The sequence below is a fragment of the Bilophila wadsworthia ATCC 49260 genome (assembly GCF_000701705.1).
Taxonomy (GTDB): domain Bacteria; phylum Desulfobacterota; class Desulfovibrionia; order Desulfovibrionales; family Desulfovibrionaceae; genus Bilophila; species Bilophila wadsworthia.
This window is the reverse complement of record NZ_JNJP01000010.1, coordinates 1-56,960: the sequence shown is the minus strand read 5'-3', so window position 1 is coordinate 56,960 and position 56,960 is coordinate 1. Positions and strand designations below refer to the sequence as shown.

At 53.4% G+C, this 56,960-nt stretch carries 55 protein-coding genes and 1 pseudogene (1 of these 56 running past the window's edge); 37 read left to right on the top strand and 19 right to left on the bottom strand.

The genetic code is table 11. From position 1 onward, the window contains the following. The 11 genes in view from T370_RS0106330 to pilV are tightly spaced (at most 47 nt apart) and all read left to right on the top strand, a layout consistent with a single transcriptional unit that may run on beyond the window. Window positions 1-552: the 3' end of a VirB4 family type IV secretion/conjugal transfer ATPase gene (locus T370_RS0106330; RefSeq protein WP_029435157.1), read on the top strand. 1,986 nt of this gene lie to the left of the window's left edge; the window shows 552 of its 2,538 coding nt (coding positions 1,987-2,538); its start codon lies off the left edge, out of view; its stop codon occupies window positions 550-552. Continuing rightward, window positions 549-1,223 (top strand): VirB8/TrbF family protein, encoded by a 675-nt coding sequence (locus T370_RS0106325; RefSeq protein WP_029435156.1) that lies wholly within the window; start codon window positions 549-551, stop codon window positions 1,221-1,223. Before T370_RS0106330 ends, T370_RS0106325 begins: the two co-directional genes overlap by 4 nt. Before the next feature lie 22 nt (window positions 1,224-1,245). After that, entirely contained in the window at window positions 1,246-2,514 is a 1,269-nt protein-coding gene (locus T370_RS0106320) for a TcpQ domain-containing protein (protein WP_029435155.1), read from the top strand. Then, window positions 2,514-4,076 (top strand): pilus assembly protein, encoded by a 1,563-nt coding sequence (locus T370_RS0106315; protein ID WP_029435154.1) that lies wholly within the window; start codon window positions 2,514-2,516, stop codon window positions 4,074-4,076. Before T370_RS0106320 ends, T370_RS0106315 begins: the two co-directional genes overlap by 1 nt. After that, complete coding sequence (gene pilO2 / locus T370_RS0106310; protein ID WP_029435153.1) at window positions 4,076-5,323, top strand: type 4b pilus protein PilO2; 1,248 nt, start codon at window positions 4,076-4,078, stop codon at window positions 5,321-5,323. The genes T370_RS0106315 and pilO2 overlap by 1 nt, the downstream gene beginning before the upstream one ends. Beyond that, window positions 5,313-5,918, top strand: coding sequence for a type IV pilus biogenesis protein PilP (gene pilP / locus T370_RS0106305; RefSeq protein ID WP_029435152.1), 606 nt, complete (start codon window positions 5,313-5,315; stop codon window positions 5,916-5,918). The genes pilO2 and pilP overlap by 11 nt, the downstream gene beginning before the upstream one ends. A gap of 2 nt (window positions 5,919-5,920) precedes the next feature. Continuing rightward, a complete protein-coding gene (locus T370_RS0106300; protein WP_051643769.1) occupies window positions 5,921-7,519 on the top strand; it encodes a GspE/PulE family protein in 1,599 nt (532 codons plus the stop codon). Continuing rightward, the gene (locus T370_RS0106295; RefSeq protein ID WP_029435150.1) at window positions 7,516-8,613 is read left to right on the top strand and encodes a type II secretion system F family protein; all 1,098 of its coding nucleotides are present in this window, start codon (window positions 7,516-7,518) and stop codon (window positions 8,611-8,613) included. Before T370_RS0106300 ends, T370_RS0106295 begins: the two co-directional genes overlap by 4 nt. Then, window positions 8,610-9,107, top strand: a complete 498-nt coding sequence (locus T370_RS0106290; protein WP_029435149.1) for a type 4 pilus major pilin — start codon at window positions 8,610-8,612, stop codon at window positions 9,105-9,107. The genes T370_RS0106295 and T370_RS0106290 overlap by 4 nt, the downstream gene beginning before the upstream one ends. A gap of 47 nt (window positions 9,108-9,154) precedes the next feature. After that, complete coding sequence (pilM, locus tag T370_RS0106285) at window positions 9,155-9,580, top strand: type IV pilus biogenesis protein PilM (RefSeq protein WP_029435148.1); 426 nt, start codon at window positions 9,155-9,157, stop codon at window positions 9,578-9,580. Next, window positions 9,577-10,710 carry a shufflon system plasmid conjugative transfer pilus tip adhesin PilV gene (pilV, locus tag T370_RS0106280; protein ID WP_029435147.1) on the top strand — a complete coding sequence of 378 codons (1,134 nt, stop codon included), beginning with the start codon at window positions 9,577-9,579 and terminating at the stop codon, window positions 10,708-10,710. Before pilM ends, pilV begins: the two co-directional genes overlap by 4 nt. Before the next feature lie 205 nt (window positions 10,711-10,915). Here the strand turns inward: pilV and T370_RS0106275 are convergent, their stop codons facing one another. After that, window positions 10,916-11,341: a hypothetical protein gene (locus T370_RS0106275; protein ID WP_029435146.1), complete on the bottom strand. Its 426-nt coding sequence runs from the start codon at window positions 11,339-11,341 to the stop codon at window positions 10,916-10,918. Window positions 11,342-11,431: 90 nt separating this feature from the next. Here T370_RS0106275 and T370_RS0106270 point away from each other — a divergent pair, with 90 nt between their 5' ends. From T370_RS0106270 to trbJ, 5 genes are all read left to right on the top strand, one after another. Further along, window positions 11,432-11,902 (top strand): lytic transglycosylase domain-containing protein, encoded by a 471-nt coding sequence (locus T370_RS0106270; RefSeq protein WP_051643768.1) that lies wholly within the window; start codon window positions 11,432-11,434, stop codon window positions 11,900-11,902. Between the two features lie 92 nt (window positions 11,903-11,994). Then, the gene (gene trbG, locus T370_RS0106265; RefSeq protein ID WP_051643767.1) at window positions 11,995-12,894 is read left to right on the top strand and encodes a P-type conjugative transfer protein TrbG; all 900 of its coding nucleotides are present in this window, start codon (window positions 11,995-11,997) and stop codon (window positions 12,892-12,894) included. Next, window positions 12,894-14,234, top strand: coding sequence for a TrbI/VirB10 family protein (locus T370_RS0106260; RefSeq protein ID WP_051643766.1), 1,341 nt, complete (start codon window positions 12,894-12,896; stop codon window positions 14,232-14,234). Before trbG ends, T370_RS0106260 begins: the two co-directional genes overlap by 1 nt. Before the next feature lie 8 nt (window positions 14,235-14,242). Then, window positions 14,243-14,647: a hypothetical protein gene (locus T370_RS0106255; protein ID WP_029435142.1), complete on the top strand. Its 405-nt coding sequence runs from the start codon at window positions 14,243-14,245 to the stop codon at window positions 14,645-14,647. 19 nt (window positions 14,648-14,666) lie between these two features. Next, window positions 14,667-15,410, top strand: coding sequence for a P-type conjugative transfer protein TrbJ (trbJ, locus tag T370_RS0106250; protein ID WP_029435141.1), 744 nt, complete (start codon window positions 14,667-14,669; stop codon window positions 15,408-15,410). Window positions 15,411-15,412: 2 nt separating this feature from the next. On the opposite strand, the gene T370_RS0106245 is transcribed toward trbJ, so the two are convergent. Continuing rightward, window positions 15,413-15,673: a hypothetical protein gene (locus T370_RS0106245; protein WP_029435140.1), complete on the bottom strand. Its 261-nt coding sequence runs from the start codon at window positions 15,671-15,673 to the stop codon at window positions 15,413-15,415. On the opposite strand from T370_RS0106245, the gene trbL reads away from it, so the two are divergent. Then, window positions 15,672-16,883 (top strand): P-type conjugative transfer protein TrbL, encoded by a 1,212-nt coding sequence (trbL, locus tag T370_RS0106240; RefSeq protein WP_051643765.1) that lies wholly within the window; start codon window positions 15,672-15,674, stop codon window positions 16,881-16,883. The genes T370_RS0106245 and trbL overlap by 2 nt on opposite strands. On the opposite strand, the gene T370_RS0106235 is transcribed toward trbL, so the two are convergent. Together T370_RS0106235 and T370_RS0106230 are read right to left on the bottom strand one after the other, a co-directional pair. Continuing rightward, entirely contained in the window at window positions 16,867-17,187 is a 321-nt protein-coding gene (locus T370_RS0106235) for a HigA family addiction module antitoxin (RefSeq protein ID WP_034505894.1), read from the bottom strand. The two genes, trbL and T370_RS0106235, sit on opposite strands and share 17 nt — an antisense overlap. 8 nt (window positions 17,188-17,195) lie before the next feature. After that, a complete protein-coding gene (locus T370_RS0106230; protein WP_029435137.1) occupies window positions 17,196-17,477 on the bottom strand; it encodes a type II toxin-antitoxin system RelE/ParE family toxin in 282 nt (93 codons plus the stop codon). Window positions 17,478-17,529: 52 nt separating this feature from the next. On the opposite strand from T370_RS0106230, the gene T370_RS0106225 reads away from it, so the two are divergent. Beyond that, entirely contained in the window at window positions 17,530-18,111 is a 582-nt protein-coding gene (locus T370_RS0106225) for a TrbM/KikA/MpfK family conjugal transfer protein (protein WP_029435136.1), read from the top strand. A 12-nt stretch (window positions 18,112-18,123) separates the two neighbouring features. Then, a complete protein-coding gene (locus T370_RS0106220; RefSeq protein WP_029435135.1) occupies window positions 18,124-18,804 on the top strand; it encodes a hypothetical protein in 681 nt (226 codons plus the stop codon). Between the two features lie 398 nt (window positions 18,805-19,202). On the opposite strand, the gene T370_RS24870 is transcribed toward T370_RS0106220, so the two are convergent. Then, complete coding sequence (locus tag T370_RS24870) at window positions 19,203-20,180, bottom strand: hypothetical protein (protein ID WP_156034352.1); 978 nt, start codon at window positions 20,178-20,180, stop codon at window positions 19,203-19,205. Between the two features lie 65 nt (window positions 20,181-20,245). Here T370_RS24870 and T370_RS0106205 point away from each other — a divergent pair, with 65 nt between their 5' ends. From T370_RS0106205 to T370_RS24190, 6 genes and pseudogenes are all read left to right on the top strand, one after another. Further along, window positions 20,246-22,567, top strand: a complete 2,322-nt coding sequence (locus T370_RS0106205) for a DNA topoisomerase III (RefSeq protein WP_029435132.1) — start codon at window positions 20,246-20,248, stop codon at window positions 22,565-22,567. A 39-nt stretch (window positions 22,568-22,606) separates the two neighbouring features. Further along, complete coding sequence (locus T370_RS22730; RefSeq protein WP_051643764.1) at window positions 22,607-22,873, top strand: hypothetical protein; 267 nt, start codon at window positions 22,607-22,609, stop codon at window positions 22,871-22,873. Between the two features lie 66 nt (window positions 22,874-22,939). Further along, window positions 22,940-23,893, top strand: coding sequence for a recombination-associated protein RdgC (gene rdgC, locus T370_RS23510; RefSeq protein WP_051643763.1), 954 nt, complete (start codon window positions 22,940-22,942; stop codon window positions 23,891-23,893). After that, a complete protein-coding gene (locus T370_RS0106190; protein ID WP_029435130.1) occupies window positions 23,890-24,615 on the top strand; it encodes a prepilin peptidase in 726 nt (241 codons plus the stop codon). The genes rdgC and T370_RS0106190 overlap by 4 nt, the downstream gene beginning before the upstream one ends. Then, entirely contained in the window at window positions 24,612-25,208 is a 597-nt protein-coding gene (locus T370_RS0106185) for a phage tail protein (protein ID WP_029435129.1), read from the top strand. The genes T370_RS0106190 and T370_RS0106185 overlap by 4 nt, the downstream gene beginning before the upstream one ends. A gap of 1,234 nt (window positions 25,209-26,442) precedes the next feature. Further along, window positions 26,443-27,197: pseudogene (locus T370_RS24190) on the top strand (IS5 family transposase). A gap of 1,692 nt (window positions 27,198-28,889) precedes the next feature. Here the strand turns inward: T370_RS24190 and T370_RS24865 are convergent. Continuing rightward, window positions 28,890-29,297 carry a hypothetical protein gene (locus T370_RS24865; protein ID WP_156034351.1) on the bottom strand — a complete coding sequence of 136 codons (408 nt, stop codon included), beginning with the start codon at window positions 29,295-29,297 and terminating at the stop codon, window positions 28,890-28,892. A gap of 98 nt (window positions 29,298-29,395) precedes the next feature. Next, window positions 29,396-29,896, bottom strand: coding sequence for a MucR family transcriptional regulator (locus T370_RS0106160; protein WP_029435128.1), 501 nt, complete (start codon window positions 29,894-29,896; stop codon window positions 29,396-29,398). Between the two features lie 49 nt (window positions 29,897-29,945). Between T370_RS0106160 and T370_RS0106155 the strand changes: the two genes are divergently transcribed. Continuing rightward, on the top strand, window positions 29,946-31,502 hold the full coding sequence (locus T370_RS0106155) for a tyrosine-type recombinase/integrase (protein ID WP_156034350.1): 1,557 nt from the start codon (window positions 29,946-29,948) through the stop codon (window positions 31,500-31,502). Between the two features lie 241 nt (window positions 31,503-31,743). On the opposite strand, the gene T370_RS0106145 is transcribed toward T370_RS0106155, so the two are convergent. Beyond that, a complete protein-coding gene (locus T370_RS0106145; protein WP_029435126.1) occupies window positions 31,744-32,160 on the bottom strand; it encodes an antirestriction protein in 417 nt (138 codons plus the stop codon). Between the two features lie 425 nt (window positions 32,161-32,585). Here T370_RS0106145 and T370_RS0106140 point away from each other — a divergent pair, with 425 nt between their 5' ends. From T370_RS0106140 to T370_RS0106125, 4 genes are read left to right on the top strand one after another with little or no spacing between them, the layout of a single operon-like run. Beyond that, window positions 32,586-33,344, top strand: a complete 759-nt coding sequence (locus tag T370_RS0106140) for a ParA family protein (RefSeq protein WP_029435125.1) — start codon at window positions 32,586-32,588, stop codon at window positions 33,342-33,344. A gap of 1 nt (window position 33,345) precedes the next feature. Beyond that, window positions 33,346-33,639 carry a hypothetical protein gene (locus T370_RS0106135; protein ID WP_029435124.1) on the top strand — a complete coding sequence of 98 codons (294 nt, stop codon included), beginning with the start codon at window positions 33,346-33,348 and terminating at the stop codon, window positions 33,637-33,639. Window positions 33,640-33,648: 9 nt separating this feature from the next. Beyond that, window positions 33,649-34,071 (top strand): HI0074 family nucleotidyltransferase substrate-binding subunit, encoded by a 423-nt coding sequence (locus tag T370_RS0106130; RefSeq protein ID WP_029435123.1) that lies wholly within the window; start codon window positions 33,649-33,651, stop codon window positions 34,069-34,071. Beyond that, window positions 34,058-34,369: a nucleotidyltransferase family protein gene (locus tag T370_RS0106125; protein ID WP_029435122.1), complete on the top strand. Its 312-nt coding sequence runs from the start codon at window positions 34,058-34,060 to the stop codon at window positions 34,367-34,369. The genes T370_RS0106130 and T370_RS0106125 overlap by 14 nt, the downstream gene beginning before the upstream one ends. Before the next feature lie 313 nt (window positions 34,370-34,682). Here the strand turns inward: T370_RS0106125 and T370_RS0106120 are convergent, their stop codons facing one another. The 6 genes from T370_RS0106120 to T370_RS0106095 are packed head-to-tail and all read right to left on the bottom strand — an operon-like array spanning window position 34,683 to window position 41,552. Then, window positions 34,683-34,922: a hypothetical protein gene (locus T370_RS0106120; RefSeq protein ID WP_029435121.1), complete on the bottom strand. Its 240-nt coding sequence runs from the start codon at window positions 34,920-34,922 to the stop codon at window positions 34,683-34,685. Next, window positions 34,919-37,336 (bottom strand): zincin-like metallopeptidase domain-containing protein, encoded by a 2,418-nt coding sequence (locus T370_RS0106115; protein ID WP_029435120.1) that lies wholly within the window; start codon window positions 37,334-37,336, stop codon window positions 34,919-34,921. The genes T370_RS0106120 and T370_RS0106115 overlap by 4 nt, the downstream gene beginning before the upstream one ends. A 3-nt stretch (window positions 37,337-37,339) precedes the next feature. Further along, window positions 37,340-37,837, bottom strand: a complete 498-nt coding sequence (gene traF, locus T370_RS0106110; RefSeq protein ID WP_034505891.1) for a conjugative transfer signal peptidase TraF — start codon at window positions 37,835-37,837, stop codon at window positions 37,340-37,342. Next, window positions 37,812-39,740, bottom strand: a complete 1,929-nt coding sequence (locus T370_RS0106105) for a type IV secretory system conjugative DNA transfer family protein (RefSeq protein ID WP_051643761.1) — start codon at window positions 39,738-39,740, stop codon at window positions 37,812-37,814. Before T370_RS0106105 ends, traF begins: the two co-directional genes overlap by 26 nt. A 10-nt stretch (window positions 39,741-39,750) precedes the next feature. Next, the gene (gene traI / locus T370_RS22720; protein WP_162177134.1) at window positions 39,751-41,169 is read right to left on the bottom strand and encodes a TraI/MobA(P) family conjugative relaxase; all 1,419 of its coding nucleotides are present in this window, start codon (window positions 41,167-41,169) and stop codon (window positions 39,751-39,753) included. A gap of 17 nt (window positions 41,170-41,186) precedes the next feature. Beyond that, entirely contained in the window at window positions 41,187-41,552 is a 366-nt protein-coding gene (locus tag T370_RS0106095; protein ID WP_051643760.1) for a plasmid mobilization protein, read from the bottom strand. Between the two features lie 398 nt (window positions 41,553-41,950). Here T370_RS0106095 and T370_RS0106090 point away from each other — a divergent pair, with 398 nt between their 5' ends. From T370_RS0106090 to T370_RS23505, 5 genes are read left to right on the top strand one after another with little or no spacing between them, the layout of a single operon-like run. After that, complete coding sequence (locus T370_RS0106090) at window positions 41,951-42,388, top strand: TraK family protein (RefSeq protein WP_029435115.1); 438 nt, start codon at window positions 41,951-41,953, stop codon at window positions 42,386-42,388. Between the two features lie 12 nt (window positions 42,389-42,400). Then, on the top strand, window positions 42,401-43,144 hold the full coding sequence (locus T370_RS0106085; protein ID WP_029435114.1) for a nucleotide-binding protein: 744 nt from the start codon (window positions 42,401-42,403) through the stop codon (window positions 43,142-43,144). A 2-nt stretch (window positions 43,145-43,146) separates the two neighbouring features. Then, on the top strand, window positions 43,147-43,626 hold the full coding sequence (locus tag T370_RS0106080) for a hypothetical protein (protein ID WP_029435113.1): 480 nt from the start codon (window positions 43,147-43,149) through the stop codon (window positions 43,624-43,626). Window positions 43,627-43,646: 20 nt separating this feature from the next. Continuing rightward, window positions 43,647-44,063, top strand: coding sequence for a helix-turn-helix domain-containing protein (locus T370_RS0106075; protein WP_162177133.1), 417 nt, complete (start codon window positions 43,647-43,649; stop codon window positions 44,061-44,063). A 49-nt stretch (window positions 44,064-44,112) separates the two neighbouring features. Then, window positions 44,113-44,973, top strand: coding sequence for a Rha family transcriptional regulator (locus tag T370_RS23505; RefSeq protein WP_156034349.1), 861 nt, complete (start codon window positions 44,113-44,115; stop codon window positions 44,971-44,973). A gap of 161 nt (window positions 44,974-45,134) precedes the next feature. Here T370_RS23505 and T370_RS0106060 read toward each other — a convergent pair whose 3' ends face one another. Together T370_RS0106060 and T370_RS0106055 are read right to left on the bottom strand one after the other, a co-directional pair. Next, window positions 45,135-45,893 carry an IS5 family transposase gene (locus T370_RS0106060; protein WP_029435110.1) on the bottom strand — a complete coding sequence of 253 codons (759 nt, stop codon included), beginning with the start codon at window positions 45,891-45,893 and terminating at the stop codon, window positions 45,135-45,137. A gap of 151 nt (window positions 45,894-46,044) precedes the next feature. Continuing rightward, a complete protein-coding gene (locus T370_RS0106055) occupies window positions 46,045-53,295 on the bottom strand; it encodes an inverse autotransporter beta domain-containing protein (RefSeq protein ID WP_029435109.1) in 7,251 nt (2,416 codons plus the stop codon). Window positions 53,296-53,908: 613 nt separating this feature from the next. Here T370_RS0106055 and T370_RS22715 point away from each other — a divergent pair. Both T370_RS22715 and T370_RS26260 read left to right on the top strand, forming a co-directional pair. Continuing rightward, a complete protein-coding gene (locus T370_RS22715; protein WP_051643756.1) occupies window positions 53,909-54,271 on the top strand; it encodes an IS5/IS1182 family transposase in 363 nt (120 codons plus the stop codon). Further along, a complete protein-coding gene (locus T370_RS26260; protein ID WP_156034348.1) occupies window positions 54,201-54,722 on the top strand; it encodes an IS5 family transposase in 522 nt (173 codons plus the stop codon). Before T370_RS22715 ends, T370_RS26260 begins: the two co-directional genes overlap by 71 nt. Before the next feature lie 108 nt (window positions 54,723-54,830). Here T370_RS26260 and T370_RS24860 read toward each other — a convergent pair whose 3' ends face one another. The 3 genes from T370_RS24860 to T370_RS24180 form a co-directional block, all read right to left on the bottom strand. Beyond that, window positions 54,831-55,007, bottom strand: coding sequence for a hypothetical protein (locus T370_RS24860; RefSeq protein WP_156034347.1), 177 nt, complete (start codon window positions 55,005-55,007; stop codon window positions 54,831-54,833). Window positions 55,008-55,091: 84 nt separating this feature from the next. Continuing rightward, a complete protein-coding gene (locus T370_RS0106045; protein WP_029435108.1) occupies window positions 55,092-55,385 on the bottom strand; it encodes a hypothetical protein in 294 nt (97 codons plus the stop codon). 427 nt (window positions 55,386-55,812) lie between these two features. Then, window positions 55,813-56,694 carry a tyrosine-type recombinase/integrase gene (locus T370_RS24180; RefSeq protein WP_081847494.1) on the bottom strand — a complete coding sequence of 294 codons (882 nt, stop codon included), beginning with the start codon at window positions 56,692-56,694 and terminating at the stop codon, window positions 55,813-55,815. Window positions 56,695-56,960 lie beyond the last annotated feature (266 nt).

Genomic DNA, 56,960 nt, shown 5'->3' with positions numbered 1-56,960 from the left:
CTCCCCATCCTTCTCTATCTGTTCCGCAGGATTGAAATGGCTCTTAAAGGCCAACCAGCCTGGATCTTTCTGGATGAGGCATGGATACTGCTCGGTCATCCCGTGTTCCGCGAAAAGATACGGGAATGGTTCAAAGTCAACCGAAAGAAAAATTGCTCCATTTTCATGGCCACGCAGAGCCTTTCGGATGCCTTCAACTCCTCCATCCTCGATGTGATCGTCGAATCGACGGCCACCAAGATCTATCTGCCGAACATCTACGCCAGAAACGAGGGGTTCGCCGAATTTTACACGAAAATGGGGCTGAACAGCCGCCAGATCGAAATCATCTCCTCGGCTGTCCCCAAAAATGAATACTACCTGGTTTCCGAGCAAGGAAGCCGGCTCTTCAGTTTTGCGATAGGCCCGCTTGCCATGTCCTTCGTCGGCGTCTCGGATCGCGAATCCGTGCAACACATCATGCAGCTTGAAAAACAGTACGGCGAGCAATGGATTGATCAGTGGCTCCGTGAACGGGGCCTGTCACTAAACGATTATGCGAGTGCGTCATGAAGAAAAAACCGGAAGACTCTCCTTACCTGAACGCCCGGTACAACCACAACTCGCGGGAAAGCGCCATGTTTTTCTCACGGTTGATGTGGCAGATCGTGGGGATCGTCTCCATGCTCACTGTGCTAGGTTGTGTTGCTGGCATCATCTACGTCGCCATACAAGCAAAATACATTCCCTTCGTGATCAAAGTGGACAAACTCGGTCAACCGCTTGCCGTTTCCGTTGCCGACAAGGCCGCCCCCGTCGATTCCCGCGTCATCCAAGCTACGCTCGCTTCCTTCATCAACGATGCCCGCATGGTTACGCCGGACGTCACAGTCCAGCGCAATGCCGTTTTCAGAATCTACGCCCATCTGAATGCTGAAGATGCCGCGACCGTCAAGATGAACGAATACATGAACGATGAGGCCAACAATCCTTTCCGGCGTGCCGAAAAAGAACTCGTTTCCATAGAAATCACTTCGGTTCTCCAGCAGTCAGACGAAACATGGCAGATCGACTGGAGAGAGACCGTGACGGATCGCCAGGGAGTCAGAGTTTCTGACTTTCGTATGAGAGCCCTGCTCATGGTTCATGTCGTTCCTCCAACAAACCGCACGTCCGAAGAGCAGATCAGGAAGAACCCCCTGGGCATCTTCATCCGCGACTTCAACTGGTCAAAGCAACTTTAACTCCTCTGAAGGAAGGAACTGCATGAAACGAACTCTTGTTACTGGAGTCTGCCTCCTTTTGCTCACGGGCTGTGCAGGGTTCCCGTTCCACGGCAGCCGCGAGGTCTCCGGCGTCCAAACTGCCGACGCCCTGAGCGAAACATGGCCGGCAGACGCCGAACGTTTCGCCTCTCAGGCGGCACTTGAACTTTCACGTCGCTACCCAGCCGGTCAGACAGGCCTTTCCCTCGTGACTGTGCCGGGTCAGTTCGGCACGTCGCTCGAAGACCAGCTCCGTGGCCACGGCTTCGCCATTTTCCCCTCAGACTCTTCTTCCGGCCTCCGGATCGGCTACGTCCTCGACGAAATTATCGGCGAGATCACCCCTACCGGGTATCTCCAGATCAGAACCTCGGACGGCACGGCCTTCAGCATGATCCGCAAGCTCATGGGCGGTCTTCCCTCCACGACTGCGGCTCCAGCAGCTTCCGTCTCAGCTCCGGAAGAGCCGGTTCCGGGCACACCGGTGGTGACGCCTCCCGCGCGTACTCCGGAACCGGCTCCCGCAGTAAAGGAGGTGCCTCTCCCAGAAGCACCGCAGACGCCGGTTCCCCAGACACCCACGGCCCACAAAGAGAAGACCTCCGGAGATTCCCGGATGATGCCGATCATCACCGCCGTCCGGACCGTGATCCCCGTCAAATGGCAGTACAGCATCCAGGGGACGGAACTGCGCCAGAAGCAGGTTCCATACCCGAAAAATATCCCATGGCGAAAAGCTCTCATGGACATGGCCACGGCCACCGACTCCACAGTCGACATCAACGCCAAGGCCAGGCTCGTCACCTTTACGCCAAAAGGAACGCCGTCCGCTCCGGCTCTGGCAAACTCGACGGCCCCCTCCCAGCCTGAATCTCCCCTCGTGGCTACGGCCCTGGCCGATGCCGCAGCGACATCAAAGTCTGCTCCGGCCACGACCAATACGCCTGCCCCCCCGGCAACGCCGAAAGTTGAGGCCACGTCCATCCCGGCCTCTCCAGCCGTCACCATCGTTGCCGAGCCTGTCTCCCTTCCCGAATGGCACCTCTCGCAGGGAAGCCTGCGCACGCAGCTGGATGTCTGGGCAAGCCGTGCTTCCTGGCAGCTCATTTGGAACGCGGACACGGATCTCGACATGCAGGCCAGCGCCAGCTTCCGAGGCAACTTCGTTGCCGCCGTTACTCAGCTTTTTGAAGGCCTCCACGCCGCCGGATTCCCACTCCGGGCAACGTTCTATCCCCCAAACAACGTTCTGGAAGTGAGTGACAGATAATGAAAAGATACCTTTCCCTTCTCCTTGCCGCATTCGTCTTCCTCTCCGGCTGTGCCGTCAAGGACGGTGGAGCACCCACGGTCCAGCAGGTCGAGGCAAAACGAGATCAACTGGCCGAGCTCTCCAGCTCGAAGACCGTGTCCATTGCCGAACATCCGTATCTCGGTGCGAAACCCATCGTCCGGCAAACGGACGGCGAAGACATCCCCGTCCTCAACGCCAGCGTCACCCTCAAACAGAAGGGGACGCTCTCCGAGATCGCGGCCTCGCTCAGCACTATCGCCCCATTATCGGCCCAGGTCTCCGATACCGATGCCGACGATCCCCAGCCGACAAAACAGGGATCATCCTCGTCTGATCTGCCGGCCCTGGATGATCTGGGCCTGCCGCCTCTGACCAACGTATCCGGGCTGATCGACGTATCCTATACCGGCTCTTTGCGCGGCCTTCTGGACACCATCTCCAGCCTGTCCGGATACGGTTGGGATTACGATGCCAAGACGAACAGGATCACATTCAGCGCCATGCAGGTGCGCACGTACACCGTCATGGCCGCGCCGGGCGTGATCACCTATGACAGTCAGGTCTCCAACAAGAGCAAGGAACGCACAAGCGGCTCCTCCATCAGCGGCTCCAGTATCAACTCCACGGTCTCCTCCGGAGACACCTCTTCCCAGACCTCCCAAGTCCACACCTCAAAAATAGAGATGGACATCTGGAAAGAGATCGAAACCGCCGTCAAGGGACTCCTGAGCAAAAGGGGCACCGTCTCCATCAATCAGGCTGCGGGTACGGTCACGGTCAGGGACTCCTATACGCGCCTGCGTGACGTGACCGCCTACATCGACTCGATCAACGCCCGACTCTCCCGCCAGGTTGCAATTACCGTGCGTGTCTGGGCGCTCGAACTCACCGACGCCTCCAGCGCCGGGCTGAACCTTCAGGCCCTCTTCGAAAACAACGATGTTTCCGTCGTCGCTGGCAGTCTCGGTGATCTGGGGAGTGCGTCAACCGCTGCCGTGAGCGTGGTCAAGGGCAAGCTCAAGGGCTCCAGCGGTACGATCAAAGCTCTCAAAGAATGGGGGCGTGCTACCCAGCTCTCCAGTGCCGGCGGCCTGCTCATGTCGAACCAGCCTTTACCCGTACAGGCGATCAAACGTCATGCCTACCTCGCGGGCATGACCCTGGCCACCAGCGAGTACAACCAGACTTCGGAGATCACCCCCGGCGAAGTCACAACCGGTTTCGCCATGACCATCATTCCGCATATCCTGCCGGATCGCCGGGTAATTCTCCAATACACGGTCACTCTGTCGGCCCTTGACTCCATGGAAAAGATCGACCGGGAACAGGTCTATGTCCAGCTTCCGCAGGTAAGTACCCGCTCATTTGCGCAGCGCAGCAAAATGAAGATGGGACAGACATTGGTTTTGGCTGGCTTTGAGCAGTCAACCCAGAACCTTGGCAATTCCCTCGGTGTTCTCAACACGAGTCGCGATGCCGATTTTTCGAAAACCCTGCTCGTCGTGACCATCGAACTGGAAAGTGCGGAGAACGTGTGATGATGCGCCGTGTAGTCATCAATGGACAGTCCTGCATAGCGGGCCTGACATGGAACCTCACCGAAAAGCGCAGCAAGGCGGAAATCGTCTCCGAAGCTGACGGCTCCTCCGATCCCTATGATCGCATCATCATGCTCGAACTTCAGTACGGCCTTGCACGGACGCACGGGAAGCAGGCATGGCGGAAAGCGTCCTCCCTTGCTGCGATTCTGAATGGGGGAACCGATATATCCGAGATCTGCATCCTTTCGCTTGTGGACGCGGACACCTCCGAGCCGTTCTGGTGGGTCTTCGGTGTTCAGAGAGGCATCCTCTCCGCCCGGGCGGATCGTTGCTTCACAATGAAAGATGAGGCCGAAGCACTGGCTCTCTCGCTCCAGGATACGCTGGGCATCGACACGGTGCGCACCCTGTCTCCGGAGGAAAGCACGACGCGCATCACGGAAGCCCTTGCAAAACTCTCCCGTTCGGAAGCCCAGGCCGTGCGGCTCCTACCCCTGCATCAGCTGACCAGAGCAACGGTCATCAAGGCGCTTGCCGTGATTGCACTGCTGGTCGCCGCAGGTTGGGGATTGCACTCATACCTCGAATACCGGGACCGCCTTGTACGAATTGAACGTTCCAGAGTCTCTGCGGAGCAAAAACAGGCACGGATACGTGACGCCCAGGAACATCCCGAACGGCATTTTCCACGCCAATGGATGACCGCACCAGATCCGGACGCCGTCATCATCCAGTGCGCTCCCGCCATGCTGCGTCATCCTCTCGCGGCGAACGGTTGGAGGCTTTCCAGCCTGAGCTGTTCAGGGACGGCACTGGCCGCTACATGGGAACATACGGACTTCTCCGAATACACGCTGCTGCCTTTCAACGGCGTGCTCGATGAACAGCAGCCCCGGCTCGCCGTCTCGCACACGCCGATTCGTGAAAGCCTGCCTAAAGCGGAGCGTGATCTCAGCAGTCTGCTTTCCAGAGAAGAAACGGCTCGCAGGCTTTACGCCTTCACCCAGCATTTTTCCCTCAAGACCCGACTGTCGTGGGGAAAACGGACTGTGAAGAAAGTCGAAAAACAGGATGTCGTCTGCCCCTGGATTTCATCTTCCTGGGAACTCTCCAATCTTCCGGCGTATCTGATCGCGGATTACCGGAGTCTGGCCCAGGCACTGAACATTCCCGGTTTGCTCATCAAGGAAATCTCATATGCCAACGAGTCATGGAAAATAAGGGGAGAACTCTATGCCAAATAGAAAACTGCTCTTCGGAGTCGCCATCGTTCTTGTCCTCGCTCTGGCCGCGACGGCTGGAAGCCTCTACATGAGCTCCACTCCAGCCCCCAAGAACACGAAACGAGTCCAGCCGGCTCAGGTGCCGCCCGCTCAGGCTTCTCAGCCCAGGGAACAGGGCACGGAACAGGCATCCGCCGGAATCCCGGTCGAGCCCATTACCGAATTCCGCCCCGGAACCGTGTATTCCGGCACGCTCGGCGAAGTCACCGGCATTCAGGCCGGGCGCGACATCAACAAGGCCGCCTACGAGTACAAACAGTACCAGGTCAAGCTGAAGGAACTGGACGACAAGCTGGCCGAAAAACCGGCCATCGTCCCATCCCTGTCCCTGCCGCCCGTCACGCAGGGAACCGCCAAGGGGAGCACCCCTGAAAGTAAACCGTCTCGACTCGTCGTGCTTTCCGTGAAGGGAGCCTCGACACTCACGGCCACCCTCCGTTCCAGTGCCGGCACCTATACCGTCAAAGTCGGCGATACTGTCCCCGGCTTCGGCACCGTGTCCTCCATTTCACGGGACAAGGTTATCGTCAACAACTCTTCACTCCCCTGGTTATAGATATGGACTATGTACCCACCATTCCGGAATCCCTGGCCAGTCGGCTGCGCTGGTTCGACGGGTTTCATGTTTCCGCAGAGCTCAAAGGGAATCCCATACTTGACAATCTGCTTGCCCGCTATTCCGAGCAGACAGGCTCTCTCATTGTGCCCTGCGAATGGTATTCCCCTTCTGAATTCGAACAAAAATTCGGCATCCGGTACAGCAAGTTCGCCAGCGACGGGAATCGGGATCGTCCATGGGTCGAAACTTATGTCATGGACTTGCTGAACCGGGCTCTCCAAAAAAAGGTTTCCGATATTCACATCACCTATATGGGGCCTTATGCCCAGGTCTACTTCCGGCGCATGGGCCTTCTCCAGGAAGATGAACCCCTGAACGGCGAAGAAGGAAAGGCGCTCATTCGTGGCATCTTTCAGGGCGTCTTCTCGCAGGCCGAAAGCGGCTTCACCGAGTTCGAGCGGTATGATGGGCGCATCGCGGACAGAAAGTTCCTGCCTGAAGGACTCTTCGCCGTTCGTCTGCATTCCGAGCCCATTCAGAGTCCGCTCATTTCCTCGCCCGGTATCACCCTCGCCATGCGTCTGCTCTACGACGCAACGTCCGCCACGGGACCGGTAACGCAACGTCTGGCATCTCTCGGCTTCACTCCGGAACAACAAAATCTCGTCAATTCCTTCACGGAACGATCCGGTCTCACCATCGTCTCCGGTCCCACCGGACACGGCAAGACCACCGTCCTCAAAAACATCATGGAGGCCCTGGCTCAGTATGTTCCGACAAAAAACTATTACTCTCTGGAAGACCCCCCGGAGTATACCATCCTCGGCGTCCGCCAGCTCAATGTAGTCACCAAGGCAATCTCCGACGCTGAGCGCGAACGCGCTTTGCTCGAAGCGTTGGCCGGACTCATGCGCTCGGACCCCGACGTGATTCTGCTCGGCGAAATCCGATACCTGGAAGCGGCCAGGGCAGCGATCAACGCTGCGCTCACAGGCCACGGCGTCTGGTCAACGGTCCACGCGAACTCCGCCATCGGCATTGTCGCGCGTCTCCATGAGATGGGTGTTCCTCTTGAATCCATCTGCACTGACGGCGTGCTCAACGGCCTCATGTACCAGCGTCTGATGCCCATCCTCTGCCCAGAATGCAAGAAGCCGCTGCATGAACATCCCGCCGCACTATCGCCCGATCTCTGGAATCGCCTGGAAGCTGTCTACACTCACGGGGAAATCGACAATATCCATATCCGTGGCGAAGGCTGCCCCCATTGTGACGGCCTCGGGCTCGTCGGCCAGCAGGTCGCCGCAGAGGTCGTTCCCGCCACGGACAGGGAGCTTATCGGCCTGCTGCGTGAAAACCGCCTCTATGAAGCCCAACAACACTGGATCAAGGACATGGACGGCATGACCCATGTCTCTCATGCCCTGGCCCGCATCGCCTCCGGAGAGGTCGATCCCGCCATTGCCGAAGAACGACTGGGACTCACGCTCGACCATGACCTTGCCTTCTCCATGAAGCCTGAAGCTCGTTCCCGCACCTTCCAGCGCCGCCGTCCGGCGCTCTGGAGGCCCCGCAGACACCTTTGGAGGGCCGCATGAACGCCCTTCAAATTACTGTGCCTTCCTTCTTGCGGGAATGGCTGGCCAAGTCCTCCTTCGACGCCCGGACTCGGGAACGCTGCTGGAAAAAGTTGGCCAGGCAGCTGCGGCACACGCATCTCTCCCTTGAACACTGCTTCAGGATTCTTCAGGAACGCGCAAAAAAGGAAAAGAACCCGACGCATCTCATCTATGGCCGCATCGTTCAGTCCCTGCTCAACGGCGATACGATAGGGAAGGCGCTCTCACGCTATGCGACGCCGGAAGAGGTCATGCTCATCGACAGCGGTCAGACCGGGGGCGAGGCAACGCTTTCTGAAGGTTTTGAGAAAGCTGCCGATCTGTTGGAAAAGAAACGGAAGATCACAGGAATGATCGTCAAGGAAGTGGCTTATCCCATTCTGCTCTTCTGCGGCGTCATCGGGTTCCTGTTCACCGTTTCAAACCTCCTCGTTCCGCAAATGGCGCTGCTCTCCGATCCGCAAAAGTGGACCGGTTCGGCATGGCTGCTCTACAAGCTCTCCAGTTTCATCACCTCCTGGTACGGCGCGGCAGCAGCCCTCCTGCTTGTGGGCGGAATTGTCCTCGTCTGGTTCAGTTTCAAACACTGGACCGGCATGGGACGCTCGTTCGCGGACAAAATACCTCCATGGTCCGTCTACAGAATTCTCGTCGGGGTCTCCTGGCTCTATGCCACGGCGATTTTGCTCCAGACCCGCGTCAAGCTCGTCGTCATCCTGCAACGCGCCATTGAAAGCCCCGATACCAGCCCATACCTGCGCAGCCGTCTGCGCCCGGTCTACCGATTCACCATGCAGGGACTGTCGCTCGGCGACGCTCTCTGCTCCACGCCTGCGCGCTGGCCTGATCCCATCCTTGCCGACGATCTGCGCACCTATGCCGCCCTGCCCGGATTCAACGAGCAGCTCGGACAGATCGCTGAAGAAATGATGGCCGAAAGCATGGAACGTATCCAGCGCGGAGCAAGCCTTCTGGGGGTATTCAGCATTCTTTTGATCATTTTGACCATCATCTTCCTCGTCCTTGGCGTCTTCTCCATCCAGCAACATGTAACACAGGGAATCGGATTATGAACAATCGGAAGAATCAGCGGGGATTTACCCTGGGGGAAGTCCTCAGTGCGATCATCATCGGCTCCATCATCTTCGGTGCCGTCGCTCTGGTCATTTCCAACGCGATTGAAACCTCCCGCGTCTCCAATCAGCAGGAAAACCTTTCCTATTTGCGCATGAATATCCATGAAACCTACAGCCACGTCCACAGCTTCGCCTCGATTTCCAATGATGAACTTCTGGCAGCCAACGCCGTTCCCCAGGGAATGGTCGTCAACGACTCCATCGTCAACAGCTGGCACGGCGACGTGACGCTCGCCAGTGCCAACGACGGAAGAGCCTTCACCATCCAGCTCGACGACATCCCCGAAAGCGCCTGCATCAAGCTCGGTGCACAGCGCAACATGTGGGATTCCCTCTCCATCAACGGCACTGACATCGAAAGAGAGACCGTCGTCACTACGGAGCACTGCACTGACGAGGATAGCAATACGCTCACCTTCCAAGCCCATTAATTCCAAACGGGCGGGGCGGACTCCGCCCCGCCCAAAGGACATGGACAATGTTTCCACTCGTCATCTGCACGTTCTTCATCGGCATCCTTGCCTCGCTGCACATGCTGCTTCCGGATGTCTCAAAAATCAGGACTGAAGCCATCGACGACAGCGTGGCCGTCAACTTCTGTATCTACCGAACCGCCGTCACCCAATATCTGGAAGACTCCGAGCATGTTCAGGTCATTCCCAACGCCAGTCTCGATCTCCCCCCAGGCTACGTCTATCTGCAACAATGGCAGGCCAGAATCATAGACGACTACTGCTACGTCTACGGCACGACCGAGGATGACCAACCCTGGCTGATCCGAAAAAAGCTCGGAAACTCGCTCCTCGTCGGTGAAAACAGAAACGGACGGCTCTACCCCAGCGGAGTTGCCGTTCCCGCAACCATCCCCACCGGGACCATCGTCAGCATCGTGAGCGCGCAATGAAACAGCAGAATCAACAAGGCTTCACCCTCCTCGAAATGCTCGGAGCCCTGATCATCATCGGCATGATGCTCTACACCCTCACCGATGTCTGGCAACAGGGCTCCCGCATGGCCGAGCAGGCGCAGGCCGCATGGCACATCAAAACCATAAACGACGCCACGGAACGCTACATCAAGCAGAACTACGAAACCCTGCTTTCCTCTTCCTCGGCCTCTTCAGGACCTCAAATCACCATTGCGGATCTGCTTGACGCCGATCTTCTTCCGGACGGATTTCAGGACTCCAACGTATGGGGCCAGTCCTACGAAATTTATATCCGCCGTCCCCAGGACAACACCCTGAGTTCCGTCATTCTCACCACTGGTGGCCGGGAACATGAGGAAGGCGATCCGTTCGCGACACTCTCCGTCCCCGGAGCTGCCCTCCGGGTTGGAGGAGCCGGCGGTTTTGTCCCCACAGGGGATCTGGCCGGGCAGTCCGCCGATACGCTCCACGGAACCGCAGGTGGTTACATCCTTGACCTGGCCTCCATCGGGATAGCTTCCCCAGGCCCCGGACACATCGGCATGTATTCCGCTTTCGATGACTACGATCTTGGTACGGACTACCTCTATCGTACCGAAGTTCCCGGTCATCCGGAGTATAATCAAATGCAGACCGAGCTCGATATGACCGGTCACGACATCAAGAACGTCGGCTCCATTCAGTACGTCTCCCGCACCATCTCGGACGATGACTCGTGTTCCGATGAAGACGAAGGGAAGATGTTCCTTGATGAACTCCAGGGCATGTATCTCTGCCGGAATAACCAGCTCGTCCTCCTCGCTGATACCGGCAACTCCACGCAATTTAAGACTTCCACCTTCGTCAACAACGGCGACAAGGTTGCCAAACCCTCATGCGCTCCCGGCACCGGCACAGTTCCTCAAATCTACGTCGCCCCGGCAATCGTCTCTTCTGGAGAGCAGTCCCCCAGCATGGCGTCCATCCAGGCATGGGCGACATCCGTATCCGATACCGAATGGCAGGTACATCTCAGGGTTCTTAACACCAGCTCTTCCGACGCATGGATCTATCCTGACTCGAACTACGGGCGGGTGATGGTCTTTACTACCTGCGCAAAGAATTAAAACACCATGAATAAAAATGGAGGAGAATATATTATGAAATTTTTATCTTATTTCAAAAACAAGCATACAATATACAACCGCATATTCAACACACTTAAAACATACTATATTGGATTCAATAACCTTGAATTATTAGGAAAGTTAGGAATCATAGCCTTTTGGGGAGGAGGACTTTTAATAATTTTAGCATATATACGCTATTACATCAATAATAATTCATAATCATTAGAATCCCAACTCCAAACGATATCCACGCTACCAGTACACACCATGAACATACTTTATAGGTTTTTTCCAATTCATCTGTAACTCCAAATATAAATTTTTTGAAAAAATATTCTTCTTTGACCTGACGTATTGTTAATTTTTGAATGTTAACTTGTCTAAAAAAAGTCCAAAAAATTGCAAATAATGAAATACAGGAACCTAAAATAAAAAATAAACTAATCATTTTTTCTGCATTGATACTTCCATTTAATATGGCAAAGGCAAATGCAGAATTTACGGTAAGCCAAATATTTAAGGTAAATTTAATGGTATCCATATTGTATTTTTGTTGTTCAAAAATAAACGATGGAATTTCCGAAATGCGCTTCTGGATTGCTTCGATTTCTTTCTGTTCTTCAAACATTTTTAACCCCTTATAAGATATCCAATATGATTGCGAACATTACCGAATACAAAAAAAGTATTGATCTAATCAAATAAGATGAGAGTCAATATGAAACTCATTCTCTTCCTTCTGGCATTCCTGTTCCTCACGGCCCCGGCTCTTGCCGATGTGTTTGACGCGCCATGCTCACGCTATCGCGTCCCCAAGCGTCTCGTCCTTGCCATAGCCAAGACGGAATCCGGCCTTGATCCTTGGTGCGTCAACATTGCCGGAAAGACATACCGACCCGGCTCCCGCGCCGGCGCTCTGGCCATCATCCGCCAGGCTCGCGCTCGTGGCCTCTCGCATGATATCGGCCTCATGCAGATCAACAACTGGTGGCTCAAACATCTGAATATTTCACCTGAAATAGCACTTGAACCTCGGAATAACGCCGCACTTGGCGTGTGGATTTTGGCGCGTGAAATCCAGCGCCACGGCTACAACTGGACCGCTGTCGGCGCATACCACTCCCCCACACCCGCACGTCAGCGCATGTACGCCCGGGTCGTTGCACGTAAATACAAAAATATTCGGTAGATACATTTTGTGGACAGACAAGGATTCCGCAAACCAAGACACCTTAAGAAATCTGAACCACCTTTTGATTGAAAGTAACAAAGGATGACCAAATGACCTGCAAAAAGCTCTATGCCGTTGCTGCCCTGTGCCTCCTCCCCGTTTCAGCCCTTGCAGCTCCCAAGACCACTCCCGGTGAGCTCCCCGATCTCCCGCTCGAAAGCCTGTACTTCGGCGGAGAAAACCCGGTTCTTACGCCAGCGGAACAAAAGGCCCTCAAAATAGCCCGTGACTGGCAAGCTCGTTCAGCCACCCAGCTCACCCCGGTTCCCGGCCCTGATGGAGCGATCCGCTTCCTCCACGGCTCCGTCCAGCCCTCCATTGTCTGTGCAGTTATGCAAGTTACAGACATCGAACTTGAACCCGGAGAACAGATCAACAATATCTCAATCGGTGACTCTGCCCGCTGGCTTGTCGAACCCGCCGTCACGGGTGCCGGCGTCGCCGAAGTACAGCATATTATCCTCAAGCCTATGGACGTGGGTCTGGAAACCAGCCTCATCGTCACTACGAACCGGCGTACCTACCACTTCCGGCTCAAAAGCCACCGGACACAGTACATGCCCAAGGTCTCCTTCATCTACCCGGACGCGGTTCAGGCCCGCTTCCTGGCTCTGAAGGAACGCCAGACGGAAGAAAAGGAAAAGCTAACAATCCCGGAAACCCAGGAATATCTGGGCAACCTCGACTTCGCCTACCGTGTTTCCGGTTCCGCCCCCTGGAAACCCGTCCGCGTCTACAACGATGGCGTGAAGACGATCATTCAGATGCCGCCGAAGATGAAGCAAACGGAAGCCCCCTCCCTCCTCGTACTCAACGGCGACGAGGAAGTCATGGTCAACTACCGTCTCCAAGGGGATCGTTTCATCGTCGATCAGCTCTTCGACAAGGCCATTCTCATCGCCGGTGTAGGCTCCAAGCAAACTAAGATTACCATCACAAGGGGGAACTGATGGCTATTCTCCAAAAGCTGAAGAGCTGGCTTCCCCAGACCGATCTTGCTCCAGATCCGCTGAGCGCCGAAACCGTTCCGAATTCAAAACGTCTGAACAGGCTTCCATTGCTGATTTTTGGCGCTGCCTGCTCGCTGGTGCTCGGCGTCTTCATCTATGTCGGCTATCAGCGATCTCTTCCCCGTGAACGGCCTCAAAAAACGGAAAATCCTAAAGCAAGCGTATCTTCGCAGCAGTTTGCCGAAGAGATTGCAAGCAAGGCCCGGCCCGGCAGCTTCATTGCCACCATTCCTCAGCAACAGGCAAGTAATACCCAGCCCGAAAAGAGCCCCGGTGCAGAGTCCGGCAAGGAAACACAGATTCCTGCGCAACAAGACTCACATAACGTGGACATGCCGACTGTTCTCGTCGATCCCTACCTTGAAGATCGCCTCCGTATCCGGGAAAGACGTTTCCAGGCTCTGGAAGCCGCACTGAAGAGCAAAATGGGAGTGCAGGTCTCGGAGCTCCGTGCTCGTTCCACAACCCGTGACCTTAATGCGGAGATCTCCCAGGCCCGTCAGCGCCTTGCCGCCATGACCGATCCCTCCTCCGCCTATCAGGCGCGTCTTGCCCAGCTCAGGGGCGAAAGCGTCTCCGGAGCCGACGAACTCTACCGGTCTACAGCCACGGGCAAAAACGACGTGCGCAGGCTCGAACGGACAGATTCATGGAGTCTTGACTCCCAGGTTGAAGCTCCCGCTTCCCCTTACATGATCCGTGCCGGCTTCGTGATCCCCGCAATCATGATCTCCGGAATCAATTCCGATCTCCCCGGACAAGTCATGGCACAGGTCAGTCAAAACGTCTGGGATACAGCAACAGGCCGCTTTCTCCTTATCCCCCAGGGCACCCGGCTCATCGGCGCATACTCCAGCGACGTGGCCTACGGTCAGGAGCGCGTCCTTATGGCATGGCAACGCCTGATCTTCCCCGATGGCAAAACGTTCGATATTCGCGCCATGCCCGGAGCCGACAGCGCCGGCTACGCCGGTTTTACGGACCAGATCAACAATCACTGGTTCAGGACTATATCCTCGGCCATACTCATGTCCGGTGTCATCGCCGCCGTCGATTTGAGTCAGGATGACAATAACTCCAGCGATAGTTCCGACCGCCAGCGTGCTGGCGACGCCCTCTCCGAAGCCCTCGGCCAGACCCTTGGCCAAGTCCTCGGCCAAATCATCTCCAAGAACCTTAACATATCCCCTACACTGGAAATCCGGCCCGGCTATCGTTTCAACGTGATCGCCGTCAAGGACATGACTCTCCCCGGTCCCTATCAAGCGTTCAATTATTGAGGTGCTCCATGAACAATCTTTCCATCGTCCTTGCCACACGTTCCGGCGTCATCCACTTCACCGATCTCGCCAACACGCTCGCATACCTAAATAACAACGCCCAAAACATGGAAACTTCTCTCTATGTCATGGGAGACGAAAAGGAACTCTTTGATCCCTTTTTCCTGTTTTCCTTCCAGTTCTCCCAAAAAAGTTCAGTCCACTTTAAGGACTGGCTCGAACTCGCTACGGATATTGCAGCTTCAACTCCAGAAATGCAGGTGCATATCCATCCAGCCGCAACCAGTCTTTCAGAAAGACATTCCAGTCTTTCTGTGGAAGGTTATCGTTCCCCAACACGTCTTCCCTATTCGATCAATGAGAAAGGCTTTGCCGAAATACTGAAGGCAACAAACTCTTCTTTGAAAATTTAAAAGGAACCAAGGTTCTTCCATGAAACATTACCTCGTCATCTTCTCGCTTCTTATGACGCTCTCCCCTCTCTCTGCAAGAGCCGGAGGCATTCCCGTCTTCGACGCCGCGAACCTCCAGCAGACCACACTCTCGGCTATTGAAGCCGTCAACCAAACATTGAAGCAAATCGAGGAATACGCCCTCCAGCTTCAGCAATATGAAGATCAAATCAAAAACAGCATAGCTCCCGCAGCATATGTCTGGGACCAGGCACAGCGAACAATGAACAAGATCATCGCCCTTCAGGATCAGCTCGACTACTACACGAATCAGGCCGGCGACCTGGACACCTACATGCGCAAGTTCGGGAGCGTCACCTCCTATCGCAACAGCCCATACTTCAAGGCATCAACGCCAGAAAACAAAAAAGCCCTTCTCGAATCGGAAGAGCTTGGCTCGGAAGCGCAAAAACACGCCAATGACAATGTAGTCCGCACGCTCGAACAGCAACAGGCAGCCTTGAAAGAAGACGCGGCCAATCTGGAAAACATCCAGTCCAAGGCACAAACAGCTCAAGGCCGCCTGGAAGCAATTCAGTATGCCAACCAGCTCTCAAGCCACCAGGCAAACCAGCTGCTCCAGCTACGTGCCCTGCTGACGTCAAAAATCGCTGCGGAAAACGCCAGAGAACAAACAATTACCGCCCGTGAAGCACGTCAACAGGCGGCGGATGAACTGTTTACCGAAAGCAGGCATGAAAAAAGTTCGGGAATAGTCTGGTAAAACTACCAGACTCTCCCAGAGCTCTTCTCGTGTCTGCTTTCCGTGAATTTTCTGTCTGCCTCACGTCTGGCAGCATCGTCCTTCATCTGCTTTTCAAGCATGAGGAGTTTTTCTTCGGCAACAGCAGCCCGCTTCTCGGCAGCAACGGCACGTTCCTCAGCAAGTTGAGCTCGCTTTTCAGCCTCCTGATCCGTACATCCCGCCAAGCCGGAAACTAAGAGCAGGGAAAGAGCCAATATTCCTAACTTTACAGGGGCAAACATGCGTTATTCTCCTTTACTTTTTATAGGTATCATCTGCCTAATATTACCTGAAGAAGCCTTAGCAGAATTGACAGATAAAGACGTACTGGATTCTGTTCTTGCCAAATATCAAGAAGCTGTGACGCAATGGGCAGACTCTATTCAAGCCCATGCAACAACACTGTTCATGTATCTCGTTGGTATCAGCATAGTATGGCAATTCATTCCGTTGATTTTCCGGCGTTCTTCAATTGCTGAATTCTTCGGAGAGATGTTCCGCTTCCTGACTTTCAGTGGCTTTTTCTTATGGTTGCTCAGAAATGGCCCATCCATTGCTAATGCTATCATTGAATCAATGCGCACTATTGGAAACCAAGCCTCAGCACAGATGGGGGTAAGCCCATCAAATATAGTGGAGATAGGCTTTGATATCTTCCATAAGGCCGTACAAAACTTTTCAGCTCTTTCGCCTCTAAATACCGGAGGCTGCTTAATCATATCCGGGCTCGTCCTTTTGATTCTCGCCCTCGTCGCCATCAACATGCTTCTGCAACTCTGTGCTGCATGGATTATGGCCTACGCCGGCATCTTCTTCCTCGGCTTCGGAGGCAGCCGTTGGACCTCGGATATAGCCCTCAACTACTTCAAAACGGTTCTTGGGATCGGCGTACAGTTGATGACCATGACGCTCATCGTCGGGGTCGGTACAGGCTTTCTCAACGAATTTTACGCCAAAATGTCGGCGGCCAGCAACATGGAAGAGCTCGGTATCCTTCTTGTCTCCGCTCTAACATTATTCATGCTCACGGACAAGCTGCCGGCGATGGTCGCGGGAATCATCAACGGAGCGAGCGTCGGCGGCATGGGCGTCGGCTCTTTTGGTGCTGGTGCCGCCATTGGCGCTGCCGCAGCCGGTATGGGATTTGCCGCGTCTTCAATGGCGGGCTCGGCAAAAACGATGGCCAAGGCAGCCACAGGCATGGCCGGACTCATGAAAGCCGCCAAGGAAGCCAAATCGGGACTGGCTGAAAAACAGGCAGAAGCAATCGGCAAAAAGCACGGGGGACGCATGACCCCCGCATCAGCCGCTGCTCTGATGAATGCGAAGCCGCCGTCCGCGCTTGCCGTCGCCAAAGAAATGGCGGGCACAGCAGCCAAAACGGCATGGAACAATGCGGTGAAAAACAGTGCGGGAGGCAAACTCGCCGAAAACCTTAAAAAGAAAGACTAGGTATTCTACTATGATACGGACGTACCACATCCCTGATCTTCTGTTCTTCTCCGGTGTAATCGGCCATGTCCAACTCATAGGAGGTCTGGCAGTTGAGCCAAAACTGCGGCGTGTTGCCAAAAAACGCGGCAAGGCGAATTGCCGTATCGGCTGTAATTCCACGGCGACCGGAAACAATCGCCTGCACACGGCTCTGCGGCATTCCCGTGGACAAAGCAAGCTGAGTCTGGCTCAGTCCGATGGGCTTAAGGAATTCCTCCAGCAAAATCTCCCCCGGATGTACGGGAGGCATACGATCAAACATGGTATCTCCTAGTGGTAATCAACAATTTCAACGTCATAAGCGTGTTCATCATGCCAAACGAAACAGATGCGCCATTGGCTGTTTATCCGAATGCTGTATTGCCCCTTGCGGTCCCCTTTCAGGGCTTCGAGTCGGTTGGCCGGTGGAATCAGGAGATCCTGAAGGCAGGTAGCGGCATTGAGCAGCTTTAGCTTTCGGTATGCCTGACGTGCTAAGTCAGGTGAAAATGCAGGAACGCGATACCCATTAAAGAGCGTCTCAGCCCGTTTGTCCTTGAACGATTTAATCATACGAATAAAGTAACACGTTAACCGGGTTTTAACAAGTATAAGTGGAGGTCCTGTGAAAAAGTTCATCCTTCTTCTGGCGTTATTCACACTCCTGCCCATGCAGGCTCTGGCCGCCGACCATGAACTCCCCCAGATCGACACTGGCCAGTACGAACTCTCCGGAGACACGAAACTGGCCTGCGAAGCGATCCTCTGCCTGTCATCCGGCACACGCCCCGGAGAGTGCGGCCCGGCGCTCTCCCGATACTTCGGGATCAGCAAAAAGAAATGGAAGGATACCGTGAAGGCCCGCCGGAACTTCCTGAATCAGTGCCCGACGGTCGGAGAAGACGCGAGTATGCCAAGCCTTGTGGAAGCCATTCTTCAAGGTGCGGGCCGTTGCACGGCTGATTTGCTCAACCGCCAGCTCCGGCAACGGGAAGTTGTCCGAGAGTGTATCCCCGACGATGTCTGGAGGAAAATGAGCTGGTATCAGAAGGAAAATACGCCACGCTGCCGTGACAAATACATCTGGGTTGTCGATGACACCCTGCCCTCATACTGCCGGGCCTACGCTGGCCATGAGTACACCTGGAAAGTCGGCGTCACCTATGTCGGGGAACGGCTCAACGGCGGACATTGGGTTAATGAGTAGGGAGCGGATGCAATGACTGACAATCAGATCAGGGAACTCTTCGATACCGTGCCTTTCTTTGTTGACAACCCCATAGAGGTTCTCCGCTCGTCACGCTTCATCCGCTCAATGAGCCATTGTGACTCAGCCTCGGTCAACACAGGCCTAATCTACGGAACGGCCAACCCCGTCTACCAGGGCATGACCTGGCGGGAATTTCTGAGCCACGGCAAAAAGATGAAGAAAAATCTCGACAGATTTACAGTGAACCCAGAGTATTATCTAAGTCATGAACGTTCCGGCACGCCACCGTTCTTTTGTTTTCAGGACGGCAAGGGCTATGTCGCCGAAGATGGCAATCATCGCGCTTGTATCGCGAAATTCTTCCTCTATGCCCAGCCTTCCCCACTGCTGCACGGCGTCCATCTCGTCGAAGTCCAGACCGATGCGCGTATGGAAAACCTCTTCTCGCGCCTTAAAAGACTTCTCCCCCCGTACTGTGCCGTCCTGCCGGTTCACTCGCGGGAAACGGCACGCGAGGACGGCCCGGGATGGAGCATAGCCTTTTTTGACAACAGCCTGCGTATCGAGAACGTCCGCCGCAAAGGATACGCCGCCGAATTCAAGGCGGATGAAATCGAGGAAGGTCTTCTTCCCGCCCTGTGCAACCCCTTCAAAAGACGCTTTGGCCCCTACCGCAATCTTCTAAACTAGGAGTATCCGATGAAACCCATAAGACGGCTTTTCATTGATACCGGCATGAGACAGTCCATCGAACTCTTCCTCAAAGAAGTTTCTTTTTGTGCCATGCGCGCAAGTTGCTGCTCATACGGCGAGGTAACGATCTATATCCCTCATTTTCTCCTTACACCTTCGGCCTCCGCAGGAATCCTCGAGAGGTATTATGGGAAAAAAATTATTATTGAATTGCAATTTGAACGCATGCTGACGCAAATTCTGATTACAGTCGGCACCTTTACCGACTTCACCAATCCCGTACATACAACAGATCGTTTCAAAGTAAACTCTTATTATGAAAGGAAACATCTGAGAACAGAAAACTATACTGTATCGCTAACTGTAGCGTATAAGTTTATCCTAGGTATCATCCCTCATCTACATTCACGTACATTGAATGTAATCACCGTTTCGCCAGATGCTGCTTCCAACTTGATCCATTCCTTTGAGATCCCCGGTGATCCCAGCGGCTCATATACAAGAGTTCTTTTGGCAAACATGTAAATACAACAAAGTTCCTGGCTCTTCTCTGCACGCACTAGAGCATCATAGGGATGATATTTGGGAATTTTACCATTTTTTCGAGGGAAAAATATGGATGCCTCAAGACTTAGCTTATCAGGAGTAAATTTCAGGACAGGTTGATTAAACATAGCTCTAAACCCATCAGGCCATTCCTCAATACGTGCACACCCATAATATATATGAGGGTATGTATGCCATGACTCCATAAATTTGATATGCTTAAAGGCCATACCATATTTCATTATAATTCCTTCTATTGTTACAGAAGGAAGATAGCGTTGTCTTGGAGTAAGATTCTCAAAGGCATCAACAAGTACTTTTAAAGAGCGAGTTTTATTTTGTCCATGAAGAATATTATTTTTTATTGATGCAATGGTTTCCCTTTTATTTTTACTATACTGTTTACGAGTTTCGTCATGCTGAAATTTATTTTTTTCAACCTCACGTCGTGGTTGAAATACATCAGGTACTTTTTCAGAATCAGGTATATTAAGAAAAAGATTTCTATGAGCATTAATCTCATATTCTTCTTTATTCTGAAGCATTTTATGAAGAATTTTTTCATACAAACCAAGCGAGCAATCCTCACTATGTTGATCATGCCCATTTCTACGAAAATGCATCGGCCTGATGCTCACTTCCTTGTCGTAGTTCACCCCAATGATTTCCGGATGAAAGGTTTCCCGACATGCTTCGTCCGGGCACTCAAAGTGTAACCTCCTGCGCTCAGATGGGGGCAATGAAAAATAATAATCGTTGGCCTCTAAAATATCCACATCATAACCCAACTCTACGCAATAGGCCCTATCAATACTGGAATCACTCATGCAACCTTTCTCCTTGGCGTTAAATTGTAATTCTTCAATAACTAAAATCAGCTACGAGGTAAAACATGCGTCTTTTTGTCGCTGAAAAACCCTCACTCGGCAGGGCCATAGCCGCCGAACTCGGCGTCACCAAGAACAACCCTACTTTCCAGATCTGTGGCTCCGATACTGTGACGTGGTGCTTTGGCCATATCCTCGAACAGTACGATCCGCAAGACTATGACGATAACCTCCGGACATGGCGCATGCGCGATCTCCCCATTATCCCCAATGAATGGAAACTTCGCCCCAAAAAAGAAGCCTACACACAGCTTCAGGTGATCAACCATCTGCTTAGTGAGGCCTCCTCCGTAGTCCACGCTGGAGACCCGGACAGGGAAGGCCAACTCCTCGTCGATGAAGTCCTCGAACACTTCCACTACACCGGCCCTGTCCAGCGTATCTGGCTTGCCTCCCTTGACTCTCGCTCCATCCAGAAGGCCCTGAGTACACTCAAGGATAACAGCAACTACGCCAACCTCCGGGATGCCGCCCGTGCCCGCTCTCAGGCGGATTGGCTCATAGGCATGAATGCCAGCCGCGCCATGACCATCTTTGGTCGGGAAACCGGCCATACCGATGGAGTCCTCTCTCTTGGCCGCGTCCAGACGCCGACGCTCGCGCTCGTCGTCCAGCGGGATCGGGAGATCAAGGCCTTCGTGCCCGTGGACTACCTTATCCTCCAGGCAAGCCTCCAAAATGATGCCGGCAGCTTCTCGGCCACCTTCAAACCTGCCGAAACCCAACCGGGTCTTGATCCGGAAGGCCGCCTTGTCGACGCATCCATAGCCCAGGACATCGTCGATTCCGTGCGCGGCCAAACCGGCACCATCACCTCCGTCACACGAGAGAAAAAGAAAAAAGCCGTACCGCTTCCACATTGCCTCTCTTCGCTCCAGAAAGCAGCCTCATCAAAGTTCGGCATGACTGCACAGCAGGTGCTCGATACCGCTCAGTCGCTCTATGAAAAGAAGTTGACGACGTATCCGCGTACCGATTGCCGCTATCTGCCAGAAGAACAGTTCGGTGACGCCGCCCGGCTCATTACTGCCCTCTCCGGTGTTTCCGGTCTTGAAGGCGTCACTGCCAAGGCCGATTCCGCATTGCGAGGCCCTGTCTGGGATACAAAGAAGATTACGGCCCACCACGCGATTATCCCCACCGGCGAAGAGTCCCGGAGCCTCACGGCGCAGGAAACGAATCTGTACCTGATGATCGCAGTCCAATACTTCCTCCAGTTCTACCCCCCGATGAGCTACGAAGCCCAGAAGATCGTTGTCTCCATCAATGATACGACATGGGAAGCGCGTGGACGGCTTATCCTTGAACCTGGATGGACCGGCGTCGCCGCAGAAGAAGATGAGGACGCCAAAAAGAAGGAACCGGAACAGTCTCTGCCTCCGGTCAGCTCTGATACTCCCGTCACCTGCGCCGATGTTGAAACCCTCAAAAAGAAAACCACACCGCCTTCCAGGTTTTCGGAAGGCTCGTTGATCGAGGCGATGGCCAGCGTTCATCGCTTCATATCCGACGCTACGGCGAAATCTGTCCTGAAAGAAAACGAAGGGCTCGGCACCGAAGCCACCCGCGCCGGCATTATAGAGACGCTTAAAGGGCGGAAGTTTATTGCTCCAAGCGGCAAGTCCCTTGTCTCAACGCCGCTTGGCCAGTCTCTCATCGACATGACTCCGGGTGTGCTCAAAGACCCGGTGATGACGGCACAATGGGAACAGAGGCTCGAACAAATCGCCCGTGGTGAACTCACGCGTGACGCCTTCATGCAGGACCAGATCGCGATCTTGCCCACACTCCTCAATTCGGTTCTTTCCCTGCCTGTCACCCTCCTTCCCACCGCTTGCCCATGTCCGAAGTGCGGCAAGGCCATGCGCAAGCGTCCGGACAAGAAATACGGGGGATTCTTCTGGGCCTGCTCCGATCCCGACTGCCATACCTTTCTTCCGGACAACAACGGCAAACCCGGCGCTCCCCGTGAAAAGGCCGTCCCTTCGGAATTTCCCTGCCCCGTCTGCAACCAGCCTCTTTACCGCAAAGAAAAAGAGGGGAACACGTATTGGGCCTGCTACAACCGTGAGGGCCATGCAAACGGCGAAAATGTTTTTCTTCCCGACGATAATGGGAAGCCCGGCAAGCCAAAATCACGGGCACCGCGAATTGTGACGGAATTCGTCTGCCCCGACTGCGGCAAGCCGCTTCTTCTCAAAAACGGAACAAGCAAAACAGGAAAGGCCTGGGAACGTTTTGACTGCTCCGGCTTTCCCTCCTGCAAAGCCAGTTTCTGGGGAAGTAACGGTAAGCCCGATTTCGATAAAAGAGCCGGAACGAAATAGCAGGCCAACACCTTCAAACAACTTTACCAGGGATAAAACATGGCTGACGCGATGCTTGAAAATCGAGCGACGGTATGTGCAGGGAACAAGGAAATTCTTTGCCCAAGATGCGATGAACCGTTTGTCTTCGGCATGAAGGACAACTTTCATGAGTTTTCCATCGGCCTGACAACAATTCTGGAATGTACCGCCATTGCCGAACATCTCGGCTATCTTCCCCAATTTCCCCAGGAATGGTGGGAGGCCACCCTAGAACGGTACCCATTTCTGGCGTATGTGCGCAACAACCTTAACCAGAGGGAGTGAACCATGGATGTTACCAGCTGAGAACAGACCTTATTCCGCTTAATACTCATCCATAGGAGCATAACGATGAGCCTCATGAAATCTTCTTTCCCTTTGACCGTCTACCGTGCCGAATCCTCAACGCTTGCCTCCATCACCAGCGACCGGATCAGACAGTTCACCTTCCACTCCATCGACAACCTCCCCGACGAAAAGGGGTATGGCTTCGTTAATGCGGACGACATGTTTGACCTCGACTGGCACACGTCCGAAAAGGGGCATTACGTAACCTTCGGCTTCCGCGTCGACGTCAGAAAGATCCCCTCGATCATCCTCAAAAAACATCTGAACGAAATGTTGAAGGAAGAACGCGAACGGCTGGCCGCCCAAGGCAGGAAGTTCATTTCAAAAGACAGAAAAAGCGAACTCCGTGAGCTTTGCAAAAGCCGCCTCCTTGCAAAAATGGAACCCCGCCCTTCCATGTCCGGAGTCGCCATAGACATGACAACTGGTCTTGTTTATGTCGCAAGCACGTCCAAACCCGTGCTTGAGCTCTTCGAACAGTATTTCAAGACGGCCTTCGGCGGCGAACTCGAACGTTTGTACCCCGCTGCCGTGGTCGCCTCCGGTTCCGATCATCCCCTCGAAGACTTCATGCGTGAACTCTATACGGAAAGCATGATGCTTTCGCTCAACGGGAAAGACTATCACATCGCGGAACAGGGAAAAGCCACGCTCTCGGGGACTGACGGGCCTTCCGTTTCCGTAACCGACGCGCCGGACAGCGCCCGTGCCGGCCTCGAATCCGGCCTCCTCTTCAAAAGCCTCAAACTGAGGATATCCACCATGCCCGAGGATGAACTCGTCTCCGTCTTCACCCTCAACTCCGACTTTACCTTTTCCGGCTTGAAGCCCCCACGTATGCGCAAGGAAAAAGATGCCGATCCCGATGCCGACTTTCTATTCAAGATAAGCTTCATCGAAGAAACAGTCTCGGTCATGCACGCCCTCTTCAGACAATTCTGCGGAGAAAGGAAATGACGGTCTTTGGAGCAGCCATACTCGGGCTTATTCTGGGGAGCTTCTACAACGTCTGCATTTTCCGGTACATATCCGGAGAATCGGTCGTCTTCCCTCCTTCGCACTGCCCGCATTGCCTGCACCGGTTGAAATGGTATGAACTCATCCCCGTGGTCAGCTATCTCTGCCTGCGGGGACGCTGCTCATACTGCGGCGTCTGGATCAGCCTCCAGTACCCCCTAATCGAGCTGCTCTCCGGAGTCGTGGCCGGAGCCCTTGCATGGCGCTTCGGCCTCGGCCCTAGCTTCGCCGTCTATCTTATAGCTGCCGGTGTGTTAATCGTGGCTTCCGGCATCGACGCCCGCATAGGCATCCTGCCAGACGTGCTGCTCCTGCCTGCCACACTCATCGCCATTCCCGCAGGCGCTCTTCCTCTCGGACATGGGTGGCTGACCACACTCTCCGGCTGTCTGCTGGGCGGAGGCTCCTTCTGGCTTCTGTCTGTCCTCTACAGACGTTTTCGCGGCCGCGACGGTCTCGGTCTGGGAGACGCCAAGCTCATGGCCCTGCTCGGCGCTCTGGCTGGCCCTCTGGCTCTCCCCTCAATCATGTTCATGGGTGCCCTACTCGCGCTCACTTTCGTCCTCATAAGCCGACATCCCCCCAAGACTCCCCTGCCGTTCGGCCCCTGGCTCTCCATCAGTTTTTTTCTTCACACTCTCTTGCCAAGGATAATACTATGAAACGTTTTTATCTCTCCCTCTTTCTTCTTTTGGCGTTGCTCGTCTTTTCCAGTCCTGTACTCGCCGCCGACAGTACCAGCTTTGACCCCACAACGGTCATGGTGCAAAGCGTAGGTGCTTCGATCCCCGTTGGAACGGTGATTACCTGGCCTTCCAACTCATGGCCTTCTGATAGAGATAACTGGCTGGAATGTAACGGGCAATCCATATCCAGCGCAGTATATCCGGAACTGGTCGCGCTCATAGGGTGGAACGTCCCGAATTATCAGGGAGTGTTCCTCCGGGGATACGGTGGCCAAACCAGCTATCACTATGGCGCGGTTGGCCATTGGAGCGCGGGGCTAGGCGAGCTGCAAGGGGATGGAATACGAGAAATATGGGGAGAGCTTTCCTATCTGCCCCGAAGCCGCGATGGAGAAGTGGGCCAGTCCGGTTCACTGGCCTTTTGGAACGAAGGGCGGAATCAATGGATGAATGACGCGGGTAAGGCGCCATCAGGTGCAATGAACTTTTATGCGTCTCGCTCAACTCCGGTTGTTGGTGAAGTCCGCCCGGTGAACCGGGCAGTTCGCTACCTTATCCGGGCCAGGTGACTTGCCAAATCTCTCCGAACTCCTTATTCTCCAAAACAGAAAGGGCCAAGGTGCGCTAACACCTCGGCCCCCGGCATGGGATGGTTCTTTAAGGGCCTCCCCTCCGGTAATGGGTTGATCCAGTTACCCGATGGAGACCCCCAACGGTGCGGCAAACACTGTTGGGGGTCGCTTCATTCCATCGGGCTTGCCTTCTAGCTCAGGATTTTACCCATGAGCCAGCTTGCCAGACGGGAGAACGCGCCCCACAGGGCCGCTTTCGTCACCAGCCTGAGCAGATGGTACATCCGCCGTTTGCTTGGCAACTTGCCTCCTTTCCATCCCTGCCTGTCTGCGGAGAGGAGGCCCCGTATTGCCCCTTGCGGGACTTCGCCACCCTACGGACATACTCCCCGGAAATCAAGGCACGGCAAGCCCTTTTTGCCTTCCTACCAGTGTATCCGGAACTGGTCGGGGTTGTCGGCAGCCGAGTGCCTGATTACCGGGGGCGCTTCCTACGCGGAGTATCCTCTGGACACAGCGTAGGGCAGACGGTGGCCAACTCGATCAAGAGCCATAACCACACTCAGCCAACGCATACTCACAGCTTTTCTGGGCAGCTTGTTTCCACGGCCCTTACCGGGACGGCTACTGGACAGAAATATTCATCATCCGTAAATTTAACCGTTTCTGGGACGGCTGCCGGACAAAGATACAGTGATAGTGGAATATTGTGGACAACAAACTATTATGATGCAACTGGTGTTACAAATGGTTCCGGCCCGATTAGATCAAGCCATATCAGTTCAAATACAACAACAAAAACAGCAAGTTCAAGCTCCATCTCTGGTACAGCCAAGGGTACCGTCTCCGGTACAGCTCAGGCGAGCTCCGTTTCTGGTAATCTACTGAGTCGAACAGTATCGGGAACTATTGGCGCAGGAGGTGGTGATCCTACGGACTATACTGGAGGGTCCGAAACGGCTCCAGATCATATTTACGTCCGCTGTCTCATCCGAGCCAAGCCATAAATATAAAGACAACGCAAGAAAGAACTCTTTTTTTTGCGTTGTCTTTATATTTTAACTGGTTATTTTCTTACCACCAGTCTATCCGGAACTGGTCGGGGTTGTCGGGTGGAACGTCCCGAATTATCAGGGAGTGTTCCTCCGGGGATAGGGTGGCCAGACTAGGGTCAGGATTCATTATTTTCAAGGGAGGAAAACAGGGTATGCAGGAAGCACGGAGGTATCCCATGCGTACCCTGTTTTATCTTTCCGAAAGTCAGTTGGAGCGAAAGCTGTTCTTTCCCCGTTCTCACGGTACCCCCCGTGTGGATGACAGGGGGTCTCAGCGGCATCATCTACGTCATCAAACACGGACTTCAGTGGAAGGATGCACCTGATGAGTACGGTCCGCACAAAACGTTGTACAATCGTTTTATCGGGTGGAACAGGCTCGGTATTTTTACTATAATTTTCAATGAGTTAATAAATAAAATACCTTTTGATGGCTCCCTGATGCTCGACTCCACCCATCTCAAGGTTCGCCGCACGGCGGCAAGCCTGCTCAAAAAGGGGATTCTCCACGTCTTATAGGACGAACAAAAGGTGGCCTGAATTCCAAACTCCATATTGTTTATGACGGGCATGGGCGTCCTGTCCTGCTTTTGCTGACTGAAGGACAGGTCAGCGACTACAAGGGTGCAGCCATCCTCCAGCATCTCCTCCCCGATAACAGCACGTTTTTGGCAGACAGAGGCTACGACGCAACGTGGTTGCGTGAATCTCTGAAAGCCAGAAGAGGGATGACTGTCTGCATGCCACCCTGAAAAACCAGAAATGAAGCATTTCCCTTTGACAACACGCTGTATAATCAACGACATCTTATTGAAAATACATTCAGCAGGCTGAAGGACCGGCGACGTATCGCGACCCGGTATGACCGCTGTGCCATACCTTTTTCTCAGCCATCTGCCTTGCTGTTACCGTTATCTTTTATCTTAATTAATGAGTCCTGACCCTACCATTCTTTGCAATTTTACTCTTTTGTTTTAACATATTATCATTTCAATACCAGTATATCCGGAACTGGTCGGGGTTGTCGGCAGCCGAGTGCCTGATTACCGGGGGCGTTTCCTACGCGGAGTATCCTCTGGACACAGCGTAGGGCAGACGGTGGCCAACTCGATCAAGAGCCACAACCATACGCAGCCGACGCACACACATTCGTTTTCCGGCCAGCTCGTCTCCACGGCTCTTACTGGTACGGCTAGGGGACAATCCTTTTCTGCTTCTGCCAGCCTTAGCGTCTCCGGTTCCGCTTCAGGGCAGACGATTACCAGCGGTGGTGCTGGGGGGCAGAATTTTTCCTATCAGGGGAGTACATCAAGCAGCGGGGGATACTTTGTTCTTTCGCAAGATGTGGGGCATTCCATGCCTTCCTACTACGCCACAAAAGCCAACGGATATGCACAGGGAGGAGGTATTTACCTCAGACGAACCGGTAGTGACGGAAATATTGATACGGTGTATGTCCCAATAGGAACCTCTTCTTCAACGCCTATGGCCGGTACAACTTCCGGTGGAGCAATCTGGGGCAGCACGGGTGGCGGGAGTATTTCCGGTACGGCCAACGGAACAGTCGCGGGAACAGCCAATGCTAGTTCCGTCTCTGGAACGCTTCAGAATGGAGCTGTATCGGGCTCTATTGGGCAAGGCGGTGGTAATCCGACGGATTATACCGGAGACGCTGAGACAGCTCCAGATCACATCTACGTCCGCTGTCTCATTCGGGCGAAACCATAAATCTATATATATGTAAATATGTAATTATATATTTTGTATAAGATAAAGCAACGCCAAGGAAGAACTTATTTGGCGTTGCTTTATCTTATTATCTACCTGTATTTCAATGTTATCTTGACCTAATGAGATACCGAACAGCCCGGTTCACCGGGCGTACTTCACCAACCACAGGAGTGACACGCGATACATCAAAACTGTAGCGTATCTGGTCGTATCTATTGCCCTCTTGTACTCCTGCATTCCCCGAAGGCCAAAAGGCTCCACTCGATCCTCCCTGATTATTGTGTCCAGACCAATCACCGCCTACAAAGGTTCCCCAAATCGTCCTGATTCCATCTCCCTGAAGCTGGCCAAGCGCTGCACTGGAATGCGCCACGGTGCCGTAATGTGTACTCGTCTGTGAACCTTGGCCGCGCAGGAATATCCCCCGGTAGTCCGGTACGGTCGAGCCGACAATCCCGACCAGTTCCGGATAGACTGGAATGTCCGCTCAAAAATCTAAACAACACAGGGGTATATCTACGGCTTGATATGACATGCAACCCCGTGTAGATTTCCCGTCGGGACTTCCCTGTTCAGTCACCAGCGGGGGAATACAAGGAGGTTCCATGCCACCATGTACGGATTCATCCGTATGCTGGCAAAGGCCGCTGTTTGGGCTGCCCTTGTCCGGCTGTTTAATTGGCTGATGGACGAGTTCCTGAGCTAGAAACAGCCCACTGGACAAAGCAACGCCCCTAACAGTGGACTAGACTGTTAGGGGCTGTTCAGTGGGAATTATGTGTTCCTGCTAGGGGAGTCCCGAAAAAGACCCCGCACAATGGGACGGTAGGTGTTACAGCACTTGCCGTCCCTCTTGCGTTTTAAGATAAGGCGATTCGGAAAGTTTGGCAAGTCATCTGGCCCGGATGAGGTAGCGAACTGCCCGGTTCACCGGGCGCGTCTCTACCGCTGTATAACCGGATTCCCAAGCGTTGGCGAGATCGAACCGGAGTTTCCTTGGGAAGCTGTGACCGGAGTTACTTTTTTTAATTGTAACATCGTATTCTGATTGATTTGGTATGGAAAATACTCCTGTCGCCCAGCAGTTTTCAAAACTTTTCCAAAAATGCAATACGCTCTCAGTTGTTGGATGCTTTATGGCATCTCCTTGTTTCTCTCCCAAACTGGCGCTGTTTCCACCAACTCCCCGCAAAAAGTATCCCCGATAGTCAGGGACAGTCGCACCCACCAACGCGGCCAGTTCCGGATATACTGGAAGAGGACATGAAAAATTAGTCATTTCACCATAATAAAATGGCACATGCTATACTCGTCGCTATTGGAATGACGCATGTGGCGTCATCTCCTGACAAAAGAAATGCCCTAAATGAAACTCATTCAGGGCAACTGATATCCGACTTATTTCAAATGCTCTCCCGATAGTTTTTTCTTTCTGGAATTATACGCCCTCAAAACATTTTTCTGTAACTTTTCCATGAGATTACCACAAATCAACTTTTGATCGGGAGCATAACCACACAACTTTTTGTATTCATCCATGGAGATGCCATGGGACAACAAATGCCTTGCCGTCAGGTTCTGAACTTTCCTACCGCACAGGCAGCACTCTACGAACTCTTTTCCAATCGCTTCTTCCGGCTTCGCCACCAAATTTCGTCTCGTGTATTTCTTCTTGGGTTGAGCTGGAGGCATATCGGTTTCTGGTTCCGATACCGCATCTTGAGTTGTCTCAATCTTTGCAGACTCGGCAATATCCTCAACCATATCTCTTTCGGCAAGTTTACCATTGGCCTCAATAAGACCAGCCTTGAAAATTGTAAATTGCTCAAGGATAAAATTGAAAGGTTGTTCAGGATACCTTTCCATAATCAGTTTCAACAATTCTGAATCCTTAATCATAATACCCTCTCTTCATACCAAGAACGTTTTGTCTCTATAGCATCAAAACTTGTTTTTCAAATATCTTTATGTGAATACGTTAACTCTGTCCAGTCATACCAATCGTACCTATTCAAAAAATAAAAGGAAGCACATCATGGCTACAGTCCGGTATTCAATACGCAAGAAAAAATGGATCGTAACATGGAAATCACATGGAACATCCCTCCGACACGAATGCGACTCGGAACAGGCAGCCCTGACGTTCTCCCAAATACAAGAAACCATTTTCCACAAGGAACTTCTTCTCAGGACTCCAAAGAGGCAAAGGAAGTCCATCTCCGTAAGGGAACTGTTCGATCTGCACTTCCTTCGTTGCTCCAAATCTTCAATTACCATCAAACAGGATATGTACCACGCCAAACCTCTGCTCGACTTCTTTTCCCGCCGATCCTCTCTGTCCATCACCCGAGCCGACATCTCGGCATTCTGCTCAATCCAGAAACAGGCCGGCAAGGCGCAGTCCACGATCCACAGACGAACCTCGCTGTTGCGCTCGATCATGAACTGGGGATGGCGCGAGGGACTCCTTCCCGAACAGATCGAACGATGGTCGATTCCCAAAGGGAAAAACAGGCGAACGCCTCCTCCAACGATTTCGGAACTGTCGGCTCTTCTTCATGCGGCTTCTCCCCATATCCGGAGGGTCATCCTGCTCGGCATCTACACGGGCGCTCGCGTAGGTCCAAGCGAACTTTTTTCTCTGACCTGGGACGACGTGGACCTGGCTCATGGCGTAATCAGTATGCCCAGCGCCAACAAAGGCGGCAGACTTGCGAAAAGAGATGTCCCGATCCGGAAGGAACTCCTGCCGCTACTTGCACAATGGCAACGCCAGGACGGAGACTGCCCTTACGTCATTTCCTGGGCGGGGAAACCCGTCCGCAAGATTGGTTCGGCCTGGAAAACAGCGATTCGCAAGGCGGGTATCCGCCCTTTTAGACCATATGACTTACGCCATGCCTATGCCACCTATGCCATCCGTTCCGGAGCCGATCTCAAAACCAGTGCGGAAATCATGGGCCATGAATCGGCAAGAATGATCCTTGATGTGTACGAGCATGTCGACTGGGCACAAAAAGTCAAAGCCATCGAAGCCATGCCGGACTTCTTCGGGTCATCCTTGAGCCTCCCGCAGAGCCTCCCGCAGAACCTCCCGCACAAGCGGAATGTTCCAAAGAACAAGATAAACGACGACGGCGCACGCCAGAGAGTAGGGAATGCCGTATCCGTATTCCACGACGGGGAAGACCTTTCCTATTCGAAAATCGAACAGCAGCACGATCATCCAGCGAATGAATACGCTGAACATGAAGGAGAAACCGAACAGCACTATCCGCCAGTCCTTCAGCAACACGCCAAGATAACAAGCGGGAACAAGAACAATCTTTCCCAGCAGGCAAAACAGGAAAAGCTGAAACAGAAAGTCCAGAACAGCCAAAACGCCCGGATGTTCCCCCAGCCAAAATATCCCGCAGATGAACAGGACTATCCCTCCAAGTCCAGAACCGATATACATACGACCCCTCCGTATACGGGGGCACCCTTCCGGGATACCCCCGGTTAAACCTCAAGCTATCCGCAGCTCCTTAAGTTTCCCGTTGGGACATCTGTCCCTGATGATCCGCATCATCTCCTGGAACGAACAGGTTCTTGGCGTCTTCTCGCCCGGCAGCAGAAACGTACAGGATTTGACAGTCTTTCCCTTTTGCCGATAAGTATCTTCACAACTCCGCATCTCTTATCCTCATATCGCCGGGTGCGGGTTCAGCCCCCTGCCGCTCCGGTTACGACAGGGGGCACTTGTTTTAATCAATGGCCGCACGAATTACTTCGGCTTCAGGGTGAAGCCGCATGAACTCGTAAAGCTGAATGTACTTGTCGCTGAAATAAGGGCCTGCCTGTTCCGCAAAGACGTTGAGCGCGTAAAGCGTGGCCACGATGCCGGCAGCATCGGGAGACATTTCTCCATCGAAGTAGTTTCCGGGCCATACCAGGCGCATCTTGCTCCCATTCTCGGGAGCGATGTAAAAGCCGCCGTTGCTCAGCTCGTAAAACTCCCAGAATCCTCCATCATAGTCTCCGCACAACCTCCTCATCCAGCCAAACACATGCCGTTCAAAGCTCAGCATGTACTTGGGTCCGACATGACGGCTCCAGAAGTTCAGGCGGTCCTCATCGGGAACCCTCGTTGCCGTAATGACTTCAAATTCAAAAGACTCCATTGTTGTCCTCCCAGACTGCGAGTTTCTTTCCTGGAGTTGAGACCTGCCTTTCAGACAGAACCCCTCCGAGGCCTTTCACCAAAAGGAGAAGGCCTCGGAGGGGTTCTGCTTCAAAGGCGTCTCAACGCCGGAAAAAAGAAGATTTGAGGAAAGCGGGCTTGCTTCCGTGACTGAACGACCAACGGGAGTGAAGGCGCGGAAGTTGCGCGTATTCGCGCAACCCTTTCCTTCCCCTCCTCTGCTCCCAAGGGTCGGGTCTGCTTCCGTGACAGAGCGAGTCTTCGAGCGATGGCGCGGAAGATGCGCCCACTGGCGCACCCTCATTTATATAAATATATATTCATATAAATATTAAAATAATGATATTTATATTTACATAAATATATAAATACGATATGCTATACTGACTTACAAGGAGAATTGCCATGTATATATGCGCCATAGGCAATCAAAAAGGGGGCGTGGGGAAAACTACGACCACTCATAATCTGGGCGTCTTTCTCGCTCGAAAGGGCAAACGGGTGCTGCTGGTTGACCTCGATGCACAAGGCAATCTCAGCGATGCCTGCGGTCTTGAGCCTCAAAAGATTGAGAAGACTGTCTTCGATGTGCTGTCCGGTGCTTTAAGCATTGCCGAAGCCAGGAGACCGTTAGAAGACAAACTCGACCTTCTTCCTGCCAATATCCGGCTTGCGGAAGCGGAGATGGCCTTTGCCGGGCGCATAGGCCGGGAGAACCTCTTGAAGAAAGCCCTGGTATCGGTCGCCGCCAACTATGACTATATCCTCCTGGATTGCCCTCCCTCTCTAGGCCTGATCACGGTCAACGCGCTGAATGCGGCCAACGGCCTCCTCATTCCCGTTCAGGTCGAGTATTATGCGCTGGCGGGACTGGCTCTCATCCGGCAAACAGTGAGCATGGTGCGGGAACTCAATCCGGGCTTGGCTATCCTCGGCCTTGTGCTGACGTTTTTTGATTCACGGAAAACGCTCAACAAAGATGTGGCCGCAGCCCTCTCGGATGAATGGGGAGAAGCCATCTTATCCTCTCGCATCAGGGACAATGTGAGTCTTGCGGAAGCGCCGAGCAACGGGCAAGATGTTTATCGGTACAGGAAGAACAGCTATGGCGCGAAGGATTACGCCGCCCTTGCTGAAGAATTCTTGAAGCGAACGGAGGGATAAGATGGGGCTCGGAGAAAGAGGAAAAGATAAAGTAAAAGAAGCTGCCGCCCCGGAGTTATTCCGAAAGACGGAGCCTCTTACAGATATACATAATAATATAGATACAAAAATATATAAACCTGTAAAAGCAGATACACATAAATCTGTACCCGAAAGAAATGATCAGCGGAAATTATTCAATTTTTCCTTTTCACTTTCGGAGCGCCTCCGCAAATGCGCCTATGAAACACGGCGTAAGGAAGTGGAAATCGTCCGGGAAGCCTTGGATGAATGGCTAAAAAAACACGATTACTAGGGAGGTCGGATGTTGCAGACAAAACACTTCAAGCGGTGCATTCAAACCTTGGATGCGTCGTTCGCCCTCCTCAAACAGGCCGAAGCGGGCAGTGTGGAGTACGAGGTCTATCGCAACGCCACCATCAAAGGCTTTGAGCTTGTTCTTGAGACAGGAGGCAAACTTCTAGGAAAATACCTCAAACAGTTTTTCATATCCCCCTCTGAAGTGGACCGGCTCTATTTTAAAGATGTATTACGCCACGCCGCCAAGCATGGCCTGCTCACCCCGGATGAGGCCAGCCGCTGGTTCACCTACCGGGACAACAGGAACCTTACGGCACACGATTATGGGGAAACTCTCGCGGAAGAAGCCCTCAAGCAAGTGGAAAACTTCATAGAAGACGCACGGGTACTTGCACAACGACTGGACGAAAGAGATGAAACCGCATGAACTTTTTCTTGATCCCGAGATAAAAAAAGACGTATGTGCTCTTCTTCGCACCTTCGTTCCTGCTGCGCAAGTCTGGGCGTATGGCAGCCGTATTTCAGGAAAAGCGCATGAAGGAAGCGATCTTGATCTTGTTCTGCGCAATCCCTCCGCGCTTGATAACCCCAGCTCGGAAATCGACCGGCTTAGAACGGCATTCCGGGAAAGTGACATTCCCATTCTGATCGACGTTCACGACTGGGCTCTCCTGCCGGAAGAATTTCAAAAAGAAATAGCTACCCGTTATGTCCTTTTGCAATAATCGCGGGAAAACGCCTAAAAGGGAGGGGAGCACCCACAGTGCGCCCCTCCCTTTTAAAACCTATGCAAGGTCCCGGAATATGGACAGTGATGCGTTACCCACGTTTCGCTTTCCAGCGATTCCATCCCCATGCACCAATTAAAACGATAAGTCCAGCCAGTACAGCCGACGCCCACTGTTTTCCACTCCAGTGCAGAGGATTCCATATTCCATCCATGAGGCCTGTTGCCAGGTAGACGCCTATGGCATAGGCCGGAAACTGGCCCACGAATTTCTTCATCATGGCTATCGCTCGCTTCTTCAGTTTCTAACACTAGATCTCCTGATCCAGTGCTGCTTCGATGGCATCTTCCTCATCAAGGGCATCCTCTCTGAACGCCCCGCACAATTCAGCCTCATCAGGATCAAATTCCACCTCGTGCCCCGGCACATCCAGTTCCGCACACTTTGCATCCAGTACCTCCCGTGCCGCCGTATCCTCGTCTGGGCGCTGATACTGTTCCCTGATCCACTTTTCCGCCTGTTCCTGAGTCACTTCGCGTTCTTCCATCATCGTTCCATTCCTTCGGAGCGGGACCGCTCCTGTTGCTTATTCCGTTCCAGTTCCTTGACCTTTTCCGTGATCGCCTTCTCTATCGCCGGCTTGAGCTGCCGCTCGACCGCCGCCATTCCGAATTTGCTTTTCGTCCCTAAATCATTGAAGTCCGTAAACCCCGCACAATCCTTTTCCCGTTCTCCGGGTGCGAAAATGGGGAAGACAGCCTTCCCCCCCACGGCCTCGGCTGCCATTTCGGCCTTTTCCCGCCCTACATTCCGACGTACCCTGGGATTATCCAAAAGATGCTGATCATCATCGCCGGCGACGATCACCGCCTTGTCAGGATACTTGTCGTGCAGGGCCTTCGCAACAGCCATCAGATTCCCAGAGTCGAACGCGGCCACGACCGGAGCGGCAATGCCATCAGAGATGCTTCCCGCCGTAGCGTAGCCCTCGGCGATAACTATGGCCGGGGCATTGCGCAGGGCGTCCATGCCTCCTCCAGCTACTGTGAAGCACCCCTCCTTACGGCCATTCTTCGCAAACCGCTTCGTCCCGTCCTCCTGAATGTACTGCATGGTCCAGAGCTTCCCATCGACATCAAACGCCGGAATGCAGGTGGTCTTCCCGTCCTCACCAAGGAAGACGCCCTTTCTCGCTCCCAGCCCCTTCTTATTAAGATAGGGCGTGTCCACATTCTCCCGCATGGACGAAAGCTGTCCCGCAACTCGCTGCGCTGTGTTCTCCTGCTCCTGCAACTGTGCCGCTGCCCGCTCAGCTTGTTTGCGCTCACATGTCGCCTTGAACGCTGCCCGATCCTGGGTACTCAGAACGGCTCCTTGCGATTTCCAGCGGATTTCCTCGCCCGTCCGGTTATTTTTGGCATAACCTGCTGGCCGGCCATCCATATGGCCAACATAGAATCCTGACTGCGCTCCCTCGCGATCTCCCTCTACCTTGATCCTATGCGCTTTGCCGTCCATGACCGGATGCTCCCCTTCGATGACGCATCCAAGGCTCCGCAGTGTTTCGCCAAATTCTTCTCGTGGCGACATGGGAGGCATCTGCTGGGATTTGACGTTCTCCGGAAGCCATCTCTTCAGCTTTTCCATGTCACCCTTTGGGCCGACATACCAACTGCGGGCATCCTTGTCCCATTCCGCGCCGGCCTTTTTCGCCGCCCAGTGCTCCTGATACGCTACCGCAAGGTAGATGCGTTCCTCCGTCACAGGGTCCTGCGCCTTCCGTTCCTGCATGGATTCATCTCTCCCGAGCCATTTTCCAAACGGCTCCACGTCCTTTCCCTCAGGGACATACCAGCTTTTCTCTCTCCGATCCCACTTTGCGCCAAGGTCGCTGGCCGCATCCTTTTCCCTGTACGGAACATTCAGATATATCCGCTCCCGAACCTTCTCCGGAGATGACACTTCCCTCGATACCGTCCCTTCCTTCCGGGATACGGCATCTTGCACCTTGTCGTCCATGAACGGCGTGGCATCGGCAAAGGATTCCCGCTCGGTCTGTCTTTCCAGGCGCTGTTCCTGTGTCAACTCTAAATCCATGATGAAATCGCAAATTTTTTCAGCGTCAGCCGCCGCTCTGAAGATTTCACGAGGATCGTCCTGGAGCACCTTGATCCAGCTCTGGACATACGCGGCATGGGAATCGACGCTCACCCCAATACCTAACTCGGCAGAAAGCATCATGCTGCCGATCTCAGCCCGCAGCTCTTCCTTCGCATAGGAAATACTCCCAAACGGCCCGGACTCTCTGTTCAGCCTGGTCTCGTGTCCGGTCCAGTGGCCAAGCTCATGCAGCGCGGTCGAGTAGTAGCCCACTTCATCCGAAAACTGCGCCTTCAGCGGCAAATAGATGGCATCCTCTCCCGGCCTGTAGAACGCGCCGGCCTGTTTTCGGTTGACGATCTTCGCTCCAGAAGCCTCAAGGAGCTTCTCCGCTCTGGTCACATCCGCCCACCCCTGCGGCTTCTCAGGTGTGAGCAGCGGCTCCAGGCCTTCAATCTGGTCCGCATTGAACACGTAGCTGATGAAACTGCGCGGGCGCTCCAGTTGCACCTTTTCCTTGACCGCATTTCCGTCCGCATCCCTGACCGGCTTGCCGTCGTCGCCACGTACCGTTCGCTCCTCCTCGAACTTCCAGTAAATAATCGGCGTCCCCTTTTCGCCTTTCCTGACCTGTGCTCCGACGGATTGCGCCTGCCGATAGGTCATCCAGCGCGGATCGCCGTGGCCCTGCATCATGAGGTACAACATGTTGCCGCCGCGATACGGCTTGCCCGTCGTCGGATTCATGGGGCGTGAGCCGTACCCCCCGGCATCCCAGGGCTGTTGCCACGGTGCCGTGCCCTCCTTCAGCTTCTCGATCAGTTGTTCGGCCACTCGCGTATAGTGATCTTCTGACTTGGCCATAAACTACTCCCATGTGATAAGGGGTTTTAAAGGCGTACATATCGCATCGGCGCTCACAACGCCGAAATAGCGACTGTCGAAAGACAGGGGATGTTCGGACATGACCAGAGCCTCTTCATGCAGCTCGACGCTGCCATCCACGCGGGACGGGATGGATGGCTGTCTTGCGCTGTTCTCCAGAGGAATGCCGTTCACCCGCACGCGCTCATCGGAAAATGTAACATGGTCGCCGTCTAGGGCTGCAACCCGTTTGATCAGGTATCCGTACCGATGGGGACAGACGCCATAGGAAACAAGCCCGTGGTCTCGGCCATACCTGTTCACTTCGTTGTCTTCCGGACAGACGAGAACCAGATCTCCCCGATGTACGGGGCCATGCGTCTTCATGTAGATGCCTGGGGGAAAACTCTTCGTGGTGTTGATGACAAAAAAACTGGCCGTCACTTGGGCGAAAGCGAGAACCAGAATCGCGCTGCTACAAAGCAAAGGAAGTTTCGGCATCTTCGGCCTCTACTGTCTTTTGGACCGCCTTCTCCTTTTTGGGCACCATCGTAACATCCGTCCGCACGGGCGGATCAACGCATGAACGCTTCTGGAGCACGGGATCGAGGAAGTAAGGTATCTGAATGCCGCGTATTGCTGGAATTCCCGCGTAAAACAGCAGCATGTCCCCTCCCTCGATCATCACATCGCCTTTCATTTTCGGACCGCGCATACGCAGACATTCGTCCTCGGTCATCAATGGACGCGATACGTCTCTGTAGGTCTTTGTCATATTTGACTGGAACAGGCTCAACCGGCTGCCACTCATCGCAATTTCCGCATAGGATACCGTCGTCTGCCCTGTCAGTTGGGAAAGATACTTGGCTGTCTCAAGTTTCTGCGGCGTGAACGCCACCTGAATGTGGCAGTTCGAAGTAATGGCCTCGTTCTCCCCATATCCCTCTTCCCTGCTTCTGAGCTGCGCCAGATCCTGAGCGATCAGGTAGAACCGTATTCCATAGCCCGCCAGGAAGGCTAAGGACTTCTGGATGACTTCGAGTTTTCCGAAACTCGGAAACTCGTCGATGAGCATGAGCAGCTTGTGCGTATTGGGAGACTTGGCGCGACGTGACTCGCCAATCTTCTCATACGTCATGCCTGACGCGAGCTTGCGGCAGATCATCGCCAAAAGCAGACGAAACAGCGGCTTGACGCGCTCCTTATCGGTCTCTTCCGTAATAATATAGAGCGTCACCGGATCGGCATAATTCATCAGATCTTTGATGCAGAACTCGGAAACCGACGTATTTTTACTGATGATGTCGTCCCTGTAGAGGGCAACCGTATTGCGCGTCGTGCTCAGCACCGAGCCCCGCTCCTTCGTCGGCGTATTGATAATGTCCTGTGCACACTTGACTACAAGAGGATGGGACTCCATCTGTCCGGTGCTCTCGTTCTTCCGGTGCTTGTGCTCCTGCATTGCCTTCCAAAATTCGTCTTCGAGCAAACTCGATTCCGGAGTAGACAGAAGTGCATCAACGGCTCCCAGAGATGCGTCAAATTCCCGGTTCTCTTCCCGTAAATACAGCACATGGGTTATGAGACCTGTCAGCAACGAACGACATAAGTTCGTGAAGTGTGCGGAAGAATCCCCCCCGTCCAGTCCCTTGCCGTTTGGATCAGCAAGCAGCGTGGCAAGATTCTGGATGTCTCCCGTCTCATACTTCGTCTTGAGCCTGACCTCATCCAGAGGGTTCCATTTGACTGACTCCGGAGAAGCCGGTTCAAAGCGCAGCACCTTCTGGCCTGCGTATTTCTGCCGCCAGCCGGCGGTCAACGCCCAAAGCTCCCCCTTCATGTCGGTGACGACGCAGCTCCTCATCCACGTAAGCAGCGTAGGAATGACGAGACATACGCCCTTGCCCGAACGTGTAGGAGCAAAACACAGGACATGCTGGTTTCCGTCATGTCGCAGGTAACGCTTTTCCCGTTTTCCCCTCCAGCCCCCCACAAATACGCCTTCGTCGGTCATCAGTCCCGCATGTTTCACCTCCTCTTCCTCGGCCCATCTTGCCGAACCGTGCAGGTACGGATTCCGCTGTCCGGTATTCGCGGCAACAAGACGAACAAACAGGCTCATAAGCAAAAGGACACCAGAAACGAACAACCCAACCGAGCCCGCTCCTATGAACATCCCCGGTGCGGCATCATACGCCATGCTTCCCCATACGAGTATGCCCCAAGGGGGATAGATGCCATTGACTTGAGGGCCAAGGAATTCGCCGTATCCATACTGATGGGCAAAAACCTGCGTCGCCACGCTCAGGCCGGCAAATAATGAGAACAGGACGAATAACCGCTGTTTCCAACTTCCGCCTCTCTGCTCCTGCATGACGGCAGGTTCCGCATTCCGCTTTTTCATGCCGCGCCTCCTAACGCTCCATGCCGCTGTCCATGTCTCGTACTTTCGACTGGCTTTTCGTGACTGCCTGCGTTTTGCGCCCGGTAACTCCGAAAAGTCCCTTCAATTCAGCATCGCCGTGAACGGCAACCTTATCGAGGTGCTTTTCCGCAAAATGTTTGAGCTCCCGAATTTCCCGGGGAGTCGGGTTATTCGGTATGAGGATTCGCCCATCCCGCTCCCGGATATTCCCTGAAAAAATGCGCGTTCCCTTGCGCGTGACGACTTCCGGCATCCCCAGCGGTTCCTTTTCAATACCGCTGAGATAACCGCCCTCTTCCCTCCCCGAAGTTTTCCGGGAACATAAAAGGGCCAGAGCTTCCGACGATTGCGGATTCCGTTTGTCGCGGCTTGTTTCACGCAACCAGTCCATCCACTGATCCTTTCTTGCCTGTTGCCGCAACTTCTTTCGGCTCAGATAATAAAGGATCATCTTGTTCACACGCCCGCTCGTCATCTGATTGATCAGGAAGTTTCTGAGCCTGAAGTCTTGCAGGGCACTGTCAAACATTTTCTGTCTATCTTCCTGTATTTGCTGCCTGTTACCGGAAGACTCGGCCTTTTCCTTCTGAAAGGCACGCCATAATTTTTCATGACCTCTCGCAAGGGGTTTTCTTCGATAAACCTTGGCTGTCATAACGAGATTTTCATGATATTCTTCGAAAGATCCAAGACGCATTTCAAGATTTTTTTTGGATAATCCCCTATCCACGGAACTGGCTTTCACATGAATCTTATCGGACACGAAGACAAAACCGTTGCCCCGCGCCCGTAGAGAAAGCCCATTCTCCAGACACACATGATGGAACTCCTTCCAGCTTTTGGCATTCTGCAAATCAGACAGACAATTGCGCTGTATCCAGCCAGTCAGGGACTCCAGGCCTCCTGCCTTCTCCATACTGGTCGCCACGCTTGGGCGTCCCCTGTTCCGGGAAGTATGGTTATCGACCTCAAGCCCATACTCCTTTTCAAGCTGCGAGCATGTTCTGGCCAGCGTCTTATAGTCATAGTACGGTTCATGAATCCTTAATGTTTCTGGATGGATCTTGTTGATAGCAACATGCAGATGGAGGTTTTCCGTATCGCCGTGCAAAACGGAAATACGCTGATGCTCGCCATAGCCAAGATTCTCACAAAAACGCTTTTCAATAGCGGTAATCGTGTCACGATCCGGACGCTCTCCCTCGCGGAAACTGATGATAAGGTGATATGTTTTATCGCTCTTTGCCTGTCTGTTTTCCGCCTGTACGGCCATCATCTCCAGGGCCGCACCCTCTACATCCGGGCTGTAGCATCCCGTTATCGTCACGTCCTGGACACGAGAACTGCTCTTCTTGTCCTCCAGGTACTTCGCCAGCCGGACGACTCGGCTTTTGGATGCGTTCCGCATGGGAATTCGGCGGGCTATCATATGTTATTTCTCAATATCTGTTCACAGACATAGGTCAATTTGGACATGGTTACTTCGATTTCACCCAGCATTTCGACGGTCTTTTTCTTGATTTGCTCCCCGGTATACCCGATAAGCCGCTCGTCATTTTTCAAGATCATCTTGAGAAGCCCTCCCGCCCTTGCCATGTCCGCTCGCGTTTTCAGCATCTCTTTTACCGCCTGCTGATCTACGCGGCTCTTCACCGGAAAATTGAGACCAACGCTTCTCAGATATTCCGAGGCGCTCACGCCTGCCGTCTCCGCCTGGCGTTCAATCAGTCTTCTTTCTTCAACGCTGCAATAGACTTTGATCGGCTGTAATTTCCGTCTCGGTGTTTCCATCGAAAGCCTCGCAGAGCAGGATGGTTGTTTCCCGTTGAGCACTCCGTGCGAATAAGGGGAACGTAGCGGGGGCGTAGGCCCACGCTACACATCCTGCCCTTTTTTCCTCGTCATATATTCTCCTTCCTTTTCCGGCAAACTCCCAAAAAAGGACAAAAAAAGAAAAAAACGGACAAGAACAGACAAAAACGGAAGAAAACTGATTTTACAGGAAAAAAACAGAAAAAAGAGGACAGGAACGGAAGGAAACGGACAAAAGCGGACAAAAAACGGACGAAAAAGGAAAAAAACGGAAAGGATACTTTTTTTGAAAATATATAAAAAATTTTCTTCCTACGCTACTTGCATCAATTTTTCCTCTTTTGTATCCTCATTTTGGGTCGAATCAGGAGCATAAAATGGAAAATACACTAATCCAAAAACTCGAGACTGATGCACAAAAGAGATCCATATCCGGAGAAGTTGTTGGATTAAAAGCCTTATTTCTTTCCCAGAAAGAGCAGATCGAAGAAGCTCTCAGCAGCGGCTGGAAACGCAGCGAAGTATGGGCCATTCTTAAAGAAAATGGCAACTATCCAGGTACATATAGTGCCTTTCTGAAGCATTGTTCAAAATTCATTTCTCCAGCCCCCAAAGGCCATTTCAATCCTCAAAAAAAACGCCAGCAAAAAAAAGACACGCCAGCTCCGGAAAACCCGCAAAACGCGCCCCAGACACAGGCATCCCAAAAGAATCAGGAGAATCAGGATACGCCAAGAAAAGGACCATACGATTCCGGCGACCACAACCTCCCTACCTTCACTCGTAACCTCGATGAGGAAATCTCATTCCTTTAAGGAGCATCCCCCATGCCGCATGTCCACTTTTTTTTGAATCCCAAGGGCGGAACAGGAAAATCTTTGTTCAGCTACGTCTTCGCCCAATACCTCATGAGCAAAAACATCAAAACCCAATGCATCGACTGCGATCCGGTCACACCTACCCTCAATAAATACACGGCGCTTGACGTACTCTATATGGACATCATGGAGGGAAACGACATCCAGAAAACAAAATTCGACAACTTTGCCCAAATATTCATGCAGTCGCAGGAAGATTGCCACTTCGTCGTTGACAACGGTACTTCAAGCTACGTCGCACTGTCTGAGTATCTGATCTCAAATGACTTTATTTCCGTACTTAAAGAATTGGGCTTTGATGTCTCATTCCATGTCATCATTGTAGGCGGCGACAATATGGAAGAAACCATTCGTGGAATGAACGACATTATCAGGCGTTTTGGAGACAGGGCTCATATCATTCTCTGGCTTAATCCCTTCTTCGGCAAGATTGAAAAGGATGGAATACTGTTCGAGCTGTCACCCATGTTCGAAAGATGCAAGGAACGTCTCTATGGAATTCTCCGTTTTCCTGACTTTCCGAAAGATACCTTCGGCATTTCATTCGCAAAAATTCAGAAGGACAGGCTTTGCTTCCATCAGGTGTGTGATGTAAATCCCGCTCCAAGTGGGTATGATATTATGACCGTCCATCGCGTCAAACTCATACGAAAGCAATTGTTCGAAATGCTGGACGCCGTGAGGATCGTCTAACAATGGAAAGTATTGAAGAATATATTGCCAAGGTATCAAAAGAAAATGAGATAATCCTTGACAAAAAAGATCCTCTTTGCGCCTTGCATACTATCCTTCAACAATTTGAAAAGGATTTGCTGCAAGACCATGCACTGCTCATACAAAATGCAACCATACAGTTCAGAAAACTTCATGAAGAACATCAGGAAGCCTATCAGACATGGGATCAGGAAAGCAAAGAACGTGTCAACAAGATCATGAACGCCACCTTCAGCAAATCAGAAGAATATCTTAAAGAATGTTTGAATATTTTGAAAAACAACGCCAAAGAAGAACAGGAAAAGACCAAACAGCTCTTTCAGACGGCCATCAACGACGCCATTGCCGCTTCCGTTCCCAGAATCAGCGCCCCATTGCGTGATCCTCTGGTCAAGGCTTTGATAGGAACCAACGCCATACTCGGTGTGGGCTATATTGCCATTCTCTCTTTTCTACTGTGAGGATAATTATGGATTACAATATGATATTCAGCTTGCATGTGGCCCGGCTTCTCGAAGAGACCGGCATGAAAAAGCAGGAACTCGCCGAAAAGGCGGGGGTCTCCAGCGCCGTGATCACCGATCTCGTCCGCGCCAAAAGCAATCCTACCATCAAAACCATGCAAAAGATCTCAGAGGTCTTTTCGATTCCCCTCCCCATGATGCTCAAGCCTTATGAATCCTACGAATGGCAGGCATGGGTTGAACTCTGGGGAACCGGTCACGCTAAAATGACCTCCGCGAAACTCCCCAGAGGCTATCGTTCCCTCAGCAATGTTGTCCTTCCGTCCCATAAAATCTCCATCGTCAAGGAATGGATGGCACTGGATGCGGAACAGCGCGAAAAAACGGAACAGCAAGAAAATACTCAGGAAGGAGACGAACATGACGGAAACTGAAATCCCCACCACCGAAACTCAGGAAGTCCTCGAACCCACCATTGAGGACATGATTCAGGCCGAAGATGGCGTGCCCTTCACCACCTCTTTGGCTATTGCTCAGGCATTCGGCAAGGAGCACAAGGATGTCTTAAGGGCCATTTCCAATATGGAATGTTCCCCTGAATTCGTAGAGCGCAATTTTGCGCTATACGAATATTCCAGGGACTTAGGTATAGGTGTACGCGAATATCCCGCCTACCGTCTCACTCGCGACGGCTTCGCCTTCCTGGCCATGGGCTTCACCGGCAAAAAGGCCGCCGCATGGAAGGAACGCTTCCTTGAAGCCTTCAACGCCATGGAAGCCGCCCTTCTCAAACAGCAGCGCCAAAAGGAAGCTGAGCGACTGGAGCGCCAGCGCCAAAAAGAACTGACTGAGCAGAAAAATCTGGAACAACAGGAACAGCCCGCCCCCAGACCTTGGGAGAAGCCTGAAGAATTCCGATCCGCACGAAAACTCACCAGGAACCAGACAGAAGCTTTGATGGGACTCCTCAACATGGAATGTCTTCTCCAGGATCGTCAGCCTGAAGACGCTCTCAAGGAACTGCTCGCCTTCTTCCATATCGCCAGTCTGGAAGACATGTGCCAGTCCGACTACAGGAATGCCGTCTTTTCCGTGGCGAAGCGGATGTTTCTCTCCTCAAAAAATACGGAAAAAGGACAGAATTCGCCTCGGTATACTGCCGCCATAAACGGCCTCGCCAGCTTTTGGAACCATTCATCCGACTTCACCAGAGGAGACATCCAGACCTACATCAAAAACAAGTGCGGCATTTCCCTCCAAGAGGGCATTGCCTCCGATCTGGATGGTTTGAAAGTTCTTTTTGCCCTGTGGGGAGGCATCTCCCATTATGGAATTAAAATTTGAGTTCCCCCCTTGCCAATGGCGGATCAGGCATTATTTACAGCTTAATGAATGACGGAATCATCCACTGTCTTTCATTTCCCCTTTTCTGTTTCCTTTTCTCCTTAATCCGGCATGAGTCCCCTTTCATGCCGGATTCTTTTTAGGGCGTGTCTGCAAACCTCTTATCGAAGCCAGATAAGTGAAGCAGCCAGACATGCAAAGGCCGCAAAAACTTCTGCCAGCTTGTCATAACGAGTTGCAATTTTACGATATTCTTTGATCTTGTTGAAAAACGTCTCAATAAGATGACGTTCCTTGTAGAGATGCCTGTCAATGGTACGGGGATGATGGTTCGTTCTTCTGGAGGGAATAACTGCTTCACATCCCTGCTGGTGAAGCGCATCGATGAGACTCCTGCTGTCATAGCCCTTATCGGCCAGAATTGTTGTGTTATGATACTGGATTAGAAGGTTACTGGCTTGAGGATACTCGGAGTATTGTCCTGCCGTGACAGTAAAAGCCAGCAAATTACCGAGAGCATCCACCACCGCATGAATTTTGGAAGTAAAGCCGCCACGACTTCGGCCGAGAGCCTGATTGATTCCAGAGGTATGTCGAGCTCCGGCACTATGCTTGTGAGCATGAACGTATGTCCCATCAATCATGATGTGGTTCATGTCAGCCTGTAAGGTAAGAAGCTTAAGGATAGCAGTCAGATATCCTCTTTTCTGCCAACGCCTGAATCGGGAATATACGGTTTTCCACGAACCATATTTCTCTGGCAAAGCTCGCCATGGAGAGCCGGTTCGCAGCATCCAATGTACAGCATTGAGAAAGTTTCTGACGTCACCAGTCGGTCTCCCTCCACGAGGAGAACCTTCTGTTGGCAGTATGGGCTCAAGCCTGAGCCAGAGGTCTTCAGGGATGTCATAGTAGCACATTTCCCTGTCGTAACACGATGAAAACCTTACCTAACCTGACTTCCCCCTTTTCGTGAAGAGGGTTTGCAGACACACCCTAGTCAAGAGCCAAAGTTAAAAATTCAAGCGGAGCCGTCTCCCCTTACGGGAGGACGGCCCCTTTTTAAGGCCCTCAAGGGAGACAGACAGCTACGGGGTAGTCGAAGGCGGCGTAGTCCCAGCTGTCGTAGCCACGGTCCAGGTCGACGCCCCTGGCGTCGCTGCCGTAGCCGTCCGCCTCGCCGGTCCAGTAGCAGAACCAGCCGAAGCCATTGCCATCATCCGGCCAGCCAGCAGCCAGATAGGCATAATTGCCGGTACTACTTACAGCCTTCAACTGCTCCTCAGTGGGGAGATTGGTCGAACGCTGATAACCAGCGGTGTTCAGATCCCCGGTGCCTCCGCAGGCTGAAACAGCATCCAGCCAGGTCATAGTCCCCTTGGGCACTCCGGCAAACACGCTCAGAGGACCTGCACCAAAGGTAAACTCCTTCGTTCCAGAGAACTTCTGACCGTACATGCTAACCTCGGCCTCCATCGTCACCTTACGCTGTCCCATGATGTCCGTAAGCTGGATTTGAGCACCAGTACTGCCGGAAAGCGTGGATGTCGTAGAGCTGGTCAGTTCATCGCCAGCCGAAGAGCCGGGGGCGTTGGTTCCCCAAGCAAGGCCGGTCTTCTTAGTCTTATGGGAGTCCATCACCGCCTTGTTGGGACTGTTGTCCACCGTACCCAAATTCCAGGTCACTTGGGACGGAGTGGACGTGTATGTGTACGGCTCCCCGTCCGCCAACATCTGCGCCGTAAACGTCGCTGTTGTAGATTTCCCGGAAACGAACTCCCCACCTCCGGTGACGTTGGTTATACCGAGCGTAACCTCCTTGACGTGAAGGCTCATGTCCGCAGTGCCTCCATCGTCTACAGTCACGGCTATGGGGAGGTCTCCAGAACCAGTGGCTGTAAGTGTGGCCGTAAACTGACCGTTGGCTCCGGTGGTCTGCGTATCCGTGGGCAGATTGAAGTTGGAGTTGTTCGTGAAGGTCGCCTTCAGACCGGGCACCTTCGTATCGTAGGACGTGACCAGCGTGAACGTCACATTGCCGGGTTCATACTGAATCAACGTATCACTCGTACTCAGCTTATACTGCGCAGGGGTGACGTTAAGCCTCGTGTTGGCCGACCCCTCATTCGTATCCACATTCACGGATACCTGTTGCGCCGTGCGGGCTTTCACCGTCAGCGTACTTACCGTGAAGCTGCCGTCGGCCTGGGTGGTGTATGGCCCTGTCAGACCGCTGATGTTGCTGTTGGATGCGAACGTCACCTGCACATTGGACGCGGGATGGCCATTTGTGGTGGTCAGCTTGAAGGTTACTGTCTGGTTGGGTTCGTGCTGAATCGGATTGGTGCTGCTGGTGATGGCAAGCTGGTATTGGGCCTTGGCGACAGTGACACTCCCCTGTACCGACTTGTTGTTCACAGTAGCAGTGACCGTCTGAGCGCCGGAGAGCGTGGGCGTCAGATTGCCCAGCGTGAACTTCCCGTCCGAGTCAGTGCGCAGGTTCGCGGCGGAGGACATCCCAAGAACGCTGTTGGCGGCTATGCTCACCTGCGTATCGGGCACGGGCGAACCTTTCGCCTGCGTCGTAATCCGGAACTCGGCGCTTCCTCCGGGTTCATGCCGGGTCAGCGTTTGAGAAACCGTTGTCAGGATAAAACTCGCCTCCGCGACGGTGAGCTTCGTGTCGGCCTTGCCCAGCCTATCAACGGTAACTTCCACAGTTTTCTGTCCGGCGGTGGCGGATTTCAGTCCTGTGACCGTAACCTGACCGCTGCTGTTGGTCGTTTTCGTGACCGCACTCAGGCCGAGATCGGCGTTGGCCGTAAAGACCACCGAAAGGCCGGAAACGATCTGTCCGTTGCGTTTTACCGTGAAGGTCACATCCCCGGAGTCGTACTGGCTCAGGCTATCGCTTGTCTCCAGCGAATAGCTCGGAGGATCGACCTGAAGTTGGGTGGTCAGCGTCTTCCCGTCCACAGTGACCTGTACGGTTTGCGCTCCCGTAGCCGTGGGCGTGAGGTTGAGTGTAATCTGACCGCTGGCGTCGGTGTTCCTCGTTCCCGCGCTCAGGCCGAGATCAGGATTGGCCGCAAAGGTCACGGCAAGGCCGGACACAGTCTTGTTATTGCGTTTTATGGTGAAGGTCACGTCCGTGCCCACATGTTGAATCAGCGTCTGCGGGCTGACGGACAGGTCGTAGGTCGCGGAGGTGACGGTGATGGACGAAGTCTCCGTCTGGCCGTCCACGGTGAAGGTCACGGTCTGCTGACCATCCTTGACGGGCGTCAGGCTGACGTCCTGAATCTGACCGCTGCCGTCGGTCGTTTTCGTGACCGCAGTCAGGCCGAGATCGGCGTTGGCCACAAAGGTCACGCTCACGTTGGGTACGGACGTTCCCTTGGTGGTTTTGAGCGTGAACGTCACGTTTTGCTGCTCATGCTGGAGCAGAGAGGACGGATTCGCCTCCAGCTTGAAGCCGCCCTGAGAGACGGTGAAATCCACGGAGGGAGTCTGTCCATCCACGGTGACGGCCACGGTCTGCTGACCGTTCTCTATGGCCGTCAGGCTGACGTTCTGAATCTGACCGCTGGCGTCGGTCGTCTGCGTTTGGGAAGACAGGCCCAGCTTGTCGTTGGCCGTAAAGCTCACGCTCACGCCGGGTACGGGCGTTCCCTTGGTGGTTTTGAGCGTGAACGTCACGTCCGTGGGTTCATACCGGGTCAGACTTGCGGGGTCGGCGTACAGCCCGTAGGTCGCGCCAGTGACGCTGATGAACGCCTGTGCCTGTTTTCCATCCACGAGGACTTCCGCAGTGGCCTGGGTCCCTAGTGTGGTGGCGACGGGTTTGATCGTGAACGTGCCGTTGGCGTCCGTTCTGGTCGTATCCGTAACGTTCGCGCCGCCGAGGCCGCTGATGGTATACGAGACATCAGCATTTTTTATCGGCGTGCCTTTGGGATAAGTCTTCAAAGTAAAGGTAAGGGGCTTTTCACCTTCCCACTGCTCCAGCCTGTCGCTGGTGGTCAGTTCATAGACGGCGCGTGTCACGTCGATGGTTCCGGATACCCTCTCGTTGTCCACGATGACATCCACAACGGCCACGGTCTCCAGCGTGGTGGCGACGGGGTCGGTCGTAAACGTGCCGTCGGTGTTCGTTCTGGCCGTGCCCGTAACGTTCGCGCCGCCGAGGCCGCTGATGGTATACGAGACATCAGCATCTCTTACCGGCGTGTTGTTGGGAGATGTCTTCAAGGTAAAGGTAAGGGGCCTGGCATCTTCCCGCTGCTCCAGCTTGTCGGTCGTAGTCAGCGAGTAGCTGGCGGACGTGACAGTAATGGTCGTGGTGGCCTGTTTTCCATCCACAGTGACGGTAACGTTCGCCGCAGTGCTGAGCTTGGTCGCAACACCGTTGACCGTAAACGTGCCGTCGTTGCCCGTTTGGGTCGTGTTCGCAATGTCAGCGCCGCCGAGGTTGCTGATGGTGTAGCTTACCTTAGCGTCGGGCACCGGCGTGTTGTTGCCGGTCATCAGGGTGAAGGTCACGGACTTGGCCACTTCCCACTGTTGCAGGGTATCGCTTGTGCTCAGTTGGTAGGTGGCTGGCGTGACGGCAAACTCGACGCTTTCCGTCTGGCCGTCCATGGTGACTTGCACGGTCTGCGTGCCGGACTCTATGGCCGTAAGGCTGACGTCCCTGATTTGCCCGTTGGCGTCGGTAGTCGTCGTTCCGGGCAGACCTGTGAAATTGGTAGTGTTCGCGAAGGTTACGCTCGCGTTGGGTATGGGTGTTCCGTTGTCCGTTTTGATCGTGAAGGTCACGTTTTGCTGCTCATGCTGGAGCAGAGCGGTCGGATTCGCCTCCAGATTGAAGCCGCCCTGAGAGACGGTGAGCTGCACGGAGAGAGTCTGACCATCCACGCTGGCCTGCACGGTCTTCGGCTGAAGATCCATGGAGCGGAGGTTGGGAATCGTTATTTCCCCGTTGGCGTTGGTGGTCTCCGTCGATGTGCTCAATTCAAGGGCGGAGTTGCCCGTGAAGGCTACGCTTTTATTGGGCACTGCCGCACCGCCGGAAGTCGTGAGTTTGAAGGTCACGTTCTGACCTTCATACCGCACCAGCGTATCGGGCGTTGCGGTCAGATTGTACGTGGCTTCGTTGACGGCGAGCGTTGCGTTGACCTTCTGCCCGTTTACCGTGACTTCCACGGACTGGGAACCGGCGGTCAGAGCCGTCAGCCCGGATACCGTGAACTCCCCGCCAGCATTCGTCTGTGTGCTTTGGGGCAGACTGTTGAAATTGGCGTTGGCCGTGAACGTTACGGAAGTGTTGGGCACTGCCGCACCGCCGGAAGTCGTGAGTTTGAAAGTCACGTTCTGACCTTCATACCGCACCAGCGTATCGGGCGTCGCAGTCAGATTGTACGTGGCCTCGTTGACGGTAAGCGTTGCGTTGACCTTCTGCCCGTCCACGGTGACTTCCACGGACTGGGAACCGGCGGTCAGAGCCGTCAGCCCGGATACCGTGAACTCCCCGCCAGCATTCGTCTGTGTGCTTTGGGGCAGACTGTTGAAATTGGCGTTGGCCGTGAACGTTACGGAAGTGTTGGGCACTGCCGCACCGCCGGAAGTCGTGAGTTTGAAAGTCACGTTCTGACCTTCATACCGCACCAGCGTATCGGGCGTCGCAGTCAGATTGTACGTGGCCTCGTTGACGGTGAGCGTTGCGTTGACCTTCTGCCCGTCCACGGTGACTTCCACGGACTGGGAACCGGCGGTCAGAGCCATCAGCCCGGATACCGTGAACTCCCCGCCAGTATTCGTCTGCACCGTCGTGGGCAGGTTGTTGAAACTGGAGTTGGCCGTGAACGTTACGGAAACGTTGGGTACTGCCGCACCGTTGGCGGTCGTGAGTTTGAAAGTCACGTTCTGACCTTCATACCGCACCAGCGTATCGGGCGTTGCGGTCAGATTGTACGTGGCCGCCGTGACGTTGAACGCTTTTTTCGCCGTGCCCTCGTTGTTTATCGATACTTCAACCTCCTGTTGCCCGGAGAGGATGGGGGTCAGGCCCGTGACCTTGAACTGCCCGCTGGCGTCGGTGGCCTGCGCGTCCGCAGGCAGGCTGGCAAAGCCTTCGCCCTTCGTGAACAGTACGCTCAGACCGGGTACGGTCTCGCTGTTGCGCGTCAGGGTAAAGGTGACGTCATGTTGTTCATGCTGGTTCAGAGCTGTCTTGTCGGCGGTCAGCACATAGGTCGCCGCCGTGACGGTGAATTGCGTCTTGGCCGTGGTCTTGCCGTTCACTTTGGCCGAGAGCGACTGTTCCCCGGAGAGAACGGCGGTCAGACCCGGTACGGTGAAATTCCCGCTGCCGTCCGTGGTATATGTTCCCGACAGTCCCGTGAAGGCGGCGCTGGAATCGAAGGCTACGCTTGCCCCGGACATGGGTGAACCGTCCTTACGGGTGACGGTGAAGGTCACACTCTGCGCCTTGTGCTGGGTCAGGGTGTTCGGGCTGGCCTTCATGTCGAGGGCCGTAAGCTCCGCATCCAGATTGAAGTTGCCGGTAGTTTCCCCGGCCTGAATGGTGGCGGGCACGGGGGTGGCCGTTACCGTATCCAGCGCCAGCGTGAACTCGCCGTTGCCGCCGGTGATGAATGTGGCGAAGTCCGTCCCGTTGGGGAAGGTGGCGTCGGTTACGCTGGCATGAACCATCTGGCCGGACACGGTTCTGTCGAAGCCGTTCACCAGACGGAAGTTGAAACGGTTGGTTCCGGCCTTGCCCACATATTCGATGCGGAAGGCGTTCTTGGCCCGGTATTCGAGAATAATCTTGTTTTCACGGTCCACGAACTCATGCCGGGAACCTCCCACGGTACGCAGTTCTGCCACCTTGGTGGGAGATGTCTGCTCCTCCAGAGACATGCCGAAATGGTAATTGAAGGTCAGCCCGAACTCGGTGTCCGTGCGGCCGTGTTCGGTACTCTTCTGGCGCAGGAAGCCGGAAACCAGCGGAACCGGCGTGTATTCGATGCCGTAGGACCAGACGCGGGGATTCTTTTCCAGATCGCTCGCGCCGTACACACCCACGTTGTCGCCGTACCAGCGGGAATAGGAACCCGTCAGCGCCACGTTGCGGTAGAAGGGCAGATACGCCTTGATGCGTGCATCCCATCCTTCGGCCGGACGTTCTTCCACAAGAGAACTGTCGAAGTCATAGGAGCCTTTCCAGTCCGACAGGGGGAAGTAGTAGTTGGAGGACAGGCGCAGCCAGTCGTATTGCAGTTCCGCGCCGACACCACCCCGCTGATGCGAACGGGTGAAGTCGTAGTCGAAGAAGGCGTTGTAGCCGACCATCATCGTGCCCGCATCGTAATCGGGAGAGCCGATTTCCCCGGAGGCGAAGGGGAACCAGCGCTGCCCCAGACCGAAGTTGCCGATCCAGCGGGTCTTTTCGTCGTCGGTCATGCTGCGTGCGCCGATCTGGGTGAAGACGGTGGTATAGGTGCCGTCATACCAGGGGAACAGGGCGTCGCCCTCACCGGCCACGTCGCCGTCGCTGTCGAGACGATAGTTCAGGCGTGCGCGTCCGCCGTCCACAAGGCCGGACAGAACCGATTCACCCCACGAGTTCACGATGCCGGAACCGTAGTTCAGGCCGCGATTCAGCAGCAGTTCATTGGGGTCAAGATTGTCGAACTCCCGCGAGGACTGCCCGGAAATCTTTCCCCCGGAAGAGGAAAGGTCTTCAAGCCGCGCAGCATCGTCATACAGGCCGAGAGCGTTTTTCTGCCCCGGCACGGCGGCGCGCATATGTGCCGGAGCGCGGCGCTTGCCGTCCGGCTCGGCCTTGCGCACCGTGCCGTCCTGATGGAAGCCCCTGCCCTCATCCCTGGAGCCGTCCACGCCTTCCCGTGGGGCAAGACCAGGCAGGCCCACAAGGGACGCCCCCTGATTGAAGAGGACTTCCGTGGCGGAACGGGGAGCGGAGTCCTGTAGGGTTCCGGCAGAAGTCTTTTCCTGTATGTCAGTCATGCCGGAACCGGCAACAAGACTGCCGGACGGCGGTGCGGAAGGCTTTTTCTCCGCCTTCGAGGTCGGTTTTCCCTTCCCTTCCGAGGCGGCCAGTTCCGCCTGCTGCTTCGCGTATTCCTCGTGCATCCTTGCCGAGGCCGCCGCGCGCTCGGGGCTGTTCAGCCGTCGCAGTACCATTTCGTTGGGATCTGAAACGGTTCCCGAGAGCAACGGCGCGGGAAACGCCAGAGTAAAAATCAGCATCCAGACCAGAACAATACGAATTTTGCCGTATAAGCCAGATTTCATCGCCACGCCTCCTCAAGGCAACAAAAAAGGCCACGAGGCGACTCCCTCATGGTGTAAGAAAGATTCGAACCTCCACCGGTTCGCATAAAACCCGGAACAAACGAAAAGGGCGTGTCCACCCAAGAGGAACACGCTTGATGGCGGCAGACGGCGGGCCGCAGTTGAAGATGGAGAAGGCGACGCTTTCTTCCTTCTTCCGTATTCGGCCCCGTACCTTTTTCCCTCTTGCATCCTCGACCAAAACCTCAAAACGTGTCGCTCCAGCTCGTCAAAGCCATTTCCTCAGAGCACTTGTTTCATGTTTCCGGCATGAGAACGTTCATGTCCGGAACAGCTCACCGTATGTTCATAAGCCGTCTCGATACGACTTCTTATGATTTTCATAGTGGCGATAATCCAAAAAATAGATAAATATATCTCTATCTTTTGTCATAAAGACGAATGTTGTTTCATCCTTGTCCATAAATCGGTCAGCAAATCCGGAGAACAAATCTCCAGAATATGGCTGATGATTTTGCGCAATGTATCCTGTCAGTTCCGTATATAATGCATCGTTATTAAGAGGATATCCGGCATGATTTTTGATTCTAAAAAAATCTGGTAAGCTCGTCCCATGAAACAGACAGACTTTCGCGATGTGCCTGATGAACTGTGGGAACGTATCGAGACTCTTCTTGCCCCATTCAAACGAAAAAGAAGTGGCGGTAGCAAGCCGCTTTCACAGCGCACGATTCTTGCCGGGATTCTCTACAAATGCCGGAGCGGATGCCAATGGGCCATGCTTCCCGCCTGCTATGGCTCAAAAAGCACTGTCCACGAACACTTCCAACGCTGGAACAAAGCCGGTGTCATGGCGGAGATTTTTCGCATATTTCTTGCGGAATATGGGGAAAAGGTCGGCGTAGATGCCCAATGGCAAGCTATGGACGGCACCTTGCTGCAAGCGCCGACGCGCTCTCAAAAAATCAGCGGCTGAGGGCCTCGGACGCAACCCGACGGATAGAGGGCGAAGTGGCGGCAAGATCCATCTCCATGTGGACGGTCAGGGTATTCCTCTGGGAGTGACGGCTGTAGGCGCCAATGTGCATGACAGCCGCCTGATAGGAGCAACGCTGAAAAAATCTCGGGAAATGGGCGGCTGGTTCCTGGGGGCTGAAGTTCGACACCTCTGTCTGGACAAGGGGTATGATTATCCGCGAGTCAGCGAGGAAGTTTATGTTAACGGATTTGAGGAACATATCCGCAGCCGGGGGGAAGAAGTCCGTGAAGGCCGGAGGAATCCAGCCCGCCGCTGGGTAGTGGAACGGACATTTGCCTGGCTGAAGGGTTTTCGGAGCTTACGCACTCGCTACTGTTGTTACCTCGTCAATTTTATGGGACTACTTTACCTTGCTTTTGCCTGTATCCTTTGGAAAAAACTGGTATAGCAAGGTGTATGCCGGACATTCTCTAAGAATGCTTGCGGGTCAGAAAAAAACCTACAATTCCAGCTAGCAAAGCCAATCCAACGATACATCCAATAGCAGCGTTGAAACTCATTTTACACTCCATATTTTGATTGCTACAGCAACAGAAAAACAGACCATGCTCCCAATAATCCCACCAACCATGTGTGAAGGTTGAAATAAACCAACGACAAGGCATCCAACACTCAATTTATCAAGCCACCCCGCAATAAAATTGGCAGCTTCAATCTTTTGTTTTTCAGTCATATTGTTCCTGTTATTACCTTAACCATTTTCCCTGCCCCCGTCCAGAGCAAGGGCCGTCCCGGTTCCGGAACGGCCTCCCTTCACTCAGGCATAGGATGAACCTTCCTGTGCCTCTCCGTTCCACAGCCTCGCAATGGCGTAGCTTGTGATCCGACACGCAGGAACGTCGAAACAATCAATAATCCGTCTCCTGAACGCCTTTCCCTTCCCGCTCCCCGGAATCGGCGTGGCCTCATACCGCATGAAACCCTTGAGCTGCACCTTTCGTTCGATGGGAATCAGCGTTACGGTCTTCGCCGTCACCTTCACCACCTCGTAAAAATCGACGTTCGTCTGCTCATATCCCCAACTGCTTACCAACATATCGCCCTGCTTCATGGAACCCTCCAACTTGTTTATGGCATTTATTTTTTGGCAGCCCAGCGACTCGTCACCGCCTTTGCTCTGCCCCGCCCCTCTCCGAGCTTTTTTCCTCTGGAGTTGAGACCTGCCTTTTCAGACAGAACCCCTCCGAGGTCTTTCACCAAAAGGAGAAGGCCTCGGAGGGGTTCTGCTTCAAAGGCGTCTTAACGCCGGAAAAAAGTATTCGGGAAAAACGGGCTTGCTTGCGTGCCTGAACGACCACAGGGAGTGAAGGCGCGGAAGTTGCGCGTACTCGCGCAACCCCTTCCTTCTCCTGCCTTTCATCATTTCAAAGGTCGGGTCTGCTTCCGTGACAGAGCGAGTCTTCGAGCGATGGCACGGAAGATGCGCCCACTGGCGCACCCTTCCTTTATTTGAAGTGCCGGTTGAATTTACCTGATGGCTATATTTTTATATCAAAATCAGGCAGCTTATCTATCGAGTGCATATAATCCGGCGAAAGATGAGCATATCTTTGTGTCATTATCGTTGTTTTATGTCCAAGCATTTTTCCTACACTATACAGGGGAACACCCTGCATCACCAACCAACTTGCAAAGGTGTGACGGAGAGTATAAAAAACGACTTTATATAACGGATCGGTTATATCTTCATTGAATTTACATAGTTTGACTGCTCTGCGAAACGGAGCCCCAGCCTGTGTAAAGGGTTCCCCGTTTTTCTTACAAAAAAGCAATGCTTCACGCGATCCCGGCAAATATTTATGACACAATGAAGCAACAACAGGTTTCATTTTTATGTATCTTGAATCTCCATTCTTGCTTTCAGCTATGTATATTACTTTATTTTTTAGTGAAATATGGCATCGCCTTAAATTAAAAAGTTCGTTTGGCCGAAGCCCCGTATTCAATGCTATGACAGTTAAATCACGCCAAAGCATACTGGAGAAGAGTTTTCTATTTGATAAACAGGTTACCAGCAGGTTGGCTTCTTCTACTGTTAAAAAACGATACCTCTGGTTTTTTACTTTAGGCATTGGAAATGATGGCAATTTTGTATCGCTGAGTTCATATTCTTTTGCGGTATACAGGACACGTCTGAGCAAGCTCAGACAGTGGTAGATGGTTTGTGGGCTCAAATTCTTTTTTTCGAGATGGCAGCGGAGCCGAGCGAGATCGAGTTTTTTTATAGAGCTAATTTCTCTCTGTTCGAGGTGAGAGAGGTGAAGCTCCCACCTACGGAGTTCGGTTCTTACTCCCTTTTTTGAGTCATCACAAAGAGTTAAAGAATTATAAAGTTGCCAAGCGTCTTTCAGTATTGCCATTTCTTACCTCATGCGGTATATAGAGAAAAATTCGCATGTAGGTAAAAAAAAAGTCTTTGAGAATCAAAGACTAGTAGCTAGAAAGACATACGGCCTTTCACGCCGTCAACAGCGGTTCAAATCCGCTTGGGGACGCCAACAGACATCTGAAGGCGCATCACATACCTCCAAAATTGAGGTTTTGTGGTGCGCCTTTTGTATTATAAGCACCCCGCCCTTGTAAAGCCCTCCCTCCCGGCCCTCAAACCACTCCGCCCCCTTCAGGT

What these genes read in the sequence shown, in the direction of transcription:
- T370_RS0106325 (WP_029435156.1), top strand. Translation starts at nt 549, where the DNA reads ATGAAGAAAAAACCGGAAGACTCTCCTTACCTGAACGCCCGGTACAAC.
- T370_RS0106320 (WP_029435155.1), top strand. Translation starts at nt 1,246, where the DNA reads ATGAAACGAACTCTTGTTACTGGAGTCTGCCTCCTTTTGCTCACGGGC.
- T370_RS0106315 (WP_029435154.1), top strand. Translation starts at nt 2,514, where the DNA reads ATGAAAAGATACCTTTCCCTTCTCCTTGCCGCATTCGTCTTCCTCTCC.
- pilO2 (WP_029435153.1), top strand. Translation starts at nt 4,076, where the DNA reads ATGATGCGCCGTGTAGTCATCAATGGACAGTCCTGCATAGCGGGCCTG.
- pilP (WP_029435152.1), top strand. Translation starts at nt 5,313, where the DNA reads ATGCCAAATAGAAAACTGCTCTTCGGAGTCGCCATCGTTCTTGTCCTC.
- T370_RS0106300 (WP_051643769.1), top strand. Translation starts at nt 5,921, where the DNA reads ATGGACTATGTACCCACCATTCCGGAATCCCTGGCCAGTCGGCTGCGC.
- T370_RS0106295 (WP_029435150.1), top strand. Translation starts at nt 7,516, where the DNA reads ATGAACGCCCTTCAAATTACTGTGCCTTCCTTCTTGCGGGAATGGCTG.
- T370_RS0106290 (WP_029435149.1), top strand. Translation starts at nt 8,610, where the DNA reads ATGAACAATCGGAAGAATCAGCGGGGATTTACCCTGGGGGAAGTCCTC.
- pilM (WP_029435148.1), top strand. Translation starts at nt 9,155, where the DNA reads ATGTTTCCACTCGTCATCTGCACGTTCTTCATCGGCATCCTTGCCTCG.
- pilV (WP_029435147.1), top strand. Translation starts at nt 9,577, where the DNA reads ATGAAACAGCAGAATCAACAAGGCTTCACCCTCCTCGAAATGCTCGGA.
- T370_RS0106275 (WP_029435146.1), bottom strand. Translation starts at nt 11,341, where the DNA reads ATGTTTGAAGAACAGAAAGAAATCGAAGCAATCCAGAAGCGCATTTCG.
- T370_RS0106270 (WP_051643768.1), top strand. Translation starts at nt 11,432, where the DNA reads ATGAAACTCATTCTCTTCCTTCTGGCATTCCTGTTCCTCACGGCCCCG.
- trbG (WP_051643767.1), top strand. Translation starts at nt 11,995, where the DNA reads ATGACCTGCAAAAAGCTCTATGCCGTTGCTGCCCTGTGCCTCCTCCCC.
- T370_RS0106260 (WP_051643766.1), top strand. Translation starts at nt 12,894, where the DNA reads ATGGCTATTCTCCAAAAGCTGAAGAGCTGGCTTCCCCAGACCGATCTT.
- T370_RS0106255 (WP_029435142.1), top strand. Translation starts at nt 14,243, where the DNA reads ATGAACAATCTTTCCATCGTCCTTGCCACACGTTCCGGCGTCATCCAC.
- trbJ (WP_029435141.1), top strand. Translation starts at nt 14,667, where the DNA reads ATGAAACATTACCTCGTCATCTTCTCGCTTCTTATGACGCTCTCCCCT.
- trbL (WP_051643765.1), top strand. Translation starts at nt 15,672, where the DNA reads ATGCGTTATTCTCCTTTACTTTTTATAGGTATCATCTGCCTAATATTA.
- T370_RS0106245 (WP_029435140.1), bottom strand. Translation starts at nt 15,673, where the DNA reads ATGTTTGCCCCTGTAAAGTTAGGAATATTGGCTCTTTCCCTGCTCTTA.
- T370_RS0106235 (WP_034505894.1), bottom strand. Translation starts at nt 17,187, where the DNA reads ATGTTTGATCGTATGCCTCCCGTACATCCGGGGGAGATTTTGCTGGAG.
- T370_RS0106230 (WP_029435137.1), bottom strand. Translation starts at nt 17,477, where the DNA reads ATGATTAAATCGTTCAAGGACAAACGGGCTGAGACGCTCTTTAATGGG.
- T370_RS0106220 (WP_029435135.1), top strand. Translation starts at nt 18,124, where the DNA reads ATGACTGACAATCAGATCAGGGAACTCTTCGATACCGTGCCTTTCTTT.
- T370_RS24870 (WP_156034352.1), bottom strand. Translation starts at nt 20,180, where the DNA reads ATGAGTGATTCCAGTATTGATAGGGCCTATTGCGTAGAGTTGGGTTAT.
- T370_RS0106205 (WP_029435132.1), top strand. Translation starts at nt 20,246, where the DNA reads ATGCGTCTTTTTGTCGCTGAAAAACCCTCACTCGGCAGGGCCATAGCC.
- T370_RS22730 (WP_051643764.1), top strand. Translation starts at nt 22,607, where the DNA reads ATGGCTGACGCGATGCTTGAAAATCGAGCGACGGTATGTGCAGGGAAC.
- rdgC (WP_051643763.1), top strand. Translation starts at nt 22,940, where the DNA reads ATGAGCCTCATGAAATCTTCTTTCCCTTTGACCGTCTACCGTGCCGAA.
- T370_RS0106190 (WP_029435130.1), top strand. Translation starts at nt 23,890, where the DNA reads ATGACGGTCTTTGGAGCAGCCATACTCGGGCTTATTCTGGGGAGCTTC.
- T370_RS0106185 (WP_029435129.1), top strand. Translation starts at nt 24,612, where the DNA reads ATGAAACGTTTTTATCTCTCCCTCTTTCTTCTTTTGGCGTTGCTCGTC.
- T370_RS0106160 (WP_029435128.1), bottom strand. Translation starts at nt 29,896, where the DNA reads ATGATTAAGGATTCAGAATTGTTGAAACTGATTATGGAAAGGTATCCT.
- T370_RS0106145 (WP_029435126.1), bottom strand. Translation starts at nt 32,160, where the DNA reads ATGGAGTCTTTTGAATTTGAAGTCATTACGGCAACGAGGGTTCCCGAT.
- T370_RS0106140 (WP_029435125.1), top strand. Translation starts at nt 32,586, where the DNA reads ATGTATATATGCGCCATAGGCAATCAAAAAGGGGGCGTGGGGAAAACT.
- T370_RS0106135 (WP_029435124.1), top strand. Translation starts at nt 33,346, where the DNA reads ATGGGGCTCGGAGAAAGAGGAAAAGATAAAGTAAAAGAAGCTGCCGCC.
- T370_RS0106130 (WP_029435123.1), top strand. Translation starts at nt 33,649, where the DNA reads ATGTTGCAGACAAAACACTTCAAGCGGTGCATTCAAACCTTGGATGCG.
- T370_RS0106125 (WP_029435122.1), top strand. Translation starts at nt 34,058, where the DNA reads ATGAAACCGCATGAACTTTTTCTTGATCCCGAGATAAAAAAAGACGTA.
- T370_RS0106120 (WP_029435121.1), bottom strand. Translation starts at nt 34,922, where the DNA reads ATGATGGAAGAACGCGAAGTGACTCAGGAACAGGCGGAAAAGTGGATC.
- T370_RS0106115 (WP_029435120.1), bottom strand. Translation starts at nt 37,336, where the DNA reads ATGGCCAAGTCAGAAGATCACTATACGCGAGTGGCCGAACAACTGATC.
- traF (WP_034505891.1), bottom strand. Translation starts at nt 37,837, where the DNA reads ATGCCGAAACTTCCTTTGCTTTGTAGCAGCGCGATTCTGGTTCTCGCT.
- T370_RS0106105 (WP_051643761.1), bottom strand. Translation starts at nt 39,740, where the DNA reads ATGAAAAAGCGGAATGCGGAACCTGCCGTCATGCAGGAGCAGAGAGGC.
- traI (WP_162177134.1), bottom strand. Translation starts at nt 41,169, where the DNA reads ATGCGGAACGCATCCAAAAGCCGAGTCGTCCGGCTGGCGAAGTACCTG.
- T370_RS0106095 (WP_051643760.1), bottom strand. Translation starts at nt 41,552, where the DNA reads ATGGAAACACCGAGACGGAAATTACAGCCGATCAAAGTCTATTGCAGC.
- T370_RS0106090 (WP_029435115.1), top strand. Translation starts at nt 41,951, where the DNA reads ATGGAAAATACACTAATCCAAAAACTCGAGACTGATGCACAAAAGAGA.
- T370_RS0106085 (WP_029435114.1), top strand. Translation starts at nt 42,401, where the DNA reads ATGCCGCATGTCCACTTTTTTTTGAATCCCAAGGGCGGAACAGGAAAA.
- T370_RS0106080 (WP_029435113.1), top strand. Translation starts at nt 43,147, where the DNA reads ATGGAAAGTATTGAAGAATATATTGCCAAGGTATCAAAAGAAAATGAG.
- T370_RS0106075 (WP_162177133.1), top strand. Translation starts at nt 43,647, where the DNA reads ATGATATTCAGCTTGCATGTGGCCCGGCTTCTCGAAGAGACCGGCATG.
- T370_RS23505 (WP_156034349.1), top strand. Translation starts at nt 44,113, where the DNA reads ATGATTCAGGCCGAAGATGGCGTGCCCTTCACCACCTCTTTGGCTATT.
- T370_RS0106060 (WP_029435110.1), bottom strand. Translation starts at nt 45,893, where the DNA reads ATGTGCTACTATGACATCCCTGAAGACCTCTGGCTCAGGCTTGAGCCC.
- T370_RS0106055 (WP_029435109.1), bottom strand. Translation starts at nt 53,295, where the DNA reads ATGAAATCTGGCTTATACGGCAAAATTCGTATTGTTCTGGTCTGGATG.
- T370_RS22715 (WP_051643756.1), top strand. Translation starts at nt 53,909, where the DNA reads ATGAAACAGACAGACTTTCGCGATGTGCCTGATGAACTGTGGGAACGT.
- T370_RS26260 (WP_156034348.1), top strand. Translation starts at nt 54,201, where the DNA reads ATGCCCAATGGCAAGCTATGGACGGCACCTTGCTGCAAGCGCCGACGC.
- T370_RS24860 (WP_156034347.1), bottom strand. Translation starts at nt 55,007, where the DNA reads ATGACTGAAAAACAAAAGATTGAAGCTGCCAATTTTATTGCGGGGTGG.
- T370_RS0106045 (WP_029435108.1), bottom strand. Translation starts at nt 55,385, where the DNA reads ATGAAGCAGGGCGATATGTTGGTAAGCAGTTGGGGATATGAGCAGACG.
- T370_RS24180 (WP_081847494.1), bottom strand. Translation starts at nt 56,694, where the DNA reads ATGGCAATACTGAAAGACGCTTGGCAACTTTATAATTCTTTAACTCTT.